The 53,160-nt window shown below is 64.8% G+C and carries 66 protein-coding genes and 1 tRNA gene (2 of these 67 cut by a window edge); 28 read left to right on the top strand and 39 right to left on the bottom strand.

The features are described from left to right. The 3 genes in view from MU553_RS08010 to trkA are tightly spaced (at most 58 nt apart) and all read right to left on the bottom strand, a layout consistent with a single transcriptional unit that may run on beyond the window. On the bottom strand, positions 1-2,003 hold the 5' portion of the coding sequence (locus MU553_RS08010; RefSeq protein WP_247377491.1) for an amino acid permease. Its footprint begins 385 nt before the window's first position; 2,003 of the gene's 2,388 nt are visible here — the first part of the coding sequence; it begins with the start codon at positions 2,001-2,003; its stop codon lies off the left edge, out of view. 58 nt (positions 2,004-2,061) lie between these two features. Further along, a complete protein-coding gene (locus tag MU553_RS08005; RefSeq protein ID WP_247377489.1) occupies positions 2,062-3,612 on the bottom strand; it encodes a TrkH family potassium uptake protein in 1,551 nt (516 codons plus the stop codon). 2 nt (positions 3,613-3,614) lie between these two features. Further along, a complete protein-coding gene (trkA, locus tag MU553_RS08000) occupies positions 3,615-4,946 on the bottom strand; it encodes a Trk system potassium transporter TrkA (protein WP_247377487.1) in 1,332 nt (443 codons plus the stop codon). 217 nt (positions 4,947-5,163) lie between these two features. On the opposite strand from trkA, the gene MU553_RS07995 reads away from it, so the two are divergent. Both MU553_RS07995 and MU553_RS07990 read left to right on the top strand, forming a co-directional pair. Further along, a complete protein-coding gene (locus MU553_RS07995) occupies positions 5,164-5,586 on the top strand; it encodes a universal stress protein (protein WP_247377485.1) in 423 nt (140 codons plus the stop codon). Next, positions 5,583-7,910 (top strand): amino acid permease, encoded by a 2,328-nt coding sequence (locus MU553_RS07990; protein ID WP_247377483.1) that lies wholly within the window; start codon positions 5,583-5,585, stop codon positions 7,908-7,910. The genes MU553_RS07995 and MU553_RS07990 overlap by 4 nt, the downstream gene beginning before the upstream one ends. A 65-nt stretch (positions 7,911-7,975) precedes the next feature. On the opposite strand, the gene MU553_RS07985 is transcribed toward MU553_RS07990, so the two are convergent. The 28 genes from MU553_RS07985 to MU553_RS07850 all read right to left on the bottom strand — a co-directional run bounded on the left by MU553_RS07985 (position 7,976) and on the right by MU553_RS07850 (position 23,743). Then, positions 7,976-8,335 carry a hypothetical protein gene (locus MU553_RS07985; RefSeq protein ID WP_247377481.1) on the bottom strand — a complete coding sequence of 120 codons (360 nt, stop codon included), beginning with the start codon at positions 8,333-8,335 and terminating at the stop codon, positions 7,976-7,978. Positions 8,336-8,533: 198 nt separating this feature from the next. Next, positions 8,534-8,965, bottom strand: a complete 432-nt coding sequence (locus tag MU553_RS07980; RefSeq protein WP_247377479.1) for a type II toxin-antitoxin system VapC family toxin — start codon at positions 8,963-8,965, stop codon at positions 8,534-8,536. After that, positions 8,966-9,238: an AbrB/MazE/SpoVT family DNA-binding domain-containing protein gene (locus MU553_RS07975; RefSeq protein WP_247377477.1), complete on the bottom strand. Its 273-nt coding sequence runs from the start codon at positions 9,236-9,238 to the stop codon at positions 8,966-8,968. It lies immediately after the preceding gene. Positions 9,239-9,397: 159 nt separating this feature from the next. Further along, complete coding sequence (gene secY / locus MU553_RS07970) at positions 9,398-10,873, bottom strand: preprotein translocase subunit SecY (protein WP_247377475.1); 1,476 nt, start codon at positions 10,871-10,873, stop codon at positions 9,398-9,400. Between the two features lies 1 nt (position 10,874). After that, on the bottom strand, positions 10,875-11,381 hold the full coding sequence (locus MU553_RS07965) for an uL15m family ribosomal protein (protein WP_247377473.1): 507 nt from the start codon (positions 11,379-11,381) through the stop codon (positions 10,875-10,877). A 2-nt stretch (positions 11,382-11,383) separates the two neighbouring features. Then, positions 11,384-11,848: a 50S ribosomal protein L30 gene (gene rpmD, locus MU553_RS07960; RefSeq protein WP_247377471.1), complete on the bottom strand. Its 465-nt coding sequence runs from the start codon at positions 11,846-11,848 to the stop codon at positions 11,384-11,386. Further along, entirely contained in the window at positions 11,848-12,483 is a 636-nt protein-coding gene (locus MU553_RS07955) for a 30S ribosomal protein S5 (RefSeq protein ID WP_247377469.1), read from the bottom strand. Before MU553_RS07955 ends, rpmD begins: the two co-directional genes overlap by 1 nt. Next, positions 12,480-13,037: a 50S ribosomal protein L18 gene (locus MU553_RS07950; protein ID WP_247377466.1), complete on the bottom strand. Its 558-nt coding sequence runs from the start codon at positions 13,035-13,037 to the stop codon at positions 12,480-12,482. The genes MU553_RS07955 and MU553_RS07950 overlap by 4 nt, the downstream gene beginning before the upstream one ends. Positions 13,038-13,039: 2 nt before the next feature. Then, a complete protein-coding gene (locus tag MU553_RS07945; protein ID WP_247377464.1) occupies positions 13,040-13,489 on the bottom strand; it encodes a 50S ribosomal protein L19e in 450 nt (149 codons plus the stop codon). Continuing rightward, positions 13,486-14,202: a 50S ribosomal protein L32e gene (locus tag MU553_RS07940; protein ID WP_247377462.1), complete on the bottom strand. Its 717-nt coding sequence runs from the start codon at positions 14,200-14,202 to the stop codon at positions 13,486-13,488. Before MU553_RS07940 ends, MU553_RS07945 begins: the two co-directional genes overlap by 4 nt. Then, entirely contained in the window at positions 14,202-14,738 is a 537-nt protein-coding gene (locus MU553_RS07935; protein ID WP_247377459.1) for a 50S ribosomal protein L6, read from the bottom strand. Before MU553_RS07935 ends, MU553_RS07940 begins: the two co-directional genes overlap by 1 nt. Before the next feature lie 2 nt (positions 14,739-14,740). Beyond that, a complete protein-coding gene (locus MU553_RS07930) occupies positions 14,741-15,133 on the bottom strand; it encodes a 30S ribosomal protein S8 (protein WP_247377457.1) in 393 nt (130 codons plus the stop codon). Further along, the gene (locus MU553_RS07925; protein ID WP_247377455.1) at positions 15,130-15,348 is read right to left on the bottom strand and encodes a 30S ribosomal protein S14; all 219 of its coding nucleotides are present in this window, start codon (positions 15,346-15,348) and stop codon (positions 15,130-15,132) included. The genes MU553_RS07930 and MU553_RS07925 overlap by 4 nt, the downstream gene beginning before the upstream one ends. Continuing rightward, complete coding sequence (locus tag MU553_RS07920; protein ID WP_247377453.1) at positions 15,345-15,878, bottom strand: 50S ribosomal protein L5; 534 nt, start codon at positions 15,876-15,878, stop codon at positions 15,345-15,347. Before MU553_RS07920 ends, MU553_RS07925 begins: the two co-directional genes overlap by 4 nt. Continuing rightward, complete coding sequence (locus MU553_RS07915; protein WP_247377451.1) at positions 15,875-16,579, bottom strand: 30S ribosomal protein S4e; 705 nt, start codon at positions 16,577-16,579, stop codon at positions 15,875-15,877. Before MU553_RS07915 ends, MU553_RS07920 begins: the two co-directional genes overlap by 4 nt. Continuing rightward, positions 16,576-16,938, bottom strand: a complete 363-nt coding sequence (gene rplX, locus MU553_RS07910) for a 50S ribosomal protein L24 (protein WP_247377448.1) — start codon at positions 16,936-16,938, stop codon at positions 16,576-16,578. Before rplX ends, MU553_RS07915 begins: the two co-directional genes overlap by 4 nt. Position 16,939: 1 nt before the next feature. Beyond that, entirely contained in the window at positions 16,940-17,338 is a 399-nt protein-coding gene (locus MU553_RS07905; protein ID WP_247377446.1) for a 50S ribosomal protein L14, read from the bottom strand. After that, positions 17,338-17,697 carry a 30S ribosomal protein S17 gene (locus tag MU553_RS07900; RefSeq protein ID WP_247377444.1) on the bottom strand — a complete coding sequence of 120 codons (360 nt, stop codon included), beginning with the start codon at positions 17,695-17,697 and terminating at the stop codon, positions 17,338-17,340. Before MU553_RS07900 ends, MU553_RS07905 begins: the two co-directional genes overlap by 1 nt. Continuing rightward, positions 17,688-18,035, bottom strand: a complete 348-nt coding sequence (locus tag MU553_RS07895; protein WP_247377442.1) for a ribonuclease P protein component 1 — start codon at positions 18,033-18,035, stop codon at positions 17,688-17,690. The genes MU553_RS07900 and MU553_RS07895 overlap by 10 nt, the downstream gene beginning before the upstream one ends. A 4-nt stretch (positions 18,036-18,039) precedes the next feature. Then, entirely contained in the window at positions 18,040-18,258 is a 219-nt protein-coding gene (gene rpmC / locus MU553_RS07890) for a 50S ribosomal protein L29 (protein WP_247377441.1), read from the bottom strand. Next, positions 18,255-19,229: a 30S ribosomal protein S3 gene (locus MU553_RS07885; protein ID WP_247377439.1), complete on the bottom strand. Its 975-nt coding sequence runs from the start codon at positions 19,227-19,229 to the stop codon at positions 18,255-18,257. The genes rpmC and MU553_RS07885 overlap by 4 nt, the downstream gene beginning before the upstream one ends. After that, positions 19,229-19,690 (bottom strand): 50S ribosomal protein L22, encoded by a 462-nt coding sequence (locus MU553_RS07880; protein WP_247377437.1) that lies wholly within the window; start codon positions 19,688-19,690, stop codon positions 19,229-19,231. Before MU553_RS07880 ends, MU553_RS07885 begins: the two co-directional genes overlap by 1 nt. A 3-nt stretch (positions 19,691-19,693) precedes the next feature. Further along, on the bottom strand, positions 19,694-20,116 hold the full coding sequence (locus MU553_RS07875) for a 30S ribosomal protein S19 (RefSeq protein WP_247377434.1): 423 nt from the start codon (positions 20,114-20,116) through the stop codon (positions 19,694-19,696). Then, positions 20,113-20,844: a 50S ribosomal protein L2 gene (locus tag MU553_RS07870; protein ID WP_247377432.1), complete on the bottom strand. Its 732-nt coding sequence runs from the start codon at positions 20,842-20,844 to the stop codon at positions 20,113-20,115. The genes MU553_RS07875 and MU553_RS07870 overlap by 4 nt, the downstream gene beginning before the upstream one ends. Before the next feature lie 2 nt (positions 20,845-20,846). Continuing rightward, complete coding sequence (locus MU553_RS07865; protein WP_247377430.1) at positions 20,847-21,098, bottom strand: 50S ribosomal protein L23; 252 nt, start codon at positions 21,096-21,098, stop codon at positions 20,847-20,849. Further along, entirely contained in the window at positions 21,095-21,838 is a 744-nt protein-coding gene (gene rpl4p / locus MU553_RS07860; protein ID WP_247377427.1) for a 50S ribosomal protein L4, read from the bottom strand. The genes MU553_RS07865 and rpl4p overlap by 4 nt, the downstream gene beginning before the upstream one ends. Then, on the bottom strand, positions 21,835-22,848 hold the full coding sequence (locus tag MU553_RS07855) for a 50S ribosomal protein L3 (RefSeq protein WP_247377425.1): 1,014 nt from the start codon (positions 22,846-22,848) through the stop codon (positions 21,835-21,837). The genes rpl4p and MU553_RS07855 overlap by 4 nt, the downstream gene beginning before the upstream one ends. A 7-nt stretch (positions 22,849-22,855) precedes the next feature. Next, a complete protein-coding gene (locus MU553_RS07850; protein ID WP_247377423.1) occupies positions 22,856-23,743 on the bottom strand; it encodes an RNA methyltransferase in 888 nt (295 codons plus the stop codon). 373 nt (positions 23,744-24,116) lie between these two features. On the opposite strand from MU553_RS07850, the gene MU553_RS07845 reads away from it, so the two are divergent. Continuing rightward, positions 24,117-25,094 (top strand): alpha/beta fold hydrolase, encoded by a 978-nt coding sequence (locus tag MU553_RS07845; protein WP_247377421.1) that lies wholly within the window; start codon positions 24,117-24,119, stop codon positions 25,092-25,094. A gap of 134 nt (positions 25,095-25,228) precedes the next feature. Here MU553_RS07845 and MU553_RS07840 read toward each other — a convergent pair whose 3' ends face one another. Continuing rightward, positions 25,229-25,750: a hypothetical protein gene (locus MU553_RS07840; RefSeq protein ID WP_247377418.1), complete on the bottom strand. Its 522-nt coding sequence runs from the start codon at positions 25,748-25,750 to the stop codon at positions 25,229-25,231. A 187-nt stretch (positions 25,751-25,937) separates the two neighbouring features. Here MU553_RS07840 and MU553_RS07835 point away from each other — a divergent pair, with 187 nt between their 5' ends. From MU553_RS07835 to MU553_RS07825, 3 genes are all read left to right on the top strand, one after another. Beyond that, positions 25,938-26,309, top strand: coding sequence for a sensory rhodopsin transducer (locus MU553_RS07835; protein ID WP_345893367.1), 372 nt, complete (start codon positions 25,938-25,940; stop codon positions 26,307-26,309). Between the two features lie 139 nt (positions 26,310-26,448). Next, a complete protein-coding gene (locus MU553_RS07830; protein WP_247377414.1) occupies positions 26,449-26,865 on the top strand; it encodes a hotdog family protein in 417 nt (138 codons plus the stop codon). Positions 26,866-26,966: 101 nt separating this feature from the next. Beyond that, a tRNA-Gly gene (locus MU553_RS07825) sits at positions 26,967-27,037 on the top strand. 454 nt (positions 27,038-27,491) lie between these two features. Here the strand turns inward: MU553_RS07825 and MU553_RS07820 are convergent. After that, positions 27,492-27,938, bottom strand: coding sequence for a YagK/YfjJ domain-containing protein (locus tag MU553_RS07820; protein ID WP_247377411.1), 447 nt, complete (start codon positions 27,936-27,938; stop codon positions 27,492-27,494). A gap of 158 nt (positions 27,939-28,096) precedes the next feature. On the opposite strand from MU553_RS07820, the gene MU553_RS07815 reads away from it, so the two are divergent. The 4 genes from MU553_RS07815 (at position 28,097) to MU553_RS07800 (ending at position 31,999) form a co-directional block, all read left to right on the top strand. Beyond that, positions 28,097-28,918 carry a formate/nitrite transporter family protein gene (locus MU553_RS07815; protein ID WP_247377409.1) on the top strand — a complete coding sequence of 274 codons (822 nt, stop codon included), beginning with the start codon at positions 28,097-28,099 and terminating at the stop codon, positions 28,916-28,918. Positions 28,919-29,017: 99 nt separating this feature from the next. Continuing rightward, complete coding sequence (locus MU553_RS07810) at positions 29,018-30,373, top strand: NAD(P)/FAD-dependent oxidoreductase (protein WP_247377407.1); 1,356 nt, start codon at positions 29,018-29,020, stop codon at positions 30,371-30,373. Positions 30,374-30,442: 69 nt separating this feature from the next. Next, entirely contained in the window at positions 30,443-31,237 is a 795-nt protein-coding gene (locus MU553_RS07805; RefSeq protein WP_247377405.1) for an enoyl-CoA hydratase/isomerase family protein, read from the top strand. Positions 31,238-31,324: 87 nt separating this feature from the next. Next, positions 31,325-31,999: a hypothetical protein gene (locus tag MU553_RS07800; protein WP_247377403.1), complete on the top strand. Its 675-nt coding sequence runs from the start codon at positions 31,325-31,327 to the stop codon at positions 31,997-31,999. Between the two features lie 14 nt (positions 32,000-32,013). Here MU553_RS07800 and MU553_RS07795 read toward each other — a convergent pair whose 3' ends face one another. Beyond that, on the bottom strand, positions 32,014-32,607 hold the full coding sequence (locus MU553_RS07795; protein WP_247377401.1) for a DUF6149 family protein: 594 nt from the start codon (positions 32,605-32,607) through the stop codon (positions 32,014-32,016). Between the two features lie 148 nt (positions 32,608-32,755). Between MU553_RS07795 and MU553_RS07790 the strand changes: the two genes are divergently transcribed. The 9 genes from MU553_RS07790 (at position 32,756) to carB (ending at position 43,005) form a co-directional block, all read left to right on the top strand. Then, complete coding sequence (locus MU553_RS07790) at positions 32,756-34,006, top strand: NAD(P)/FAD-dependent oxidoreductase (protein WP_247377399.1); 1,251 nt, start codon at positions 32,756-32,758, stop codon at positions 34,004-34,006. Between the two features lie 157 nt (positions 34,007-34,163). Next, complete coding sequence (locus tag MU553_RS07785) at positions 34,164-34,577, top strand: DUF7124 domain-containing protein (protein ID WP_247377397.1); 414 nt, start codon at positions 34,164-34,166, stop codon at positions 34,575-34,577. A gap of 58 nt (positions 34,578-34,635) precedes the next feature. After that, positions 34,636-35,457: a DUF7847 domain-containing protein gene (locus tag MU553_RS07780; protein ID WP_247377395.1), complete on the top strand. Its 822-nt coding sequence runs from the start codon at positions 34,636-34,638 to the stop codon at positions 35,455-35,457. A 44-nt stretch (positions 35,458-35,501) separates the two neighbouring features. After that, complete coding sequence (locus MU553_RS07775) at positions 35,502-35,762, top strand: hypothetical protein (protein WP_247377393.1); 261 nt, start codon at positions 35,502-35,504, stop codon at positions 35,760-35,762. 63 nt (positions 35,763-35,825) lie between these two features. Beyond that, positions 35,826-36,359 (top strand): DUF5815 family protein, encoded by a 534-nt coding sequence (locus MU553_RS07770; protein WP_247377391.1) that lies wholly within the window; start codon positions 35,826-35,828, stop codon positions 36,357-36,359. Positions 36,360-36,471: 112 nt separating this feature from the next. After that, positions 36,472-36,699 carry a hypothetical protein gene (locus MU553_RS07765; protein ID WP_247377389.1) on the top strand — a complete coding sequence of 76 codons (228 nt, stop codon included), beginning with the start codon at positions 36,472-36,474 and terminating at the stop codon, positions 36,697-36,699. 392 nt (positions 36,700-37,091) lie between these two features. Then, entirely contained in the window at positions 37,092-38,885 is a 1,794-nt protein-coding gene (locus tag MU553_RS07760; protein ID WP_247377387.1) for an ABC transporter substrate-binding protein, read from the top strand. Positions 38,886-38,888: 3 nt separating this feature from the next. Next, on the top strand, positions 38,889-39,683 hold the full coding sequence (locus MU553_RS07755) for a phosphatase PAP2 family protein (protein ID WP_247377385.1): 795 nt from the start codon (positions 38,889-38,891) through the stop codon (positions 39,681-39,683). Between the two features lie 115 nt (positions 39,684-39,798). Beyond that, a complete protein-coding gene (carB, locus tag MU553_RS07750; RefSeq protein WP_247377383.1) occupies positions 39,799-43,005 on the top strand; it encodes a carbamoyl-phosphate synthase large subunit in 3,207 nt (1,068 codons plus the stop codon). A 157-nt stretch (positions 43,006-43,162) separates the two neighbouring features. Here carB and MU553_RS07745 read toward each other — a convergent pair whose 3' ends face one another. Continuing rightward, a complete protein-coding gene (locus tag MU553_RS07745) occupies positions 43,163-43,441 on the bottom strand; it encodes a YgaP family membrane protein (protein ID WP_282594253.1) in 279 nt (92 codons plus the stop codon). A 155-nt stretch (positions 43,442-43,596) separates the two neighbouring features. On the opposite strand from MU553_RS07745, the gene MU553_RS07740 reads away from it, so the two are divergent. Together MU553_RS07740 and MU553_RS07735 are read left to right on the top strand one after the other, a co-directional pair. Further along, on the top strand, positions 43,597-44,148 hold the full coding sequence (locus MU553_RS07740) for an HD domain-containing protein (RefSeq protein ID WP_247377379.1): 552 nt from the start codon (positions 43,597-43,599) through the stop codon (positions 44,146-44,148). An 82-nt stretch (positions 44,149-44,230) separates the two neighbouring features. Beyond that, positions 44,231-44,989, top strand: a complete 759-nt coding sequence (locus MU553_RS07735; RefSeq protein WP_247377377.1) for an SDR family oxidoreductase — start codon at positions 44,231-44,233, stop codon at positions 44,987-44,989. A gap of 3 nt (positions 44,990-44,992) precedes the next feature. Here the strand turns inward: MU553_RS07735 and carA are convergent, their stop codons facing one another. Further along, positions 44,993-46,036, bottom strand: a complete 1,044-nt coding sequence (carA, locus tag MU553_RS07730) for a glutamine-hydrolyzing carbamoyl-phosphate synthase small subunit (RefSeq protein ID WP_247377375.1) — start codon at positions 46,034-46,036, stop codon at positions 44,993-44,995. A 102-nt stretch (positions 46,037-46,138) separates the two neighbouring features. Here carA and MU553_RS07725 point away from each other — a divergent pair, with 102 nt between their 5' ends. Beyond that, the gene (locus MU553_RS07725) at positions 46,139-46,552 is read left to right on the top strand and encodes an Lrp/AsnC family transcriptional regulator (RefSeq protein ID WP_247377373.1); all 414 of its coding nucleotides are present in this window, start codon (positions 46,139-46,141) and stop codon (positions 46,550-46,552) included. 62 nt (positions 46,553-46,614) lie between these two features. Here MU553_RS07725 and MU553_RS07720 read toward each other — a convergent pair whose 3' ends face one another. Next, positions 46,615-47,319 carry a PHP-associated domain-containing protein gene (locus tag MU553_RS07720; protein WP_247377371.1) on the bottom strand — a complete coding sequence of 235 codons (705 nt, stop codon included), beginning with the start codon at positions 47,317-47,319 and terminating at the stop codon, positions 46,615-46,617. Between the two features lie 55 nt (positions 47,320-47,374). Here MU553_RS07720 and MU553_RS07715 point away from each other — a divergent pair, with 55 nt between their 5' ends. From MU553_RS07715 to MU553_RS07700, 4 genes are all read left to right on the top strand, one after another. After that, a complete protein-coding gene (locus tag MU553_RS07715) occupies positions 47,375-48,343 on the top strand; it encodes a diacylglycerol/lipid kinase family protein (RefSeq protein ID WP_247377369.1) in 969 nt (322 codons plus the stop codon). Between the two features lie 67 nt (positions 48,344-48,410). Next, the gene (gene idi, locus MU553_RS07710) at positions 48,411-48,995 is read left to right on the top strand and encodes an isopentenyl-diphosphate Delta-isomerase (RefSeq protein ID WP_247377366.1); all 585 of its coding nucleotides are present in this window, start codon (positions 48,411-48,413) and stop codon (positions 48,993-48,995) included. 71 nt (positions 48,996-49,066) lie between these two features. Next, the gene (locus MU553_RS07705) at positions 49,067-49,765 is read left to right on the top strand and encodes an SDR family NAD(P)-dependent oxidoreductase (RefSeq protein WP_247377364.1); all 699 of its coding nucleotides are present in this window, start codon (positions 49,067-49,069) and stop codon (positions 49,763-49,765) included. A gap of 86 nt (positions 49,766-49,851) precedes the next feature. Next, positions 49,852-50,079: a hypothetical protein gene (locus MU553_RS07700; protein ID WP_247377362.1), complete on the top strand. Its 228-nt coding sequence runs from the start codon at positions 49,852-49,854 to the stop codon at positions 50,077-50,079. Here the strand turns inward: MU553_RS07700 and MU553_RS07695 are convergent. Then, complete coding sequence (locus tag MU553_RS07695) at positions 50,069-50,689, bottom strand: hypothetical protein (protein WP_247377360.1); 621 nt, start codon at positions 50,687-50,689, stop codon at positions 50,069-50,071. The two genes, MU553_RS07700 and MU553_RS07695, sit on opposite strands and share 11 nt — an antisense overlap. A gap of 84 nt (positions 50,690-50,773) precedes the next feature. Here MU553_RS07695 and MU553_RS07690 point away from each other — a divergent pair, with 84 nt between their 5' ends. Both MU553_RS07690 and MU553_RS07685 read left to right on the top strand, forming a co-directional pair. Then, a complete protein-coding gene (locus MU553_RS07690; protein WP_247377358.1) occupies positions 50,774-51,550 on the top strand; it encodes a methionyl-tRNA formyltransferase in 777 nt (258 codons plus the stop codon). A gap of 291 nt (positions 51,551-51,841) precedes the next feature. Beyond that, positions 51,842-52,099, top strand: a complete 258-nt coding sequence (locus MU553_RS07685) for a DUF5789 family protein (protein ID WP_247377356.1) — start codon at positions 51,842-51,844, stop codon at positions 52,097-52,099. A gap of 155 nt (positions 52,100-52,254) precedes the next feature. Here the strand turns inward: MU553_RS07685 and MU553_RS07680 are convergent, their stop codons facing one another. Then, positions 52,255-53,160 carry the 3' portion of an MmgE/PrpD family protein gene (locus MU553_RS07680; RefSeq protein WP_247377354.1) on the bottom strand. Its footprint extends 447 nt past the window's final position, so the window shows 906 of its 1,353 coding nt (coding positions 448-1,353); the start codon falls outside the window, past its right edge; its stop codon occupies positions 52,255-52,257.

Genomic DNA, 53,160 nt, shown 5'->3' with positions numbered 1-53,160 from the left:
GGCGTGACGTTAATGACGTTTATTTCGACGCCACTCAGGCCGAGACGCTCGACGAGTGGGAGGGCAGCCTGATGATGCGGACCGCCGCCGGCACCGACGTTGACGACGTCGATGTTTGTCGGGTCGGTGAACCCGTCGACAAACATGACGGGACACGGTGTTTTGTACTCGACTTGCTCTGCGACGTCGGTGTGTTCTTCGGGATACCCCATCAGAATCTGGTCGGCGTCGGTGTTTCGAGCAGTCTGGACGATGTCGAACGCGACGTCCTGGCAGGTGTGGCCTTCCACTGTGTACTCGGCGTCGACGTCGACGTCGGCGAGCAGTTCTTCAATCCGACGAGTGCGCCCCACGGCGGTCTCCGTCACCGCCTCGAAGGGCGTTTGTTCGGGAACCCGCGTCACGTTCAAGACCTGTACGATCGGGTCGTCGGCCTGCAAATTCCCCAGGAGGGCGGCCAGTTGAGTATAGTGTTGGGCACGCTCCGGTCGAGCAACGGCAACGAGAATCCGATAGCGATCTTCGGTTTCCGGCTCGGCTCCCGTCGGTTGGGTCTCCCGGCCGGCACCCGGCTGTGACGGTGCCACGACTTCCTCGAACAGTTCGTCTACGTTCGGCGCGCCGCCCCAGACCAGATATCCGAGGAGGACGACGGCGTTGACTACCAGACCCACGATGACGCCTTTCACTGGCAAGTTGTAGATGAGCGCAACGTTGGCCAGGATGCCCAGGACGGGAACGTACGGGACGCCAGGCACCCGGAATCCCCGTTCAATGTCCGGATACCGCCTCCGGGAATAAATGAGTGCCACGTTGACTAGTGACAGCGGGAGCAGGAGGTTGAGCGTCGCGAACCCGGTGAGCACCGTCAGTCCCAGGTCGGTCAGCGTGAGCGCGCCGAACAGCGGGAACGGGACGGTCAGATCGAACGGAACCAGTCCGCCACCCTCGGCTGGAAACACACCGATGAACAGCAGGATGAGAACGACGATCGTGCCGGTCGCCGCCGTGACGCTCCAGTATGGCGTGTTGTAGCGGCGGTGGATGCGGGAGAACGGCCGGGGTGCCTGGCCCTGTCGGCCCATCAGCGACCCGATACCCGTAGCTGCGAGGATGCTCGCATTCGATGCGCTGACCATGCTGAAGATGGCACCGGCGACGATGAGCGACTGGCCGATCGGTCCCAGGAACGCCGACGCGACCCGACCCATCGCCGTCTCGCCTTCCTGGGCGATGATCTCCGCGGGAATCGGCGAGTTCACCATGGCGATGATGACGAACGCGTAGAGGACCGTCACGGTGAGAATGCTGGCGGCGATGGCTCGCGGGACGGTCTTGCGGGGTTCGATGATCTCGCCGGCGCTGGCGGCGATCGCCGAGAAGCCGAAGAAGGTGATGAACGCCAGCGCGGCGATGGTGACGATGCCGACCGCGTCAGTGGAGAACCCACCGGCGAAGGTCCCGACGGCCGTGGTCGGCCCCTCGAACGCGAACGCGCCGCCGACGAACGCGATCAGGACAGCCACTTTCGCCCCCGTGACGAGCAGTTGGAAGGTCCCGCTCTCCTCGGTGCCTCTCGCGTTCAGCCACCCGAGGAGGAGGACGGCCAGGATACCTGTCGTGCCGTGTGGAAGCCAGTGGAGCGACTCAGGGACGATAAACCGGAAGAACCACTCGTCCATCGTGGCCAGGTAGAAGGCCGTCGTGCCGGTGTACCCCAGGAACAGCATGGCGCCGATGGTGTACACCAGCGTCTCGTGTTCGAAGGTTCGCGACGAGAAGAGGTACCCACCACCGTTCTCCGAGTAGATCGAGGCGAACTCGGAGTAGGAGGCCGCTGTGATGCCGGCGACGACGGCCGCGATGACGAACGCGATGACGGCGCTGCTACCGATCTCTGCCACGGCAGTGCCAGACAGGGAAAAGATGCCCGCCGCGATCATCGTTCCGAGGCCGATTGCAAAGGCGATCTTGAATCCCAGTGTTCGCGTGTGCTCGACCATTAGCTAGCACACGCCACGCACACGCAAAAGTGGTCGGCCGCAGCTCGTCGTAGCCGTGTCAGGACCGCCAGTAGGCACTTGTCAGCAAGACTAGCACCGGGATGATCTCCAGGCGACCGATCCACATCAGAAACACCATGAACAGCTTCGAGGTCCGAGGAAAATCGAGATAGGAGTTCATCGGGCCGACCACGCCGAAGCCCGGCCCGACGTTCCCAAGCGTCGCCGCGACCGCACTCATCGCGTCGAACGCCGTGAGGTGGAAGTCAGAAACCCGAGTAGCGTCGATCAGGATGATGACCACCGCCACGAGGAAGATTGCCAGGTACAGCAGTGTGAACACGTAGATACCGCGGAGCGCCTGCTCGTCGAGCGCACGGCCACCGAGCCGAACTGGTCGAACGGCTTCCGGGTGGACCGTCGTGAACAGTTCCCGCCGGATGGACTTGATGATGACCAGCCACCGGACGATCTTGATGGCACCGCCGGTCGATCCGGCAGAACCGCCGATGAACATCCCGAACAGCAGCAGGTACTGGGTCACGCCGCTCCAGGTGTTGAAGTCCATGCTCGCGTAGCCGGTCGTCGTCACGATCGAGACGACCTGGAACGTGGCGTGCCGGAGCGCCGGCTCCCACTCACTGACGATCGGCGGGATCAGCTCCGGGACCATCGCCAGTCCTGCACCGGTGAACAACAGGACGGCGCCGACGGCACTCAGCGAACCCATGATGCCCAGGTAGAACCGGAACTCGCTGTCCTCGAACAGCACGCCGGGCTCGCCGGTGAGCGCTCGCCAGAACAGCGCGAAGTTCGTCCCTGCGACGATCATAAACGGGATGATGACCCACTGAACGGCCGCCGAGAACGCCTCGATACTCCGGGCCTCCGGGGAGAACCCCCCGGTCGGCATCGTCGTGAACGGGTGTGCGATGGCGTTGTACAGTCCCATGTTCGGGGCCAGTCCCGCGAGGTGGAGACCGTACAGGAGCAGGAACTGCAGGACGGTGAACCCAGCATACGCAAGCCAGAGCGCCCGCGCCGTCTCGGCGATCCGGGGCGTCAGCTTCTCGATGCCCGGACCCGGCGCTTCCGCGTCCATGAGCTGTGCGCCACCGACCGAGAGTTCCGGCAGAATGGCGACGGCGAGAACGACGATTCCCATGCCGCCGAGCCACTGAGTGAGTTGCCGCCACAGCAACAAGGCGTGGGAGTGGCGCTCCAGCGAGATGTCGCCCATGACGGTCGCGCCGGTGGTCGTGAACCCGGACATCGTCTCGAACAGCGCGTTGACCGGATAGCTAAGGGTCGAGGGGTCCTCACCGAGGTACCCCGACAGCAGGTACGGAAGCGTCGCGATGATCGGCACGAGCAGCCACGTGAGCGCAACCATGAGGAAGCCCTCGCGGGCGCCCAGGTCGGGGTCGGGGTCAAGCCGTTCGAGGAAGTATCCGATCACGACGACGGCCCCGATGGAGATGCCGAAGGCGACGACTCCTTCCCGGTAAACGAGTGCCGTGACGAGCGGGAGGAGGAGTGCGACCGAGAGGTACTTGATGACGGTGCCGACGAGACTCGTCGCCGCCCGCCAGTCGACACGGAGATGCATCGTCACAGTTTCGGCGTCGCCTCCTCGATCGCGTCGGCGTCGACGAACACGACGACGTGGTCGTCGACCTCGATGACAGTGTCACCGCGTGGTTTCACGAATTCACCGTTCCGCGTAATCGCGCCGATCACGACGCCGTCGGGGAGGTCGCCGACGGACTCACGGATCGGTTTCCCCGAGAGGACGCTCTCGCCGTCGACTTCGATCTCCATGACCTCGGCGCGATCGGACTCGATGAGTGCGACGTTCTCGGCGTGCTGTTCGCGAGTGAACCGCGTGATCTCCTCTGCCGTCGCCTCGCGCGGGTTGACCGCGACGTCGACGCCGACCTCCTCGAACAGATCGACGTACGCACCGTTGTCGACCACCGAAATTGCGCGGTTCGCCCCGAGTCGCTTCGCCAGCAGTCCGGACAACAGGCTCTTTTCGTCGTTGTCCAGTGCGGAGACGACCACGTCCACGTCGTCGACGTGCTCGCGTTCGAGGAACTCACGGTCGGTCGCATCGCTCTCCATGACGGTCGTCCCCGGGAGCTGCTCGGCGAGTTCCCGTGCCCGTTTCGGGTCCTGTTCGATCAAGCGTGGCTTGAGCCCCTGGTCTTCGAGCAGGCGGGCGATGTGATAGCCGATGTCACTACCGCCGTCGATGAGCACGTCGGTAACGGCCTCCGCATCAGGCGCGACAGCAGTGCCGAACTGACGGACGCTCTCGGGACTCCCGATGACGACGACCTCACTGTTCGGTTCGATGACCGTCTCACCGCGAGGGATGACGACTTCGTCGTCGCCGAGCAGGGCCGCGAACGTCAGCGATTCGAACCGATCAGCCTCTTGCACCGTCTGGTTGGCGACCGGGCTGTCGGGCGCGATGGTGAACTCGGCCATCTGGACGACTCCCTGCGCGAACGTATCGGCGTCTCGGGCGGCCGGGAGTCCGATGACGCGAACGACCGTCTGCGCGGTCAGGAGGTTCGTGCCGACCATGTGGTCGACGCCGAAGGCACCTTCGGCCTGTTGCCACGTGTTCAGGAACTTCGTACTCTTGACGCGGGCGATCGTAAAGGCATCACCGACGGTCTTTGCCGTCCCGCAGGTGACGATGTTCGTCTCGTCGTCGTCAGTACTGGCGATGAGCAGGTCCGCCTTCTCAATGCCCGCTTCTTTGAGCGTATCCACGGAAGCACCGTCGCCTTCGACGGCGAGGACGTCGATCGCGTAGGTCAGCGATTCCACGCGGTCGGGATCGATGTCGACGACCACGACTTCGTGACTGTCGGCAAGACTCGCCGCGATGGTCGACCCGACCTGGCCTGCACCGACGATAATTACGCGCACGGACGATCACCCGGCACAGGATTCATATCGCGGTGGTTCTGTCGGGGTGGGTAAGTGAATTTCCCTTCGGGCGGACCGGCGATTGCACCCAGACCTGTGTGAAGACATGTACGAGAACTTAAGTTCAGTCCGGACTCACCGACGGATATGAATCGTCACGCCGTCGCTGGATTCGGAACACTGGCCGAAGCGACCGGACACGGATACGTCTCTACACATGTCTGACCTGTTCGAGCGCGTGCTGCTCCCCGTCGCCAGCCGCGACGACGCCCGTTCCACTGCCCGCGCACTCGCCCCGTACGTCGGCGAGCACGTCGTCGCCGTCCACGTCGTCGAGAAGGCTGGCGGAGCACCGGACAAGGCCTCCGTCGAGCAACGCGAGGAGGAAGCCGAACGTATCTTCGAGATCGTCCACGAGGAGTTAGACGACGCCGTCGACGTCGACACCCGCATCGACTACGGGACCGACGTGGCCGAGACGATCTTCGCGGCCGCCGACGAGGAGAACGCGACGAGTGTCGTCTTCACGCCGCGGGGCGGCAGTCGATGGATGCGTCTGCTGACTGGCGACGTCGCACTCGACCTCATCACCAAGCGAGACCGACCGGTCGTCGTCCTGCCCGACGGTGATACGGAATGAGCGACGAGGAACTCGCCAAGGACCTGGGCCCGCTCGCGGCGCTGACCATCGGCGTCGGGACGATGATCGGTGCCGGAATCTTCGTGCTGCCCGGCGACGCCATCCAGAAATCCGGCTCGTTCGCCATCATCGCCTTCCTCATCGGCGGCGGGATTGCGCTGTTGACCGCGCTGTCGGCCAGCGAACTCGGGACCGCCATGCCGAAATCCGGCGGCGCCTACTACTACGTCAACCACGCGCTCGGCCCCCTGTTCGGCTCGATCGCCGGCTGGGCGAACTGGCTCGGGCTGGCCTTCGCTTCGGCATTCTACATGGTCGGCTTCGGCGAGTACATCCAGGACATCGTCGGTCTCGGCGACACGATCAGGTTCGGCGCTGTCGTCGTCGGCCTCGGAGAGCAGGTCGGCCTCGGCGCCACCATCGTGAGCATCGGTGAGACGATCGGCCTCGGCCCCATCGCGATGGACGCAGTGACGCTGCTGGCCCTCGTCGGTGGTGCGTTCTTCATCACCGTCAACTACGTCGGCGCGAAAGAGACCGGCCGGCTCCAGAACGTCATCGTCGTCATCCTGGTGGCGATCCTGACCGTCTTCACCATCGCCGGCGCGCTCCGGGCCGATCCGGCGAACCTGCCGACGGCCAAGGGGTACGGGCCGATGATGGTGACGACCGGGATCATCTTCGTCTCGTATCTCGGCTTCGTCCAGATCACGAGCGTCGCCGAGGAGATCAAAAACCCCGGGAAGAACCTTCCCCGGGCGGTCATCGGGAGCGTCGTCCTCGTGACTGCCATCTACGCGCTCGTGCTGGTCGCGATGAGTGCCGCCGTCGAGCAGGGCTTTATCGCGGCTGAACAGGCTGCCGGGAACATCGTCGTCGTTTCGGCCGCCAGCGAGCTTCTGGGACCGATCGGTGCCGTCTCGATGCTGTTCGGCGGACTGCTGGCGACGGCGTCCTCCGCGAACGCGTCGATCCTCGCGTCCTCACGGATCAACTTCGCCATGGGCCGCGACAGGCTCATCACGCCGGCGCTGAACAACATTCACCCCCGATTCGCGACGCCGTACCGATCGATCGCGGTGACCGGCGGGCTCATCCTGTTTTTCATCCTGGCGGCGAACGCCATCGGCGGGAACGCCATCGTCTCGCTGTCCAGCACGGCGAGTTTCCTGCACCTGGTCATCTACGGGCTGCTCAATATCGCACTCATCGTGATGCGGACGGCCGATCCGAGCGAGTACGAACCAGACTACCGGGTGCCCCTGTACCCGATCACCCCCATTCTGGGCGCGATTTCCTCGTTTGCCCTGATCTACTTCATCGACGCGACGATCCTCCAGCTCGGGTTCGCACTCGTCGGCGCGGCCATCTTGTGGTACTTCGTGTACGCCCGCTCGCGCGCGGAGAAACAGGGCATCCTCGGCGAGTACATCCAGGAGCGCTCCGAAACGATGCCCGATTCGGCCGTCGCAGCCGCCAGCGGCGTCGAACCCGACGGGGGAACGTACCGCGTGATGGTCCCGCTGGCGAATCCCGAAAACGAGAAAGAACTGATCACGCTCGCCAGTGCCGTAGCCAAAGAGCGGAACGGGAGCGTCCTCGCAACCCACATCGTCACCGTCCCCGACCAGACGTCGCTGGCGTACGGTGCCGAACACGTCGACGAGATCGACGGCCAGTCCGAAGAACTGCTGGCAGCCGCCAAGGACGACGCCGAAACGTTCGACGTGCCGGTCGAGACCCAGACCATCGTTTCGCACCGCTCGTTCGAGGAGATCTTCAGTGCCGCCCGGACCCACGACGCCGACCTCGTCGTCATGGGATGGGGTCCCGACGCCCACGGGTCGCCCGGCCGCGCCGAGTCCGCCATCGACGAACTCGCACACGACCTCCCCTGCGATTTCCTCGTGCTGAAGGACCGCGGCTTCGACGCCTCGAACATCCTCGTCCCGACGGCCGGCGGTCCGGACTCGGACCTGAGCGCGGCCATCGCCAAGACGCTCCAGGCCGAGTTCGACAGCGAGGTCACGCTCCTGCACGTCGCCGACGACCAGGCGGAAGGCGAGACGTTCCTCAGCCAGTGGGCGGCCGACCACAGTATCGGCGACGCCCGGCTGCGCGTCGAGACCGGCGACGTCGAGACGGCGATCGAAACCGCCGCCGAAGACGCCTCCCTGCTCATCATCGGCGCGACCGAGGAAGGGCTGCTCTCGCGACTCGTCCGCGGTGCGCTCGTCCTCGACGTGATCGACGACGTCGAGTGTTCGGTGCTGCTCGCCGAGAAGAAACGCAATCGGTCGCTGCTCGAACGGCTGATCGGGTGACCAGTCGCGCGCAGTCGCTGTTTGCTACGGTCTCCACACCGGGTCTCGTGACGTTCGTTCAGGGGTCAGTTCGACGTGCGTCCGCGCTGGAACCGTCCGTCGCGTTCGCATGTGACGAGCAGCGTCGTGATCACCCGGTCGGCAGTGGCAGGAGGTGCGTCCGTCGGGAACTCGATTCGGTCGATGAACTGCCTGTCCGTCGGCGTAAGTCGTGACTGGAACGCGCCCCCGTCGGCCTCGGTGGTGACGAGCCCAGCGTCGAAGGCGATCTGCCGCTCGGCTTCGAGTCCGGGGCCGTACACCGGCCCGTCGTCGACCTCGTACGTTTCGTACGGCGGCCCATCCGACGACGGGGCACGCAGACGACCGCCGAGGGAGATGGCGACTGCCCCAGCCGTGAGCACGGCTCGCCGTGTCGGGCCCACGTGCTGATGACCGCGGGAGACGTGATCAGGTGGTTGGAAATGAAAACGGGTGTGTCGCGTTAGTCGCTGCCGAAGACCTGGCGCACCATCGGTACTGGTCGTGGTGTTCGAACGCAACGCCACTCGGTGGAACGCTCAGCACGTTGAATCACCGCGCTGGTCGATCGACATTGCCCCGATTGCTCCGATGATCCGTACTCAGCTGAAAGGGTTGTCCGCCGTATCCAGTCGGGTGATGTCTTCGATCACGTCGAAGTCATCGTCGAACGAATAGAGATACTCGATGTCTGCTCGCTCCATGTACGCAACGATGGTTGCATCACCGAACGCGAACCCATCGTAGGTTTCAAAAAGTTCCACGGCACGGTAGAAATCCTTCTGTGCTGAATGCACCAACTCGAAGCCCGCTGAGTCGGAGAGGCGATTGCGGAGGTCGACCGCAATATCGTGGCGTTGCCGCTCGTGAATCCAGTTCAAGGATTCCAAAAGCACGTAATTCGTGACGCGGGCGGTCGGAAGGTCACCCCTATCGATGGCGTAGACGATTTCTTCCGCCTGTTCGTGCCGGGCATCCGAACTCGTGTCCTTGTAGTCGATGAGAACGTTGGAATCGAGGACGGCAACCGCCATTCAGGCATCCTCAGGGAACGCCGGATCATCCTCGTTCCCGGTGAGATCGTGCGTTTCGAGGCCATCGCCACCCATCGAAGCCTTCAGATCGTCGTCTTCGAACGCACCGTAGCGCTGTCGAACGATTTCAATGGAGAGATTTCCCTCCTCGTCGGTATCCCAGCGAAGCTTATCGCCCGCCTCGATGTCGAGCCGTCGACGTAGCGCCGCCGGGATCGTGACCATCCCCCGCTCACTTACTTTCGTCTCTTCGGGAGTGTCCTCAGTTGCCATACTCACACGTATAGGCCCTCGCGCAATACATGTTGCGCCACATGCAACCAACCAGTGATGGTCAGTTTGGTACTATAGTATAATTGGCACCGCATCCGCTACGTCAGATGGGCACAGCTAACCGGTTCGATGCCCCGCAAAAAAATAGAGAAGTTGTATTTAATCTGAGCCGAAGACCTGGCGCATCATGGGGTGCATCTCCATGAGCTGTTCTTCGGCGATCTCCTCGTAGAGCTTGTAGGTGATCGAGACTGTCAGCAGCAGGCCGGTCCCACCGACGTTGCCGATGGTCCCGAGCATGTTCGCTGCGACGGCGAGCAGTCCCACGAGCGCACCGCCGATGACGGTGACCTGCGGGATGTACCGTTCGAGCACCTTCTCGATCACGCCGGGGTTCTGCCGGAAGCCCGGGATCTGCATCCCAGAGCCGTGAATCTGCTGGGCAGTCGCCTCCGGCCCCATGTCGGTGGTTTCGACCCAGAAGATCGCGAAGATCGCGCCGCCGATGACCATGAACGTCAGGTCGATCAGCACGCGAATCGCGATCATCCAGGGTTCGGCCGTCGTCTGGCCGAGCCACCACATCCACTGGCCCGGTGACTGGATCGGCGCGAGGAAGTAGAACAACCCGCCGACGGGCTGCCCACTCGAGTACACGCCGAGCCAGCCCGGCATGTTCGCCATCTGGGCGTTCAGGATGCGTCCCAGGAACTGGACGTTGGCCTGCAGCGCGCGGACGAGAATCATCGGCAGGACGCTGGCGTAGATGAGCTTGACCGGGAAGCGGCCACGCGCACCTTTCACCCGCGAGTTGCTGAGCGGAATCTCGACGCGGACGCTCTCGGCGTACACGACGACCACGAAGATGAGGACCGTCGTGAACAGCGAGATGATCCCGTACTGGGAGTTGAACAGCGCCTGCTGGAGGCCACCGCCGAACAGCGGCCCGATCTGGAGGTCCCCCATGGCGATGGCGATCCACGCCGGGATGAACCCGATCGTCTGACCGCCGATCTGCGGAACCGTGAAGAGACCGCCCACCAGCGACTGGCTGATGCCGGCGATGATGAACAGACCCACACCGGAGCCGACGCCCCACTTCGAGACGACCTCGTCCATGAACAGGATGAGGATCCCTCCGACGAAGATCTGCGCGAACATCAACCACTTGACGCCGAGCGCCCCGATGCCAAGCTGGTTGGCGACCGTCGGGCTCGCCGGAAGGAAGTTCCCGGCAAACACCATCGGCAGGCCGGTCAGGCAGATCATCACGATCACCAGGAACTTCTGGAGGCCCTGGTACAGAATCTGATCGCGCGGATTGTTCTGGGTGTCGAGCCCCAGCAGGTCCGCGCCACCCAGCAGCTGCAGCACGATGGACGCGGTAACGATCGGTCCGATACCGAGCTGCAGGATGGTACCTCTGCCGCCAGCCAGGATCGAGCGGAAGCGTCCGAAGACGTCTCCGGCGCCACCAGTTCCCAGCCCGTACAGGTAGACGTTCGTCAGGAAGAAATACAGCACCAGGATACCGGCAGTCCAGGCTAGCTTGCGCTTGAAGGGGACGTGTCCCTCCGGCCGACGGACTGACGGCATCCGGGTGAGTACCGGTTCAGCGGTCTCTTTCCAACCCATGCTACGCGGCCTCTTCTGACTCCTCGTCCGTAGATGTATCGGCTTCCATCTCGGCCTGGCGCTCCTCACCGCGTTCGGTCAGTTCCGCCTCTCCGCCGGCCGATTCGAGCAGTTCCGCGGCGCTGTCGGAGAAGTCGTCGGCGACGACGACCAGTTCGTTACGTACCTGGCCGCCACCGAGGACCTTCACGACGTCGACCGCGTGCCCGTCCTCGACGACGTCGCGCGCGTCGATGCGGTAGCCGCCGTCCGTCTCCTCGGCGACGCCGTCCGCAGCGAGCAGCGCAGCGTCCTCGTCGAGTTCGCGGACGTCGATCTCCGCAACCGATTCCTGGAGCTTCTGGGGCCGCTTGAAGCCGGATTTCCCGAGCGGTTCGTGGTTGTGGAACTCGTGTTTGTCCCGACCAGCGTTCCCACGGCCACCTCGGTGGCCTGCGCCACGTCGGTTCTTGTGCGTGCCGCCACCGTGCGTGCGTGATCCACGCTGTCGTCGTTTCTTACTCGTCATTGTTATCGCATCGCTGTGAGGAGCTCGTCGATCTCCTCGGTCGTGTGTTTGCCGAGCTGCCCACCCGCCTGGGTCGGCTGTTTGAGCCCGTCGTGTCCACCACGCGGCGGGTGCAGCCGGAGGACCGGTGCGAGTCCCTGCTCGCGCAGCGTCGTCTCTTCGGAAAGCAGTCCGAAGGCCAGCGCCTCGATGTCGTCGAACTCGGTGTTCTCGGCGACCCACTCGTCGTCGACGTCGGCGTCGCCTTCCAGGGGCTCTGCGCGCGTGCGCAGCAGCGTCTCCACCGTTGCCTGGCTCGGCTCGCCGTGTGCGACGTAGTCGTTGACCTTCGTGATCATCCCGCGGTAGGCGTCCGTATCGGGCACCAGCGTGCAGTGGTTCACGTCGTGGACGTTGAGCATCTTCAGCGTGTCGTGCACGTCCTGTGCCATGTTGACGTCACCGCGAAGCTGAACGAGCGCTTTCATTACTCGATCACCTCACGCTTTTCCATCGTCCGCTCTGGCACGCGTGCCTCGGCGGTACGTTTGAGTGCGTTGAACGTCGCCTTCGCGAAGTTGACCGTCGTCCGGGTGTTCCCCGAACTGCGCGTCCAGATGTCCTCGATCCCAGCGAGTTCGAGGACGTGCCGGACGGTCTCTCCGCCCGCCAGTCCGAGCCCACGCGGGGCTGGCTGGAGTTCGACCTCGACGCTGCCCGCTTTGCCGGTCGTACGAAGTGCGACGGTGTGGGGTCGCCCACAGCCACACTCCCAGGACCCGCAGCCGCGGGAGACGTTGATGAGGTTCAGTTTGCCGACTTCGATCGCTTTCTGGATCGCACCACCGACCTGGTCGTCACGCCCCTCGGCGTAGCCGACGAGGCCGTCGCGGTTGCCCACGACGACGACGCACCGGAACTTCACCCGGCGCCCGGAGTCGGTCATGCGCTGGACCATGTTGATGTCCAGCACTTCGTCTTCGAGGTCGGGGACCAGCTGGTCGACGACCTCCGGTTCCTTCAGCGGCAGGCCGGAGTTCAGCGCTTCCTCCATCGAGTCGATCTCGCCGTCGCGGACCTTCCGGCCGAGCCGCGTGCGCGGTTCCCATCCGTTGTTGCTCATAGTTCAGCCTCCATCAGTGTCTCTCGCACGTCGTTGAAGTGCGATGGTAGCTCTGTGGCGTCGAAATCGCCCGAATACAGCTCGTCGTCGAGCTGTTCGGCGTACTCAGCGATGTGCTCGCCGCTGGTGCGCTCCCAGTCTGCCAGCACGCTGTCGTTGTGGGGGATCTCGAGCCCGGCGTCGATTGCGCCTTCCTGTACTGCGAATACTTTACTGCCCGGTGTCGCCGTGTTGAGCCCGATGTCGAGCACAGCCTCCTCGAGGCCGGCGGCGAGCGCGCGCTTGCCTGCGAGCAGCCCCGTGAGATACGCGGCCGAGATGTTCCCGGTGGGAGCCTCCCAGCCGAACTCGTCGAGGTCGCTCGAATGTGCGCTCGCAACGGTCTCGTCGCCCTGTGGGCCAGTGACGATCAGCTGCGCCGTAGTATGCTGGTTGCTCTTGCGAGCGACCAGCCGGGGTTTCCCGGATTTCAGCAGGCGCAACCTCTGATGGTAATCAGTCCGGGCCTCGCGGCGACGCCGCATCGGCACCTTGTATCGTGGTCCTGTTGCCATGATTAGTTACCTCCGTACTGTTCGTCGATGTAGCGTTGCATGTCCGCGACGCTGTCGAACTCGCCACCGCCGGCCTGATCGTACAGTTCGCGGTACTCGGATTTCGACAGGTCGCCCTCGTCGCGCATCTCCCGCAGCGTCCGCCGCTGGGCGCGGATGCGACTCTGCCAGTCTTCTTTCTTGTTCTGTCGACCGCCCGCCTTCCCGCGGCGGGTCCCGGCACCCTTCTGGTGCCCGTAGGAACGCTTCTGCTGGCGCTCTCGCGCACGACCGCGCGAGTTGCCCTTGGCGTCCTCCGATCGGATGACACCCTGATCGACCAGTTCGCGAACGTCCTCGCGAGTGATCGCGTCGGCGATTTCGCCCTGCTCCTCGGGGTCGAACCAGACTTTGTTCTTCCCGACGTCGAGGATGTCCGCTGCGAGTCGCTTCTGTGCACTCAGGTCAGTCATTCTTCGACCTCCACTTCGACGTAGGTCGGGTTCAGGACGCGAATGTCCTGTTCCTCGGCCTGCTCTTCGATGGTCTCGCGCTTGCGCGCGCCGACCTTCGAGGCGATACGTACCGCCTGCGTGTCACCGTCGACGCCGTCGAGGTCGTCCGCGTTGTGGACGCGCACTTCCTCGAACCCGCTCGGGTGACGGCCGCGCACGGCTTCCGGTCGGCGGTAGCCCGCTTCGACCTTCGGACCTTTGCCCTTGACACCGCGGCGCTGCTTCGAGAGCCCGCCGCGTGGTCGACGCCACGACGTGGGCGTGCGCTTTTTCTTGTGGTAGTCCTGGCGGTTGAACTGCGGGTTCCCCTCGGCCTTGCGGGCGTTGAGGAGCCGCTGTTCGTCCTCGGACAGGTCCGGCGTCTTCTCGGTCAGGCCGCGCGCCTGGAGCTCCGTTTCGATTTCCTCGGCCTCCTCGGCCTCGGGCTCCTCGGGCGCTTCCTCTTCGACCTCTGCCTCTGCTTCTTCCTGGACCTCGAGACCGCCGACGTCCGCTTTGATACGGGCCGCCAGTGCGTTCCCGACACCGTCGATTTCTGCCAGTTCGTCCTGGCTCGCACCGCGCACGTCGTCGACCGTCTCGTAGCCGGCCTCGCGCAGCGAGTCTGCCTTGGAGTCACCGACACCGCTGATGTCCGTCAGGTCCTCGAATTCTTGTTCTTCGTCTGCCATCAGGCCTCACCTCGGTTCGGTTTCTGCGTGATGTAGACGCCGTCCTGGAACACCCGGATGTCCTTGTCCGTGACGCGGGTGAGCTGTTCGATGTCGGCGGCAGTCTGCCCGACGGCCTCGATGTCCGAGCCCGTCAGGGTGATCTCCTCGCCGTCGACGTCGACCTCGGTGTCCCCGTGGATTGTGGTCCGCCGGGGCGCTTTCTCACCCAGGAAGTTCTCGATGACGACGTCGCCGTCCTCGACGCGCACCTTCATCGGGAAGTGAGAGTAGAAGACTTCCATCTCGTACTCCCAACCGTCCGTCACGCCGTGGAACATGTTCCTGACGTGGCTCTCGAAGGTGCCGATGGTCGAGTTCGTTTTGGCGTCTGTCTCTTCGCTCTCGATGACGACCTGCCCGTCCGCGACGGACACGTCGATGTCCGGATACCAGAGGCGGCGCGTAACCGTTCCGTTGGGACCCTCGACCGACAGGTCGAGATGGTCCATTTCGGCTGTCACGTCCTCCGGAATGTCGAGTTCTACTCGGTTCATTGTTAGTACACGTACGCGATCACCTGGCCACCGACGCCCTCCTCGCGGGCCTCGTAGTGGCTCATGATTCCGTGGCTGGTGGTCACGACGAGCGTCCCGTAGTCACGGGCCGGGAGGAACCGCTTCTCCCACTGCTCGAACTCGTCTGCGCCCGCACTGTAGCGGGGCTTGACCGGACCACATTCGTTGATCGCTCCTTTCAGTTCGACCTCGAACTTGCCAGCTTTGCCGTCGTCGACGAAGCTGAAGCCGTCGATGTACCCGCGGTCGTAGAAGACCTCGAGCACGCTACCGATCTCGTTCGAGGCGGGCTGTACCGTCTGTTCCAGATGCCCGACACTCTCGGCGTTGTTAAGCCCCGACAGTGCGTTGGCCAGTGGATCGTTCCCTGTCATGAGTACTTCTTGAAGCCCATGCCGCGTGCAATCTCTCGGAAGCACTGCCGGCAGAGGAAGATGTCGTACTTGCCGACAAGCCCCTGCTCGCGCCCGCAGCGCTGGCAGGAACGGAGCTGCTCCGTTCGCTTTGCCGTCTGCTCTCCGGTCGGGTCACGCTCGGCCTCCTCGGTGGCTGCCTCGGCGTCGGCGTCTTCTCGTTCACTTTCGCTCATTCGTTCACCTCCACGTCGAAGGTCGACTCGACGAACGCGACTGCGTCGTCAGGATTGAGTCGATGGTTCGACGGAATCGGCCGTGAGGCCTTGTCGCGCTTGGCCACGCGATAGCCGGGACGCACCATGTTGACGGTGACGTCCAGCCCGTAGATTCCGATGTTCGGGTCGTACTCCTGGCTCGGGAAGTCGGTGTGTTCCTCGACGCCGAAGCTGAAGTTGCCCGTGTCGTCGAACTGCTTGGCGTCGAGTTCGACCAGCGGGAGCGCCGTCTGGAGGAACTCCTCGGCGTCGTCGCCGCGGAGCGTGACCTTCGTCCCGATGGGATCACCCTGGCGGATGTTGAACTCGCCGACCGTCTCCTTGGCCGTGGTTCGCACCGACTGCTGTTCGGTGATCTCCTCGATGATGTCCTCGGCGTTCCCCAGTTCGCGACCACCCTGGCCGATTCCCATGTGGACGACGACCTTCTCGATGCGCGGTTCGCGCATCTCGTGGAAGTCAGCACTGGCGTCGCTGTCGGAGCTCATTCGTCATCACCCGTGAAGTTCTCGTCGATGACGACGACGTACTCTTCGACCGTCTCGAAGCCCTCGCCGTCGTCCTGCTCGACGATCACGTTGTTCGAGGAACTGCCAGGCGTGACCTGGATCTCCTCGATCGTGCCGATCTCGCCCGCGTGTGCCCCGTCGACTGCCGTGACGAGCGCACCCTCTTCGTAGGCGAAGTGTGCGACGATCTCGTCGCCCTCGTTGGCGACGACGATGGAGTCGTTGCCACCGTACTCGCTGGCGTCTTCGACGACGAGGGTCTCGCCGTCGTGGAGCGTCAGCTGCACGTCGCCACCGGTGACGTGCTGTTTGTTGACGATCTTCCCGAGCTTGGAGTCGGCCGCGTCCGCGTCGATGGCGGTCAGCGCCAGCCGACCACCGTCGCCGGGGAACACGCGGTAGTACTCGTCGCGCTCGGTGAAGGCCATGATGTCGAACATTCCGACCGGACGCTCCTCGTCGGAGACCGCTTTCCCGTTGATCAGGACGTTGTCCTGGTTCAGCGCGTAGCGCGCCTCCTTGCGGTTGTCGACGTAGCCGAGCACGTCCCGGAGGACGATGAGCAGGGGCACCCCTGCCTCGCCGTGGGGACCGGCGTCGGCTTTGACGGTGAACGTCTCGGTCTTGCGTTCGACCGGCCAGCTTTTCGGTACCGAGAGTCGTTTCTGATGCTTCGTCATGCGCTATCCTCCTCAGATTCGAGTCGTTCCGTGCGTACCTCGTCCTCTAAGTTCAGGTCGGTCACGCGAAGGTTGCTGGAGTCGAGCGGGCGCGGCACTTCCTCGCCGTCCGCTTTCTCCAGCGTGACGTCTTCCACGTGGATGACGCCCTCGCGCAGGTCGACGGCGATCACTTCGCCGGACTCGCCAGCGAAGTCACCGCGCATGACCTCGACCGTGTCGCCCTGGTTGACGCGCACGTTGCGCTGGCCGTACTCCTCGCGGAGGTCGTCGGCCAGCGTCGCGCGAACCTGCGAGTGCTTCTCGTGAAGCGGGGCGCGCTCGGTCTGGGTACGCTGTTTGGATGGTTGTCGTGTCATACTAGACGATCATTGTGGCCGTGCTTGCGATTGCTCCGAACCGCTCTGCGACCTCCCGCGCGATGGGACCCTTGATCTCGGTCCCGCGGGCTTCCTCGTTCTCGTCGATGATGACCGCCGCGTTGTCCTCGTATTTGACGCGCGTGCCGTCCGGCCGGCGGATCGGTTTCCGCTGGCGGATGATCACGGCTTCGAGCACCTGGCGGCGCATCTCCGGCGTGCCCTTGGTGACCGAGACGGTCACCTTGTCGCCGAGGCCTGCCTTCGGGTGTCGGTTCTTCGTCCCGGAGTAGCCCGAGATCGAGATGACCTTCACCTCGCGTGCGCCGGTGTTGTCGGCACACGTCAGCAGCGAGCCCTTCTCGAGGCCCTGCGTGACGTCAGCACCGAGTGCTTCCATCAGTCGTCACCTCCGGCCTGGGCAGTCGTCGTGACGTCAGCTTCCGCCAGCTGTTCCACGACGACGTGGCTTTTCGTCTTCGAGAGCGGTCGTGTCTCTGCGATACGAACCGTGTCGCCTTCCTGCAGATCGATGCAAGGGGGAGCGTGTGCGGGCACCCGGGACCGGCGTTTCATCAGCCGGTTGTATTTGGGTACCTTCACGTCGTACTCCCGCTCGACGATTACGGTCTTGTCCATGTCTGTGGAGGCAACCTCTCCTTCGAGCGTCTGTCCGCGCACACCGAGTGTGCCGTGGAACGGACAGTTCTCGTCGGAACAGGTTTCCTCCGGCTCTGGTACGTTAAGTCCTAGCGCCATTTCGAATCACCTGTTCGTTCCGTGCGTCTGGCCGGCCGCGCGACGAGTCGCTCGCCCTCGACGGTCACTGTCTCACGGCTCTCGCCGTTCGACTGTGTCGAGGCGCTTCGCGCCTCGCTCTGCCCGTCAGGCGTACTGAACTCGAACGTCGCGTCGGCCTTCGGCACCTGCCACACCCGCTCCACGCCGGACACAGTCGCCGCTATCGAAAGCGTCCGCGTCGTCTCCATGACGACCTCGCCGGCGACGCCGACGAGGTCCGGATTCGACGCGGCGGCCACCCGAACCGGGAGGCCGATGAGTTCGTGTCGCGGCAGTGTTGCGGATGTCAGTGGCATTGTTCTATTCCTCTGCGTCCGCGAAGTCGCCTTCCTCGTTCTGAATCGTCTTGATTCGGGCGATCGCTTTGCGGATCTCCTTGATGCGCCCCGGATTCTCCGGCGCGCCACCTGCGGCCTGAACGGCGTTGGCGTTCAGCAGCTCCGTCTCGAGGTCCTCCAGTTCTGCCTCCCGTTCGGGCGGCGTCATGTCTCGGATTTCCTCAGTGTGGAGGATCGTCATTCGTCGTCACCCTCCTCGTCTCGCGGCTCGTCGCCGCTCGATTCCGCGGACTCCTCGTCCGCGCTTTCCATCTCCTCGACGAGTTCCTCGGCTTCCGCCTCGGTCTCCTCGTCGACTTCCGACTCGATGGCCTCGTCGAGTTCGTCGATGTCGACGTCCTCGGGCTCCTCGTCCGGAACCTCGACGTCTTCCTCCTCGACGATCTCCTCTTCGACGACGTCCTCGTCAGCCTCGTCGGCTGCCTCGGCCGCCTCGCCTTCCGGCGGGGCACCGAGTTCGGGTTCGCCTTCGGCGGCTTCGCCTTCCTCGGGCTCGCCTTCGAGCAGTTCCTCGACGCCTTCCTCGGAGACGTCCGCGACGTACTCCTCGACGTCGGCGTCTTCGTAGATCTGGAAGTCGTCGGGGAGCTGGGCGTTCGGCGGGATGATCTTGACGTCGACGCCGATGGTGCCGAGCTTCATGACCGCGACGCCCTGGCCGTGGTCGACGATCTCCTCTGCGGGCTCACCGTTGTGCTTGATGTAGCCACGGTTGAACTTCTCCACGCGCGAGCGTGCGCCCGTGACTTTCCCGCTGAGGACGATCTCCGCACCGAGCGCGCCGGCTTCCATGATCCGGTCGATCGTGGTGTGACCGGCTTTGCGGAAGTACCAGCCGCGCTCGAGCGCGTTCGCCAGGCGGTCGGCGACGATCCGAGCGTTCAGGTCCGGCTCTTCGACTTCCTGCACGTCGATCTGCGGGTCTTCGAGGTCGAACCGCTCTTCGAGTTCCGTCGTGACCTTCCGGATGTTCTTCCCGCCCTTGCCGATGACCATCCCTGGCTTCTCGGCTTTCAGGACGATCTGGGTGCCCATCGGGGTCTTGGCGACGTCCATGCCGCCGTAGCCCGCGCGACCGAGTTCGTCTGCGAAGAACTCGTCGATCTGGGTCCGCTGAAGGCCGTCCTCGATGAACTGATGTTCGTCAGCCATTATTCCTCAGCCTCCTCGAGGATCAGTTCGACGTCGACTTCCGGGGAGTTCCACGCGGTCGCCCGCCCCATCGCGCGGGGCTTGCGGCCGGGGCTCTCGCCGACCTTGTGGGCAGCGACGTGCAGAATCTCCATGGATTCGCCGTCGAAGCCCTGGTTGTCGGCGTTCCCGATCGCGTTCTCGAGCAGGTCCTGGAAGGCCTCGCTGGCCTTCTCGGGGAACCGGCCGGCGTCCCAGCCCTCGATGTCCTTGCGGTGGCCGACGCCCGAGTTGTGAGATTTGAAGGGGACCGACTGCTTGCCCTCGATGACGTCGTCGAGGTACGCGACTGCGTCGCTGGCAGTCATGCCCTTGATCTCCCGGGCGATGGCCTTACTGTGCTTGTGGCTCATCTGCCGTTCCCGAAGCATGGCTTTCGCCGTCGTGTCCGGGTCCGGGTCGATTGAGTAGCTGATTCCCATGTGTTACTTGAGTGGTACGAACTTCGAGGAGCGAGTCGCACCGATACCGGCCTGACCGTGTTCGACGCTCGTCCGCGTGAGCTGGAACTCGCCCAGGTAGTGACCGAGCATCTCCGGCTCGACCTTGACGCGCTCGAAGTCCTGGCCGTTGTGAACCGCGAACGTGAGATCGACCATCACCGGCAGCACCGGCATGTCGCGCAGGTGCGTGCGGATCGGATCGTTGGCCGTCTCCTCTTCGCCGGCCTCGCGGGCCTCCTCGAGCAGCTTCTGCTGTTCGACGGTCAGGCCGCGCTCGATACTTCGCCGCTGTCGAGCGGGGAGCAGTTCCGCGACTTCCTCGATGTCCATCGCCTGCAACTCGTCTAGCGTGTGGCCACGGAAGGAGAACTCACCCTCGTGACCGATCTGGTACTCCGAACTCATTCGTTACCACCCTTCCCGCCGCGGCCGGTCTTCCGGGAGCTGATGTCCCCGACCTTCCGGCCCGGCGGCGCGTTCCGCGAGATGGACTTCGGCTTGCCTGGGTGCTGGCGGCCGCCACCACCGAACGGGTGGTCGACGGCGTTCATCGCCACACCACGAACGTTCGGCCACTTCGTCCCGCGGGCTTTCATCTTGTGGTACTTGTTCCCGGCTTTGACCATCGGCTTCTCCGTCCGACCGCCACCGGCGACCACGCCGATCGTGGCCCGGCAGTCCGGATCGAGCCGCTTGATCTCGCCCGAGGGCAGCTTCACGACCGCGACGTTGCGGTCGTGGGTGAGCAGCTGGGCAGAGACGCCCGACGCACGGGCAAACTTCCCACCGTCACCGGGGTTTGCCTCGACGTTACAGACCGGGACCCCTTCCGGAATCTCGGCCAGCGGCATCGTGTTGCCCGGCGCGATCTCCGCGGAGATACCGACCTGGATCTCGTCGCCCAGACCGATCCCTTCGGGAGCGAGCACGAGGCGCTGGTCGCCGTCCTCGAACTCGATGGCCGCGACGGGTGCGCTGCGGGCCGGGTCGTGTTCGATGTCCACGACCGTCCCGGACACGAGGTCCGCGTCTTCGACTTTGCGATGCGACAGGTCCGCCTTGTAGCGGTGCGACGGGGCCCGGAACGTCGGACCACCGCGACCGCGTCGTTGTCCCTGAATTCGTCGTCCCATGATCAGAACACCCCGATCCTGGACGCGATTTCCTCGGCGTCGTCGTCAGGTGAGAGCTTCACCGTCGCCTTCTTGTTGCCCTTCATCGTGACCATCGTGTTCACGTTCACGACGCCGACCTCGAACTGGGACTCGATCGCGTCGGCGATCGCGTCCTTCGAGGCGTCCGCGTCGACGATGAACTCGAGCTTGTTCTCGAAGTCCATCTTGTTCATCGCTTTCTCGGTCACGTGGGGGTGGCGAAGGACGCTCATCGGTCCGCCACCTCCTCGAGGGCACTCTCGGTCCAGACCGTGAGTCGACCGGGCTCTCCGCCGGGTGCGAGGTCTTCCGCGTTGACCTCGCGGGCGGTCGTCACGGTGGCACCCGCGAGGTTGCGGGCGGCGCGCGAGGGTTCCTCGCTCGTGACGAACAGAATGGAGGACGGACGGCGGTACTTGCGTCCGCGCGTCTTCCCCTGGCCGGCCTTGATCTTCTTGTCGTCCGCGCGCTCGATGTCGGCAGCGATGCCGAGCGCTTCGAGCACGTCGACGACCTCCTGGGTCTTGACCAGATCCTCGAACTCGTCGGAGACGACCAGCGGCAGTTCGGCGTCGTCGTCGAACTGGTGACCGCGCTCTGCGACGAGTTCGGCGTCCGTCGTGGCCGCGATGGCCGAGCGGACGGCGAGCTTGCGCTCTTTGTCGTTGATGTTTCGCGTGCGATCCTTCTCGGACTTCGGCGGGTGCGCCGGTCGTCCGCCGACCGTCTGGGGGACGCGGCGACCCTTCCCACCGTTACGGGGGACGTGAGCCATACCGCGGCCGGACCCGAACGACTCGGCCGGCGTGCGGAGACCGGCGTACTCGTCGGCGCCGTAGTCCTGTTTCCGGTTCGCCTGTGCGGCGACGACCGCCGACCGGATGAGATCCGTTCGGAGCGGGGTCTCGAAGACCTCGGGGAGGTCGACGTCGCCCTCGCCGTCGCCGTCCAGGCTGTGTACTGTCGCGTTCATCCTTGGTTAGACTCCGTGGACACGTAGCGCACCTCGGGATCGAGGCGCGGCTGGTCGTTCGGCCGTACCGCCGGCCGGAAGCGCAGGAGGCGCTTGTCCGGCCCGGGCAGCGAGCCCTTCACCAGCGCGTACGGACCGTCGACTTCACCGTAGTTGATGAAGCCGCCGTCGACCGTCGGGTCGTCGCCGTCGCCGAGATCGACGAGGCGCTTGTTCAGTTCGGTCCGCTGGTGATAGCCCATCTGCCCCTGCTGGGGCACGGTCGAGCGCACGCGGGAGGGGTTCCACGGGCCGAGGTTACCGATCCGGCGCCGCCACCCCTGGCGGGCGTGCTTGCCTTTGCGTTTCTGGACGCCCCATCGCTTGACGGGGCCCTGTGTCCCTTTCCCTTTCGTGACACCGGAGACGTCCATGTACTCGCCGGCGCGGAACACGTCCGTCATGGCGTGTTCGCCGCCGTCCTCGACGAGTTCCTGGGCGAAGTCGACGCGCTCCTGGAGGGAGCCACCGCCGACACGCGTCTCCATCACGTCGGGCTTTTTCTTGGGGACGCTCTCGACGTCGCTCGGGACCGTGTGCGTGATGACGCGCACGTCCGCGAGACGACCGTCGTCAAGAGCGTCTTGCAGTTCATCTGCACCTGCGGCAGCGCCGTCCTCGGGAAGGTCGAGAGTCCGGTCGAGTTCCGGGTGGAACTCGTCGGTCCAGACCTCCGTGAGCGGGCGCATGCCGTAGGGCGTATCCTCGTATGCTCGCACGGCGACCGCGCGCATCGGCGGCGTCTCGACGACTGTGACGGGTACGGTCTCCTCCATCCCCTCGCGCGGGGAGTTGGGTTCGTCGTTGATCATCACGACGTGGGTCATGCCGGCCTTGTACCCGGCGAAACCCTGGAGACCCGGCTGTCCGTCGTCGTCCGGCCAGGTGTTGAATCGCGGCACCTCGCCAGCCGCACGACTACGCGGGCCAAAGCCCAGCGAGCCTTTGCGTGGTCTGCTTGGTTGTGGCATCGTTGGTTCACTCCGTGAGTGACAGGCAGGCGAGCACGGCGAACATCGCTTCTTCAGTTCGCACGACCTCGCTGCCCTGATTCGGAACCGCGTCAAGCCAGAGGTCGAACCGGGATCCATCCGGTTCATCTAGTTCGTCTCCGTCGGTCGCTTCGGCGGCTGCGACTCTCTCGGTTCCCTCCGAGGGTACCTCGGAAGGATCGAACCCGAGAATCTCCGGCAGTCCGCGTTCGGGCGACCCGAACGCGACCGTCATACCGCGTGCACCAGTGTCGGCGACGATGTCGCCGAGTCGGCTGACACTCAGCTGTTCGCCGTGCCGTGAAGTGGCGATGCGAACGCCGGCGTCGTCACGCGAGAGTTCCGTCGAGAGGTCCGACGCGATCACGTCGTAGCCCCGTGGGGACTGATCGACGAGTTTCGCGCGGACCGGCCGTCGCGAAGAGACCCTGATGGTTACGCGTTCCCCCTCGCCCAGTTCCATACCGTCCGGAACGGGCAGGGAGACCGGGTGTTGCAGTCCGCAATTGACCCGAACGCGTCCCTCAGATCCGACCTCGGTCACGATTCCCTGTCTTAACGACCCCGATTCGTCCGAACCGGAGCCGGTCTGTGGTGCGGTGCGGAGCGGCGGCATGACACCGACGTACTCCAGTTCGTCCCGCTTGCCCCACGCCTCCTTTCGGAGGTACGGCGGCGTCGCGGCGTACCGCAGCACGGTTTCGACGAACCCGTCACCCCACCGGCCCTCCGCCCCGGAATCGGGGAAGACGACCAGGCGATCGACCCGGAACACCGTCGCCGCGCGGGCGACGTAGCCGAGTTTGCGAGTTGCCTCGCGTTTGTCCTCGGCTTCCCGGGTCAGCGATGACGGCACGAGTACGCTGACTGTCATGCCGTGACGCTTCCACGCCACGCCACTAGACTGTGCCGAAACTACTCTACTCCCATCTTAAAAAGAAACCGTTTCTCGACCGCGGTGAGACGCGTTCACACGGGCCAGAGAGCGGCAATAAAGCGGTTTTTGCGTGAGCAGTAATCGGAGACGCTTCTGGTCGAACGGACACCTACCGAATCCGTAGTTCGTAGCCGAAAGTCCCCCTGGTGTATACAACCCTGGTCAACCGGCGTAAATGTGGTTTGTTTTCATTCCACGCACCCAAGATAATTACACAGAGTATGTGTTGAAATTTGGCCATTTTAACTTAAAGGACACCCCATATCCGGCAGCATAAATGAGTTAGTAACTGGGGAGATACTGGGTGTAGATGACAAACGACATTGGGGGCAGTGACAGCAGCACGGGGGAACGACCAAGCGAGAACGAAGACGCCGGGGGACGAGTGTCCCGACGCGACGTACTCAAAACGTCGTCGACGGCTGCAATCGGAGCAGCAGGGATCGGGGCCGTATCAGGGACTGCCGCAGCAGAGGATACCTCGAACGAAGAGGACGAACTCGACCTCGGCGTCTTCGAGTGTGTCGAGGACGGGCTTCGCATCGACTGCAACAAAACGGTCCAGCTCGACCCGTGGTGGTGGAACGGCGACTACGAACCGGACTTCGATGTCAGTAGCCTCGGCGACGAAGTCCTCGTGTACATTCACGGTCTCTTTGCCGAACCCTTCGCCGAGGAGCAAGCGACGCTGCTCCAGCGGTCGACCGGGTTCGACGCCGATAACGTCGTCGCGATGAAGTGGCCGTCGACGGACGTGACCTACACCGACCCCTGGGATCGGGCCGCAGAGTACGGTCGGAAGACCGCCGAATGGATCATCGACGAGCTGTGGGCACAGAATCCGGATACGACAGTCAACGTCGTCGGCCACTCACTCGGCGGTCGTGCGGCCCTCAACATGCTGAACCGACTCGAAGAACGCGGACGGCAAGTCGAGAACGTCGTCACGGTGGGGGCGGCCGACATGGCACGGTTCGTCTGTGACCACGACGAGACCGGCGACCGGATCTACAACTACTACGACGGCATCGACCAGGGCGCCGAACGGGTCTACGTGTTCTACTCCAGCGACGACTTCGCGGTCGGCACCATGCACGAACTCTGGGGCGATCTGTTCTGGTACACGCCGGACGGCGAAGGACTCGGTGCCGAGGGCCCGACCTGTTCCAACTACCCGGACAAACTCCGTCCCGTCGACGTGAGCGCCGAGGTCCAGAACCACTGTGAGTACTACAAACCCGACGGTGCACCGGAGACGCTCACCAAGGCAGTCGACGGTCAGCTCTAGGTAGCCTTATCAACGGCACCTATTGTCCGGTAGTTTTCAAGTACAGTTTCCTGTGCTAGCCAGGAAAGACGCTCTCGAAAGGAGTCACGGCCCAGAACCGGAGTCCCGCTGGTGACTCAGCGTCCTGGTTCTGGTCACTCGAACTCGACGTTCGAGCCGAGCCACGCACCCAGAGTCAGTCCGTAGATCGCGTGGCTCACGTGGAAGATCCAGCGTTCGTCCGGATCCAGGTTCATCCCGAGCAGCCGCTGAAAGATCACTTGCGTCCCGAACACCGACAGCACCAGTGCGTAGAGCGTCGCCCAGAGCGTTCCCTGTCGCTCCTGGTGAACCTCCGAACCGCGGAGCCGCGACCCGACGGCCGCAGTGAACGCAGTGGCCGCGCCGATGCCGTAGAGGAAGTGGAGCAGGAGCGCCTGCACGGGGTAGTCGTCCGGGTCGCCGGTTCCGACGTACGTGGCCCAGAACTGTGCCGTCGGCGGCAGCGAGTCGGTGATTGGCATCCGGAACAGCGTCATCACGGCCGTCGCGATCGTCCCACCTTCGACGCCGAGCCTGAGCGTCCGAGACGCGGGTCCCGTTTCGGACGGACGGTGTGTTTCCTGGTGACTGCTCGCCTCGACGCCGTTGCCAGTGGGGTTCGTCTTCGCGGACATACGAGGGCTCTGGCAGACACCTCCACTCCGAGTCGTGTATGCGTACTCCCGGTTCGGTGTCGGGATGGTTTCGTCCAACGGCGGCAGCACCTGGGACGCGCTCGGGACGCTGCCGGCAGGCAACCCGTGGGCATCGGTGGACGGGAACCGGCGTTTATGCCAGTGCGCGTGGTACGACGATGCACCCGTGATCGGACGTACTCAGTGGGCCATCGCAGAGGGGTACATCCCCGAAGGGAGTCACGGCCCCGAACCGGAGATGACCAGCCACGAAACGATCTGTTTTCTCAACGCCGGTGACGAGGACGCACACGTCGAGATCACGATCTTCTTCGAGGATCGCGACCCGGTCGGCCCCTACGAAGTGACCGTTCCCGCCCAGCGGACGGAACACGTCCAGTTCAACGACTTCGAGGACCCCGAACCGATCCCTCAAGGCACGGCGTTCGCCAGCACCATCGAGTCGGACCAGCCGATCGTCTGTCAGCACACCCGACTGGACTCCAGGCAGGCCGAGAACGCGCTGCTGTCCACGGTACCCTACGCGGGAGAGCAGTAAGCCCTCCTCCCGACCCGCCCCTCACCTGGTCGAACGGCCCCACAGAGTGGGACAGCAAACAATATCGGCTCCAGTAACCAGAACTAGTATACAATATCCGAGCCAACGCCACATCAATTCACAGCTGTCAGAAAGATCTTTGAGTGCAGTCGCTGTTGGTTGGACCACGTCACAAGATACCGCGGTTTCGGAAGGCGATACGTCGACGTACTCGCGGACGTTCACGAACGAGGAGGTCCAGCAGTTCGCGGCGTTGTCGAAAGACCAGGGCTACCATCACATGGTCGAAGACGAGGAGGGGACGGTCGTCCTCCACGGGTTGCTCACGGCGACGATGCCGACGAAACTCGGCGGTGATCTCGACTTCCTCGCGCGCACGATGGAGTTCGAATTCCCCAGGCCTGCCTACACCGGCGTCGAGATCACCTGTGAGTCCACTATCGATGAGGGAACGGAGCGGGACGGGCGGACGGAGATGGTCGCCTCGTTCGTCTGCGAGACGGAAACCGGCGACGTGGTCCTCCGTGGGCGGTCTGAGGGAGCCGTGATGGGGTGAGACTGAGTGGGTGACAATAGCACGCCGCACTGCGATTTTGGCTCCGATTCGGAAGCCTTATACTTCCCACCCCGAATAGAGTGAAGTGTAGCAGGCAAGGCGCGCTGGTGGTGTAGTGGTATCACAGGACCCTGCCACGGTCCTAACCCGAGTTCAAATCTCGGCCAGCGCACTTCTACAGAAGCAATCCACGTAGCGACGCGTTTCATCGCGTCGCGTCTTTGCTTCTGGTGTATGCGGAGTAGAGATTTGAATGAGAGAAGACGCAGCGTCCGAGCGGAGCGAGGACGACCGTCTTCGCCTGGTTCAAATCTCGGCCGGCGCACTTCCACCTTTTTCATCGTCAGGTTTCCTCGCTCGCTGGCTCACGGCTACGCCGTTCGCATTGTCGAGGCGCTTCGCGCCTCGCTCTGCTCGCTGCGGGAACCCTCCTCGAAAAACGTGGGCGAAAAAGCCGAACGCTCGCTTCGCTCGCGTTCGGTACAATCCGTAGTCATAACCGGTGAGTGGCTGCCTTCGCCTGGTTCAAATCTCGGCCGGCGCACTTCTCCGAACGCCGACCTACGAGCGACAGCCGTGCGTGTCGCAGACGACGGAGGTAAATTGCCAAGGAACAGAGAACGAAATCAGGATTCCTCGGCCTGTTCCTCGTAGGTCCCTTCTTCTTTGGCTTCGTCGTCGGGCTCCGAGGCTTCTTCTTCGACGTCCTCGGTGTCGATCTGGACGGTCGTGCTCGTGGACGGCGGTTCCTCTGTGTGAGTTCGGAGTCGCTGTTCGCCGCCGAGGGGGATCTCGACGGGGAGCCGGTCCTGGAGATCCTTGGCGATCGATTCGACGCGGTGGCGGACCGTCGCGACCTCCTCTTCGAACTGCTCGACGTTTCGGTCCACGTGGTACACGTGATCGCGCGGGAGGTGGCGCATCAGATCGTTGCCGTCCTCGTCGGTACCGACCGGGAGTACCCAGTGGTCCTGTGCGTACAGCAGTTCCTCGTTGTCGACTGTGATCTCCGTGCGGCCCTCGTCGGGGTCCTCGTAGACGATCGTCGCTTCGCCGAGTTCGAGCTGGTCCATGGTACACTATCGCTAGATCGTGCGGACGGTTAGCCTCTCCGTCCGTCGGTTTCGTGAGATAACAGCGGCCCGTCAGGCGCGCAGTGACGGCAGCAGTATCCCCTGCAGATGCAGGCCTTGCGTTGATTCGATGGCTCGCCATAGCGCGGCTCCCCACGATGCCACGGTCGTATCAGGACATACTCGTCGAGGAGATACAGGCAGGACTACACCAGATACGTCGGCCAGGAGCAGGGCTGTTCCTCTCCGGGCTGTCCGCGGGGCTGGACATCGGGTTCGGACCGCTTCTCATGGCAGTGACGCTCTCCCAGAGCCAGGGGATACTCGCCGAACCAGTGACGAACCTCTTGGTGGCCAACGCCTACGCCATCGGGTTCGTGTTCGTCGTGCTGGGTCGGTCGGAACTGTTCACCGAGCACACGGCGATCGCAGTCGTCCCGGTGCTCTCCGGTGAGGCCACGGTGAGAGACCTCGGCCGACTGTGGGCCATCATCTACGTCGCAAACCTCGTCGGTGCCGTGCTGTTCGCACTGCTCGCAGTCTGGTTGGGTCCGTCACTGGAGACCATCGAGACAGGTGCCTTCACGGAGATCGCACACGGCCTCGTGGCGTACCCCTGGGACGTGACGCTGCTCGGCGGCGTGTTCGCCGGGTGGCTCATGGGACTGATGGCGTGGCTGGTCGCCGCAGGCCGGAGCACCATCAGCGAGGCCTTCTTCGTCTGGATCATCGCGACCGCCATCGGCTACGCCCACCTCCCGCACTCCATCGCCGGGAGCGTCGAGGTGCTGCTCGGCGTGTTCGCCAGCGATGCGATCTCGGTCCGGGCGTACGCCACCTTCCTCCTCTGGGCGACGCTGGGCAACATCGTCGGCGGGTCGGTGTTCGTCGCCCTTCTGAAGTACGGCCACGGGGTCGTCCCCGGCGACGAACCCGACCAGGAAGCCGTCGAGCGGACCGTCGACGAGCAAAGCGAGTAGCACAGTCCCGGTCCCGCACTCCGCTCGGGTGCGAGTTCCGTAGTGGAGATCCAGTGCCGGAACGGCAAAGCACACGTTCCCCGAGCGACGAGTGCGCATATGATCGGCGTCGTCGGCGGTGGCATCGCAGGGTTGGCTGCGGCCTACCGGCTTCAGCAGCGCGGCCGCGAGGTGCAAGTGTTCGAGGCGAGCGAGGACCTCGGGGGACTGGCCGGGGTCTACGAGACGGCCGGCGACCCCATCGAGAAGTTCTATCACCACCTCTCGAAGTCCGAGGAGACGATCGTCGACCTCATCGAGGAGTTGGGGCTGGGCGACCGACTCGAGTGGCTGTACATGAGCAACGCGTTCTACGTCGACGGCGTCGTCCACCCGATGGACAAGCCCTGGGAGATCGCCGCGTATCCCCACCTCTCGCTGTACGACAAGTACCGGCTCACGATGCTCACCCTCGAGATCGACGTGCGCGGCTGGCTCCCTTCGTTCGACACCTACGAGAGCCTCCAGGACTTCGAGGACGTACCCATCAAAGAGTTCCTGCTGGACCACACCACCCGCAGCGTCTACGAGAACTTCTGGGAGCCGCTGCTCGACGCGAAGTTCGGCTCCCGGAAGGAGGACGTCAGCGCCGCGTGGCTGCTCGGCCGCGTGAAGTTCCGCGGCGAGCGCGACCTCCTGCGCGGCGAGATCCTGGGCTATCTCCAGGGCGGGTTCGCGCCGCTCATCGGCGCGCTCGTCGACGCCGTCGGCAGAGAGAACATCACCACGGGCGCACGCGTGAGCGATCTCGACACCAGCGAGGAACGGGTGCGGTCGCTGACCGTGGAGACGGCCGACGGGACGACGACTCGGGACGTGGACGCGGCCGTCGTCGCCGCGATGCCGAACGTCCTGGAAGACCTCACCGGGTACCCCTGCGAGATCGACTTCCAGGGGACGGTGTGTTCGGTGTGGAGCATGGACGAGTCGCTCACCGACACCTACTGGCTCAATCTCGCCGACGAGGCGCCGTTCGGAGTGTTCATCGAACACACGAACTTCGTCCCGCCCAAGCGCTACGGCGACGAACACCTCTACTACACCGCCAGCTACGTTCAGGACCCCAGCGAGGAGCTCTGGCGGATGGACGACAGCGAGGTCGAGGAGCTGTGGATGGACGGCATCGCGGACCTCTTCCCGCAGTTCGAGTCCGAGAGTGTGAACTGGGTCGAGACCGCCCGCAACCCCCGGACGGCGCCCGTCTACGAGCGCGGCTACCTCGACATGGTCGTTCCGTACGACCTCTCGGACGCCGTGGCCGAGGGCGTCTACTACGCCGGCATGGCGAGTCGCGCCCAGTACCCCGAGCGGAGTCTCAACGGGGCTATCGAGGCCGGCTTCGCGGCCGCGGACCGAATCACGGACGACGCAGTGACCGCCTCGACGACGGACGGCCACGAGGCGGTCACTGAGTGAGGCGAACGGCCGAGTCGGACACGTAACAACAGGCCACATATTTATAGTGTATCCGCCTGTTCGACAGATATGAGCGACGACGCGGTTCTACTCGAGGTTTCCGACCAGATAGCGACAGTGACGTTGAACAATCCGGACATGCGCAACGCCCTGACGGCGGCGGTGTCTTCGGGGATCGTCGACGCGCTCGACGAAATCGAGGGGACCGACGCACGCGTCGTCGTGTTCGAGGGGGCGGGCAGCGCCTTCTGTGCCGGCGGGGACATCAACACGATGATGGAAGGGCTATCCAGGGACGTCCCGGCCTGGCGAAAGGCCGAGGAGATCATGTCCGGTCTCCACCGCGCCATCGAGCGAGTCATCCGGTGTCCGCTGCCGACCGTGGCGAAGATCGACGGCCAGGCGTTCGGTGCGGGAGCGAGCCTGGCGATCGCCTGTGACGTCCAGGCCGTCCACGAGGACGTCGACATGAGCTTCGCCTTCCGGAAGGTCGGACTGGCGGTTGACTCGGGAACGTCCTGGATGCTCCCGCGCCTGGTCGGCGCGAACGTGGCGAAACGACTCGTTCTGACTGGGCAGGTCTTCTCCGCAGAGGAGGCTCAAGAGATGGGCGTCGTCACTGACGTGTACGCCGACGAGGAGTACGAGGAGCGGACGGCCGAACTGGTCGCCGAAATCGCCGAGGGACCGACCGTCGGTCTGAAGATCTCCAAGCGTCTCATCCGTCAGAACGCCACCAAGTCGCTCACCGAAGCGCTCGACGACGAGGCGACCGCGCAGGCGCTCGCACTCGGCTCCCAGGACCACGCCGAGGGAGCCAGCGCGTTCATGGAAGGACGGGACACCGAGTTCGAAGGCCAGTAAGCAGTCGTTCGCGAGCCGCGAGCGCTATCTCAAACGGCCGTTTGACTTTACAGAAGGCAGTTTACGCTGTCGCTGGTGCGGTGAGACATGAACCGCCGCACGGTCCTCGCGACGATCGGTACCGCAACAGTCGCGACCGCCGGCTGTCTCAGCGACGCCGGCGATCGCTCGAACGACGCGACAACGAGCGCTGACGGGACCGAGACCGACGATTCGGGGAGCGACCCGTCCGACGAAACGACGACGACCGACGGGACGCCGGGATCGGACCCGGACGATCCGTTCGCGGACGCGGACTGTCCCTCCTTCGCGGACGGCGTCGACCGGACGGTCTGCTGGCCGACGGCCGACCCGGACTCGGAGCCGATCTATCTCGACGCCTCGACGGCCGTCTTCGAGCCGACGACCGGCGACGACAGCGTCGAGACGATGGCGTTCGTCCTCCACAACGAGTCGGGAGCGCCGTTCGGGCTCAACCCCCACGCCTGGGCGATCAAGCGCCAGACCGAGAGCGGGTGGGAACACGTCGCGCCGGAGGAGTGGATCGAGCCCTGGTACACCGTCGAGAGCGGTCAGCGCTACACCTGGCAGCTGAGCGTCGAACAACGTACCCAGGCAATGGCCGAGCGAACGATGACCGTCACGCAGGACCTCCAAGACGGCACGTACGCGTTCCAGATCACAGGCCTGGCCGGGGAACAGGAGACGGACAAGACGCACGTCGAGTGTCTCGCCCTGTTCGAGGTCTCACGACAGAACTGACGGGATCGTCCGGATTACTCGGCGTCGACTTCGTCGTCCACGCCGGGCGCTTGCTCGACGTCCACGTCCTCGGGTTCCTCCTGACCGCCGACGACGAGGTCGCCCTCGCCGGTTTCGACGTACACGTCGTCGGCGAAGCCACCCTCGGCGTGGGGGTGATCGGGATCGTCGAGTCGCTCGGGCGTCGATGGGGCGTCTGGGATCCCACCGGCCGGCTCGAACTCGCCCAGGGGATCAGCGATGGTGATGTCGTGGGACTCGAAGAACGCCTGATACCGCTCGTAGTGGGTTTCGAGTTCGTCGCTCGGGAACTCCATCATCTCGGTCCAGCCGTGGTTGTAGAAGTCGAAGTTCGCCTGGATGTGGGTGATCTCGCGGGCTTCGGCCTCGGGGAGGCCGGCTTCGAGCGCGGCGAGATAGACGTCCATCGTGCCCTCGAAGAACGCGTCGAGGTGCTCGCGACGCTCCTCCTGGCGCGCGTCGTCGGCTCGTTTCAGGAAGACGCTGGTGTGGAGGTCCACCAACCAGTCGTTGGTCTTGTCCCCGACGACGGGCATCGTGAGTGCCTTCTTGGCTGCCCAGTGACGGACGTTCTGGCGGATCTTCATCTCGTCGTCTCGGTAAGGACGCAACCCCCTAAAACGTCCCGGCTGGCGACCCCGTCTATGAGACCGCCACACATGGGAGCCGTTGTGGGGGTGGCGACAATGATGGAGATAGCAATGCACATTAGGCACGGTATGCAACTCCCCGTACATGAGCGCGTCGCACGTAATCATCGGTGACGGCATCGCGGGGAGTTCCGCGGCAGAGACTATCAGGGAAGAGGACCCGGACGCCGACATTACGGTCATCACCGAGGAGGGTGAGGCACTGTACAATCGCATTCTCATCAAGGAGTTCGCGAAGGGCAAACTGCCCGAGGCGCCGATCTCGATCCACGAGGAAGACTGGTACGCCGAGCGCGACATCGACCTCGAACTCAACACGGTGGTCACCGAAGTCGACACGGACGCCAAGGAAGTCCACACGTACGACGGCGACACCTACGAGTACGACAAGCTCCTGGTCGCCACCGGTGGGACGCCGACGCAGCTCCCGGTCGACAACGCAGACGCCGAGGGCATCCACCACTTCTGGACGTTCCAGGACGCCCGCGCCATCCGCGAGAGCGCCGAGGAAGCCGACACCGGTATCGTCGTCGGGGCCGGCCTGCTCGGCATCGACCTGGCGGCGATCTGTGGCGCACAGGACGTCGAGGCGAACTACCTGATGCGGGGCAACTGCTGGTGGCGCTACGCCCTCACCGAGGACGGCGCGGAGATCATCCACGAGGCGCTCGAAGAGAACGGCGTCACGCCCGTCTTCGACTCCGGCGTGGACCACTTCACGACCGACGACGACGGCCACGTCACGGGCGCCGTCGACCCCAACGGCGAGGAGTTCGACGGCGAGTTCGTCGGCGTCGCCATCGGCCTGAACTTCAACACGGAGTTCCTGGAGGGCTCAGGGCTAGAACTCGACGACGGTATCGTCACCGACGAGTACATGCAGACCAACGTCGAGGACGTGTACGCGGCGGGCGACATCACCCGGTTCTACGACACCATCCTCGGCGAGCAGGCACAGAACGGTGCCTGGGGCTCGGCCAAAGAGCAGGGCGCCGTCGCTGGGAAGAACATGGTCGCCGACGCCGAGGAAGAGGAGTTCCGCTGGGTCTCCTCGTACTCGATCACCCACTTCGACTTCCCGTTCCTCTCCTTTGGACACCCGACCATCGGCGACGAGTACGCAGAGCGCAAGTACTCCGACTCGGAGTGGCGCCGCATCGCGTTCAAGGACGGCAAGGTCGTCGGCGGCGTCCTCATCGGCGATCTGGCCCCGCAGTCGAAGTTCAAACAGCTCATCCGCGAAGAGCGCGAAGTCGGTGACCAGAAAGAGGTCCTCCTCGAACAGAGCGTCGACCTCGACAAGCTCGACGCCTCCGCGGAAGTCGAATCCGAGTAATCCCCCGCGCTCCGCCGCTCATCCCGTTCTTTTCGTCACCGCCGTCGTAAAGCGACGCCGCGGCGAGTGATCGACCCGTCCAGAGTTCCCGACAGGGCACCGGACAGGTCGACGCAGTATCCAAAGCGTTTTCTCCGGGCACTGCCGACCGGCAGGTATGGACGGAGGCGGGAGCAGCGACATGACCCTGGCGTTCGAGCTCGATGCACTCAAACAGCTCGCCTACCCGGACGAGGTGTTCAACGACGCGCGCCAATGGAGCGAGTACGTCGGCGTCGTCTCCGAGAAACCGACGTACGTCGTCACCAACTTCACGCGCAAACATCGCATCCGACAGGACTTCTTCTCCGGGCCGCGCGGCCGCGAAGAGAGTCTGACGAACGTCAAAGCGCAGTTCGAGACTGACCGACACGTGTTCGTCGGCACCTCCGAGGACGACGCGGCGCTCGCCGACGAGGTCGAGTGGGAGTACCTGCCCGTCGAGGACGCCGCCGAAGCGGCCGACTGGGAACTGGGCGAACCGGAGTCGCCCGACCAGCAGACGGACGACGAACGCGACGACTGGCCCTGACGGGCGACGTGACGGCGGAGGGAACGGTTTTTTCACGCGGACGGGAGAGTATGCCGTCATGGCCCTGGAAATCGATACCGCCCTCCGCGAGGGGTTCGAGCGGACGTTCGCACGCGCCGGTCTCATCCTGATCGCGGTGTTCGTGCTCTTCGGGTTCGCCAACGCCGTCATCTCACAGTCGCTGTCAGCGCAGGTGTTTACCCTGCTGGAACAGTCGTTCGATCAGTCGTTCCAGCAGGAACCGAACCCGTTCGGCCCGGAGGCACAGACCCCGACGCCGTTCGCGGTCCCGCTTCCGCTGTCGGTCCTGGCGCTGCTGTCGCTCGCGTCGGTGCTGGTCGCGGAGGCGATCCACGTCGTCTCGATTCGCGCGTTCGCCAGCGACCAGACGGACGCGATACGGAGAGACCTGGCGACGCGTCGGATCGGGCTCGCGACGATCAACGGCGTCGTCGGCGGGATCATCGCGGGGACGCTCACGCTGCTCGGGCTGCTCTTTCTGGTTGTGCCGGGGATCTACGTCGCTATCTCGCTGTTTTTCGTGCGCCAGGAAATCGCCGTCGCGGACAAGAACTTCATCGACGCACTGGCCGATAGCTGGAGTCTGACAGACGGGAACCGCTGGGAGTTGCTGGGACTCGCAGTCATCGTGATCGTCATCAACCTCGTCGCGAGCAGCCCGGGCACGCTCATCGGGTACCTGGACCGAACGTTGGCCACGGCTGTGAGCATCCTCGTCAGCGCGGTCACGACCGTCTTCGGCATCGCCGTCGCCACTCGCGCCTACGATCAACTCCGTCGGGAGCGCGACGCGAAACTGGGACTCGACGACGGTGACACCGACACCGGGTCCGACGGGAACTGGAACACCGGCACCTAGTGGACACCCGTCGTTTTTCTTTCCGCACGTGGACGATCGACGTGATGGCAGACCCAGACATCGACATCGAAATCGAGGTGGACGTCGAGGTGGATTCGGACGAACTCGAAGTCGAAGTCGGCGAGAGCCGCGAGTTCGAGGCGGAACTCGAACGGGAGGGACTCGAAATCGAGGTCGAAGCCGACGTGGAGATCGAAGAGGAGGGAGCGGCCACTCCCGACGAGTACGTCGACCTCGACGAGGAAGATACCGAGGACGACGAGAACGGTGGAGACGAAGACGCCGGGGGAGAAGACGACAGCTAACCACCCGACGGCCCGCCGTCGCAGTTCGCGGTGTTTAACCGACCGAAGTGCAAAGGGAGCCACATGGCAGAACCGCGCGTGCCGGGGAGCGGGGGAGACGGTATCGAGTTGCCCTGTGGCGAAACGATCACGCCACACGACCTCGACATGGGGTTGCGCGAGTACGACTGCGCCTGTGGCGACCGCCACGCGGTCGTCATGGACATCCACCCCCTGGGTCGATTCGTTCCGGAGTCGCTGGCCGACGTGTTGCGGGCCACCGTCGAACCCGCCGACGAGTTCGACGAGTTCACCACTGCCCATCTGATGGGCATGGTCTTAGAGGAGTTCCCCGAAGCCGTCGTCGCCGAGGACCTCTCGGAAGACGGCCAGGTCGGCTACTCGTTGCTGTGGCTCAGCGACTTCGACTCGCGCCGACTCCACGAGATCGTCGTGGAGCTCCTGGTCGAACTGATGGAACACGCGATGAGCCACGCCGGCGACGACGACGCCATGGCCGAGTTCGAGGCCCAGATGCTCGAGTTCGACGTCGAGGAGTTCGTCGAACGCTACCGCCAGGAGCGTGACTTCGACTCCGAATACGACACGGCGATCTGAACGACTCTTCTCACCGGATCGGACGAGAGGTGACGCCCGGGGGTTCGTGTCGTGCTCACGACCGACGTGTGTCTGACGGCGTTTAATGTGTCAGTACGACGTGTCTATGCGTATGCGCTTCCGTCAGGGTGATTTCGAGCGGATCCGGGCCGTGCTCGACGACACCGACGCTGACGAACCGCTGACAGCGCGCGAGATCCTCGACGTGATGGAAGAACACGGAGAGGAGTTCGACAGCGCTCACCGCATCGCGACGGTGCTCGGTCGGCGCGCAGAAACCGATGACGTCGAGGTCATTCGTGAACAGCCCTACCGGTACCGGTTCCAGGACGGGACCTGATCGGCCGCCAGGGTGTGAGCGGCAGTTCGGTGTCCCGGAGGCCCCGCCAGCTCGTCCGGTCGCGTCTCCCCGATGCTGTTTTGACGACAAAACGATCGATTTCGCGAGCGACGGGCGTCCCGACCGCTCACTGGCCTCAAACGAATCCGTGAGGACGCGGTGACGACGTTGCTTCCAAAGCGATGATGCTATCAATGAGAAGGAGCCAACCTGGATATAGACGCAGCTACCCCGGTGCCACGGTTGTTCGTCCTCCACTGACAACCACTGCGACGTGAGATTCGTCGCCGACGCCCCTGGCAACCGTGGTCGGGAGCGGAGTCGATCAGAACGTGACACGGAACGAAGACAGAAGGGATATATCGGCGACCGAGAAACAGTCGCCGAGTACGATGTCAACTCGGGGGCAGGTCCCCGACCCGACGAGACGACGTGTGCTTGCCGCGGCCGGCGTCGGAGCCGCAGCAGCCACCAGCGGCTGTCTCGGGCGGTTGCGATCTATCTTCGGGTGGCAAATCGACGGGTCAGTCAGTCTCAAGATCGGAACCCTCCCAGCAGACACCGACCCGTACGCCCTCCGCATCGCCCGGCAGGTCAAGGCGTGGTTCTCGGCTGCAGGGATCAACACGCAAGTCGTGCCGACCGCAGAGAAGGAGTTGCGCCAGCAGGTCCTGTTGCAACACGGGTTCGACGTGTTCGTCGGCCGGATGCCACACGCCGAGCCGCGCCCGGACACGCTCTACTCGCTGTTGCATTCGACGGGCGTTCCCTCGCCAGGGTGGCAGAACCCGTTCGGCTACGCGAACCTCGGCGTCGACGACCTGCTCGAGACCCAGCGACGGACGACAGGGCAGGAGCGGCGGAACGCAGTGGCCGCCATGCAGCGAAGTCTCGCCCGCACCCAGCCGTTCAGCATCGTCGGGTTTCCCGACGACATTCGGGCGGTCCGAACCGACCGGTACGCGAACTGGGAAAACGCCGACCTGCGGTCGCCGCTGGGCTACCTCGCGCTGAGCCGTGCGGAAGGTGAGGTGGAGACGCCCGGCGAACTCCGAGTCGTGACGACGCGGGGGCGAACGGTGGGGAACCTGAACCCGCTGGCCGTCGAGTTCCGCGACCGGGGGCCGATCACGGACCTGCTGTACGATTCGCTGGGCCGGCGGTACGGCGAGAACGGCGGGATCGAGCCGTGGCTCGCCACGTCGTGGCAGTTCGTCGAAAACTCGGAGACGCCTCGTCTGGACGTGCAACTGCGGCCGAACGCCGTCTGGCACGACGGGAAATCGCTGACCGCCGAGGACGTTCGGTTCACTTACGAGTTCCTCGCGGACACGAGCGCGCGTGACAGCGACAACGTCATTCCGGTCCCGCGGTACCGTGGGGAGTCGAGCCTCGTGGACGAAGTACGGGTCCTCGGCGACGACAGGATCGAGATCGCGTTCACGGACTGCTCGCGGGCGGTCGCGATGCGGGCGCTCACCGTGCCGATCCTCCCGGCACACGTCTGGCGACAGCGGCGAAACCCGGCGACCATCGGCGGCGTCACGGTCAGCGACGTGGTGACCGAGGCACTGGTCACCGACAACACCCCACCGGTCGGGAGTGGGCCGCTCCAGTTCGACGGGAACCCGTCGGGACGACTCGCCCTCACGCGGTTCGACGACCACTTCCTCCACACCGGAGCGCAGTTCGACGGCCCGGCGTGGCTGCAAAACGGCGTCGCGTTCGATCGGCTCGTCGTTCGCGTGGCCGTCTCGGAGCTGACCGCGGCCGGGTCGGTCGCGGACGGCACCGTCGACGCGGCCGTCTCGCCCCTCGGTGCGAAGGCGCTGCCCAGGATCGAGGACAGTGACGACGCGCAGAAACTGGTCGAGCAGTCGCCGTCGTTCTACTTCGTCGGCTACAACGCGCGACGCTCGCCGCTGACCAATCCCCGGTTCCGCAACCTCCTCGGGCGGCTCATCGACAAGGAGTATCTCGTCGAGAACGTGTTCGAGGGGCACGCGACGCCGGCAGCGAGTCCGCTGGCAGGAAGCGACTGGCTCCCGACCGATCTCGAATGGGGCGACGGCGACCCCATGACGCCGTTCTATGGCTCGGACGGAACGCTGGACGAGGAACGAGTGGAAAAAGCCCTCGAGACGGCTGGCTACCAGTACGACGCCGGGGACGTCGTGAAACGATAATCCATGGCGCTCCTCAGTTTCACCGCGAAAACACTCGTGGTCGTGCTCAGTCTCGTCGGCGTCGCGTCCGTGGCCATCGTCGGGCCGCGCCAACTCGAGGCGACCGTTCGGTCGCTTCGCGACCGCGTCCGCGCGGCCGGTCCCTCGATCGGGGTCCTGGGGGTCGTCCTCGTGATCAACAGCCTCGTGCGGGAGGCCGGGGGCGACCTCATGTGGATGATCGGCATCAACATCACCGGGTACATCCACTCGGTAGAGGGCGCGTTCGTCGCGGACGTCCAGTCGCTGGCGACGCCCATGTTGACCGAGTACTTCTCGTTCATCTACGTCTACGGCTACGCGTTCCTGCTCATCTTCCCCGTCGTGCTGTACCTGGCGCTGGAGAGCGCCGAGTCCCTCCGGGAGATGACCATGGCGTACACGCTGAACTACGCCATCGGATTGGTGTTTTACGTCCTGTTCATCTCCTTCGGTCCCCGGAACCTCATCGCCGACCAGGTGCAGTCGCTCCTGTACACGGACTGGCCGAAGGCCCAACTCATCACGAGCCAGGTCAACCGCAACACGAACGTCTTTCCGTCGCTGCACAGTTCGCTGTCGGTGACGGTCGCGCTCCTCGCCTACCGGACGCGCGAGCACTATCCGAAGTGGCCAGTCGTGGCGATCCCAATGGCGGTGAGCGTGGTCATCGCGACCATGTACCTCGGCATCCACTGGGGCACCGACGTCGTCACCGGCGTCGCACTCGGCGTCTTCAGCGTCTACGCGGCCGAGCGCATCCGCAAACGGACGTCCTGACGGCGTCTCGGGGCCCCGCCGCACCGACAGCCATCGGATACGAATTTCGAAATTCGATTGCGATGCTCGCAATCTTTCGCCGAGTTTATTACGATGTGCGAACTGCAAATGGGTAATGACAGACGGATCAGGCGATGACCAGACGATTCTGCTCATCGGTAGCGGCCCCATCAAGATCGGGCAGGCTGCGGAGTTCGACTACTCCGGTGCACAGGCCTGTCGCGCACTCCAGGAAGAGGGTGCGCGAGTCGTGCTGGTGAACTCGAATCCGGCGACCATCATGACGGACCCGGAGATGGCAGACAAGGTGTACATCGAGCCGATCAACACCGAAGCCATCGCCGAGATCATCCGGAAGGAGAACCCCGACGGCGTCATCGCTGGCCTGGGTGGACAGACCGGCCTGAACGTGACGGCCGAACTCGCCGAGGAGGGCGTCCTCGAGGAACACGACGTCGACGTGATGGGCACCCCGCTCGACACCATCTACGCGACGGAAGACCGCGACATGTTCCGTCAGCGCATGGAGAAGATCGGCAAGCCCGTCCCGCGTTCGGAAACTATCGAATCGATCGACGAGGTCGAGGACGCGGTCGAGGCCGTCGGCGGCCTCCCGGTCATCATGCGGACCACCTACACGCTGGGTGGCCAGGGGTCGGGCGTCATCGGCGACATGGACGAACTCAAAGACGCCACCCGCAAGGGGCTCAACCTCTCGCGCGACAACCGCGTGATGATCACCGAGTCGATCGACGGCTGGATCGAACTGGAGTACGAGGTGATGCGCGACGCCGACGACTCCTGTATCATCATCTGCAACATGGAGAACATCGACCCCATGGGCATCCACACCGGCGAGTCGATCGTCGTCACGCCCAGCCAGGTCATCCCCGACGAGGGCCACCAGGTCATGCGCGACACCGCCCTCGACGTGATCCGCGAACTCGGCATCCAGGGCGGCTGTAACATCCAGTTCGCCTGGCGCGACGACGGCACGCCCGGCGGCGAGTACCGCGTCGTCGAGGTCAACCCGCGCGTCTCTCGCTCCTCCGCGCTGGCCTCGAAGGCGACCGGCTACCCGATCGCCCGCGTCACCGCCAAGGTCGCGATGGGCAAGCGCCTCCACGAGATCGAAAACGAGATCACCGGCCAGACCACCGCGGCCTTCGAGCCAGCGATCGACTACGTCGTGACCAAGGTGCCGCGCTGGCCCAAGGACAAGTTCCGCGACGTCGAGTTCGCGCTCGGCCCCGCGATGAAGTCGACCGGGGAAGCGATGTCCATCGGTCGGACCTTCGAGGAGTCGATGCTGAAGGCGCTCCGTTCCTCTGAGTACGACCCTGCCGTCGACTGGCAGGACGTCAGCGACGACGAACTCGAGAGCCAGTATCTCGAACGCCCGACGCCGGACCGCACGTACGCGGTCTTCGAGGCGTTCGAGCGCGGCTACACCGTCGAGGAGGTCAACGAACTGACCGAGATGCGCGAGTGGTACCTCGAACGCTACAAGCGCATCGCCGAAGCCGCAGCGTCCGCGGCCGAGGGCGACTTCGAGACCGCCGGTGACGTCGGCTTCACCGACCAGGAGATCACCGCCATCGCCGGCGGCGAGTTCAACGACACGCACGCGTCCTGGCTCCCCGACCGCGACGAGGCGAACCAGGTCGACGCCGACGAGGTCGAGGCTGACGGCTCCGGAATCACGGTCGATCAGGTCGAGGACGAAACTGCCCCGCGGACGTTCAAACAGGTCGACACCTGTGCGGGCGAGTTCGCCGCCTCGACGCCGTACTACTACTCCGCACGCGAGCCGATCTCGGGACTCGGGCGCGACGAGGTGCAGGTCGACCGCGACGTCGAGAGCGTCGTGGTCGTCGGCGGCGGTCCGATCCGCATCGGACAGGGCGTCGAGTTCGACTACTGTTCGGTCCACGCGGTCCGCGCGCTCGAAGAGGCCGGCATCGAGGTCCACGTCGTCAACAACAACCCCGAGACCGTCTCGACGGACTACGACACCTCCGACGGCCTGTTCTTCGAGCCGGTCACCGCCGAAGAGGTCGCCGACGTCATCGAGGCGACCGGCGCCGACGGCGTGATGGTCCAGTTCGGTGGCCAGACCTCCGTCGACATCGGCGAACCCCTCGAAGACGAGATCCAGCGCCGCGACCTCGATTGTGAGATCATGGGCACGTCCGTCGAGGCGATGGACCTCGCCGAGGACCGCGACCGGTTCAACCGCCTGATGGACGACCTGGGCATCGCCCAGGCCGAAGGTGGCACCGCGACCTCCGAGGCAGAGGCCCTGGAGATCGCCCGCGACATCGGCTACCCGGTCCTCGTGCGCCCGAGCTACGTGCTCGGCGGTCGCGCGATGGACGTGGTGTACAACGACGAGGACCTCGAAACCTACATCGAGGAGGCCGTTCGCGTCTCCCCGGACAAGCCGATCCTCATCGACGACTTCCTCGCCGACGCCGTCGAACTGGACGTGGACGCCGTCGCCGACGGCGAGGACGTTCTCATCGGCGGCATCATGGAACACGTCGAGACCGCCGGCGTCCACTCCGGCGACTCCGCGTGTATGATCCCGCCGCGCTCGCTCTCCGAGGACACGCTCGAACGCGTGCGCGAGGTCGCCGAGGACATCGCGACCGCCCTCGACACCGTGGGCCTGCTGAACGTCCAGCTCGCCGTCCGCGACGGCACCGTCTACGTGCTGGAAGCGAACCCGCGCTCCTCGCGTACCGTCCCGTTCGTCTCGAAGGCGACGGGCGTCCCGATCGCGAAACTGGCCGCGAAGGTCATGGCCGGCGCGACCCTCGGGGAACTGGACGTGGACGAGCAGATCCCCGACCAGGTCTCGGTCAAGGAGGTCGTCCTGCCGTTCGACCGCCTGCCGGGCAGCGACCCGCGCCTCGGCCCGGAGATGAAGTCCACGGGTGAGGTCATGGGCACCGCCGGCTCCTTCGGGAAGGCCTACCAGAAGGCCCAGATGTCCGTCGGCAAGCCGATCCCACTCGAAGGGAAGGCCATCGTCGACCTGCCGGTCATCGGCTTCGAGGACCACTTCGACGTCTCGGACCTCGACGACTACGAGGACGTCGACGCCATCAAACAGCAGCTCCGCGACGGCGAGATCGACATGGTCGTCTCGCGCAACCGCGAGATTCTCGAAGTGTGCGTCGAGGAGACCATCACGTACTTCTCGACCATCGAGAGCGCCGAGGCGGCCCTGGAGGCCATCGAGTCGGCCGACCAGCCGCTGAACGTCCAGGACGTCGCCGCACGCCCCAAGGACCGTCGCGACTGGGGCTCGTTCTAAGCGGTCCGACTCGCCCCCTCGTTCGCGTTCGCTGACCGATTTCGTTTTGCGGCCGGTTGTCTGAACGACGGAGTGTCGACAGCCCGTACTGAGGACGAGCATTCGTCGAAAAGACGGGTCGCATCCGTTGGATTCCGCCCCGATAGGCGAGATCCGGTCACTTGGCGCTCGGTTTCGCCTCGTCGGACGACGATTGTCGGCCCGAGGAAGATTCGTACGTGTCGATGCCCAGGAGCGAGTTGAGGACGCAGGTCTGCATCGCGGCTGTGGCTGTGAACACCACTCCGAGGAGGAGTGCAACCGCTGCAAGGGCCACGCCGAGCGTGCCTGTTCCGAGGCTGACGAGGCCAGTGACGGCCGCGATGCCGAGTACGATCAGTAGCGGTCCGACGACGAACCGGGCGAGACGGTCGTATCCACCGACGTTTTTCTCCATGATGAGGTTCACCAGTTCGGACAGTACGCGCTGCGAGGAGATAAGTTAGCGAGTCGCTGCCTGTCCAGTATCCGTGCTGCTGGTGCCCATCCAGCGCGTCGACACCACTCTCCACTCGTCCTGGCGTTTTTCTCACTGGTTCTCCGACGTCAGGTATGACCGACGCTGTCGTCGACGCCGCCTTTCCAGAACTCGCCAGTATCGAGAACGCTGACCTCCGGGACGGAGTCGTCTCCGCCTGGGAGACAGCGATCGAGGACAACGACATCGAGAACCTCGAGAGCGTCCCGTGGCTCCCACCGACGCAGCGTGCCCTCGGTCTCGACGACGAGTCCCTGGTCGACCACGTCCGAGACGTCACAGCAGGGGCCGTCGCCCTGGCGGAGACGCTGCTGGAGCGGCGCGAAGTCGGCCTCTCGCTGGACACCGTCATCGCAGGTGCGCTGGTACACGACGTGAGCAAACTGTACGAGTTCGACGGGATGGAGACGACCGCCGTCGGTGACCTGCTCGGACATCCGTACTACGGCGTGCACGTCGTCGCACGGGCGGGACTGCCGGTCGAACTCGCACACATCGTTCTCTCGCACACGAGTCGAACGACGGTGGAACCGGCGACGCTCGAAGCGGCGGTCGTTCGCCGAGCCGACGAGATCGCGACGACGGCGATCCGGTCCCGAGCGACCGACGATCTCCGGACCGTGTGAGCAGCACTGACCCAGTCGGCACGGCCCAACCAGTCAGTTCGAGCGCAACAAGTTACTTCGCCGTGGCTGTGGAGAACGAACCGTGCCCAGTGACTACGACCGCGTCCTCGTGGCCGGGGCCAGCGGCCGGACGGGCCGGGAGGTTCTCGACGTGCTGGCCGGCCGTGACCTGACGGTCCAGGCGATCACGCGCTCAGCCGAGAACCGCAGCGAACTCCTCGAGCGCGGCGTCGACGAGGTCGTCGTCGGTGATTTGCTCGACCCTGCCGACGCCGAGGACGCCGTCCAGGGGTGTGACGGCGTGCTCTGTGCCGTGGGGTCGTCGCTTCGATCGATGTTCGGCCCCGCGCTGGTCGACGGGCAGGGCATCATCAATCTGGCCGAGGCCGCCGCCAGGGAGGGCGTCGAGCGGTTCGTCATGGAGAGCTCCATCGGCGTCGGCAACTCAAAGTCCGAGGTCCCGCTCCCGTTCCGGCTGCTGCTCTATCGCGTCCTGAAAGCGAAGGGGCGTGCCGAGCAGTACCTCGCGATCACAGGGCCGCCACACACGATCATCCGCCCCGGCGGGCTCACTGACGGGCCACCGAGGAACGACGTGCTCGTGGCCGAGGGCGGCGACACGATCACTGGCATGATTCCCCGCGCCGACGTGGCACGTCTGATGGTCAGTGCGCTCTGGACGCCAGAAGCCGAGAACCGAACCTTCGAGGTGGTTACACGGAAGGGACTGCGGGGCGAGGCGACGGGACTGGTCGACGTCGACTGGGCGCCGCCGGTCGACGGGGCGAGGGCCGTCGCTCCCGACGGGAGTCACAGGAAAACGAGAGAGAACGGCAGGTAGTCCTCAGTTTTCAGTCATCGCCAGCACGTCGTCGAAAAAGCCCAGCGAGTCGTGGGGACCGGGATGGGCCTCGGGGTGGTACTGGCGGGTGATGATGTCGAGGTCGTCGTTCTCCAGGCCCTCGGGCGTGTCGTCGTTGACGTTGATCTGCGTGACTTCCAGATCACCGGGTTCGGCGACGGTGTAGCCGTGGTTCTGGGTGGTCATGACGACCTGGTCGGTGCGGAGGTCACGGACTGGCTGGTTGACGCCGCGGTGGCCGAACTCCATCTTCTCGGTGGAACCGCCGAGCGCGTTGGCGATGACCTGCTGGCCCAGGCAGATGCCTGCCAGCGGCGTCTCACCGGCGTACTCGTCGACGACCTCGGCGGCCTGCTCGAAGTTCTGCGGGTCGCCGGGGCCGTTCGAGATGAAGAGGAGGTCCGGGTCGACGGCGGCGACGTCGTCGGCCGTCGCGTTGTAGGGCAGGACGTGGACCGTCGCGTCGCGCTCGACGAGCGAGTCGACGATCGATCCCTTGGCACCGCAGTCCACCAGCGCGACGTCCGCACCGTCGCCGTCTTCGTTGTAGACGGTCGTCTCACCGACGCTGACCTGCGAACCGATGTCCGTGTGATCGGACATGTGCTTGCACTGGTCGAGCTGGTCGAGCGCGTCCTGTTCGGTGACGTCCGGGCCGGCGGCGATTCCGCACTTCATGGCTCCCTCGTCGCGAATGCCCGTGACGAGTTCGCGCGTGTCGAGGTGGTCGACGGCAGGTACGTCCTCGGATTCGAGCCACTCGGCGACGTCGTCGGTGAGTTCGCGAGCGACGACGCCGCGCGGGTGGACGCGGTCGGACTCGAATCGCTCCTCTCGGACGCCGTAGTTTCCGATCAGCGGATACGAGAAGGTGAGGATCTGTTCTTCGTAGGAGGGATCAGTGAGGCTCTCCTCGTACCCAGTGTAGGCGGTCGTAAACACCAGTTCCCCGCGAGTCGTGCCCGGAGCGCGAGCGCGTGCTTCGATGACGCGCCCGCCCTCGATGGCCACATAGGCGTCCGACATTACGAGATACGTATCCGCCACCCGTTCATAAGTGTTGCTTTCGAAGCTGAGTTACGAATTTCGCAATCCTCAAGTACAGTCACAGACAACTCTCGCATCTCAATGGACGATCTGGACCGTCAGATTCTGAGCATCCTCCGGCGGGATGCCAGAACGCCGTACACGGAGATCGCCGACCGGGTGGGAACGTCCGAGGGAACGGTCCGCAATCGGGTCGAGCGACTGGTCGAGGACGGGATCATCGAGCGCTTTACCGTCGCGACGTCGACGGGGAACGTCAAGTCGATGATCGAACTCAGCGTCGACGTCAACGTCGACACGTCCGCGGTGTCGGACCGCATCATCGAGTGGGAAGAAGTCGACTCGGTCTGGCAGGTGTCGGGCGACCAGGACATCGTGCTCGTCGTCGACGCCGCCGACACGGAGCGCGTCAACCAACTCATCACCAGAGCCCGAGAGTTGGACGAGGTCGTGAATACGAAGACTCGTCTCATTTTGGACGAGCGGCTCGGCTGAGTAACGCGAAGCGATCTTTTCACAGGGGTTCTCGGAGTTTCTCTTTGGACGACGCTGGAGAGTTACTGTTCTCCCGGCGGTGGGCCGACGCCCGGCGTGAGCCAGTCGGGGCGGTCGAGGTCGCCTTTCTCGGTGTGGACGGAGCGGTAGACTCGTCGCAGGAGTCGGTGTGGCAGCCAGTCGGTGACGCGCGGTTCGACCCGGCCGTCGCGGATGGCGGCGACGACGCTTTCGGGCGTGAGCCGATCGGCGTCCACGGCAGTGTAGGCGCGACCCACCTCGAACGGATAGTGGGCGTCGCTGCCGCCGACGGTCGGCAGGTCGTGCTCGTCGGCCAGGATCTCCACCCACTCGCTGGTCCGCGGGTGCTTGCCGTTGATCTCGATAGCGTCGAACGGCGCGTCGACCTCCCGCACGCTGCTGTTCCGGTAGGGGTGAGCGATGATGGCGGCACAGTCGCGCTCGTGAGCGAGTTCGACGACCGCCAGCGGGTCGAGCGCGTCGACGCGCGTGACGGTGGGCGGGTCCGGGCCGACGACGAGGACGTGCCCGCGGGTACTCGACACCTCGATGCCGGGGATCGTCGTGACGCCGTCGACGGGCGACACCGGCTCGTAGTAGTCGTGGTTCGTGAACGCGACGCCGTCGAGACCGCGAGCGCGGGCGACGGCTGTCACCAGCCGCGCGCCGACGGGATCGAACGGCGTCGGTCGCGAGGGAAACCCGTGGAAAAAGCGGGTATGCGTGTGAAGGTCAACGGCGAACACACCGGAAGGAAGCGGTAAGAGTCCTTTTGGGTTCTGTCCACTTCTCTAGCGGGTAGTGACCGACGGGCGGAGTGACCTGTGCGACGGACGTCCGGACGGCGGTACCGCACCGGACGAGACGCGTGTACTCGTTCTCAATCCCACGAGCGGAACCAGCGCCCACGTCGAGCGCATCCGAACGCTCGCAGCCCAGCACGGATTCACAGTGCAGGAGACCGAGCGCGAAGGCCAGGCGATCGAGTTAGCGGCCGCTGCGGCCAGCGACGGCGCGTCAGTCGTCGCTGCGGCCGGTGGCGACGGCACGCTGAACGAAGTGGTTCGGGGTCTCGTCGCGGCCGACGCCCTCGGCGACGTCGTGTTCGGGGTCATCCCCGCGGGAACAGGCAACAACTTCGCCGGAAACGTCGGCATCGAAAGCGTCGAACACGGGTTCGACGTCATCGAGGATGGAACCGAACGGGACATCGATCTCGGGTTCGCCGGTGATCGTCCGTTCTTGAACTCCTGCATCGGTGGCCTGACCGCCCAGGCGAGCAGCGAGACGACGTCGGAACTCAAAGCGGACCTCGGCGTCGTCGCCTACGTCCTCACGATGTTCCGAACGGCCGTGGACTTCGAGGGGACGAGACTGCGCATCGAGACGGACGAGACTGCCGAGCGGGCCTGGCAGGGGACGGCCGTCCTGTTGCTCGTCGGGAACGGCCGTCGGTTTCCGTCGCGGGGACAGACGCAGGCCGACGTGGAAGACGGCCTGCTCGACGTGGCCATCATCGAGAAGAAACCGGGGTCGAACCTCGCGGGACTCGCCAGATCGACGGCGCGCGAACGGCTCCTCGGCGCTGACGCCGACCACGTCACTCGGGTGAAAACGGCTGGGCTGACCGTGCGCGTCCTGGACGACGATCCGACGACGTTCAGTCTCGACGGCGAGGAGGTGACCGCACGGGAACTGGCCATCGAGGTCAGCCCGGCCTCGCTTCGACTCCGGGTGGGCGAGGGATACGAGCCACATCCGGAGGGGTGACCGAGTCACCACGTGTCCGACGGCATGAAGCGAAGGGTGTTTGAACCCCGTCGTCAATGAAACAGGCATGAGTTCCGACGACACGTCCGGGGACGGTCTCGGTGACGACCTCCAGCACGAGAACGCTGGGCAGGACGTCATCAAGGTCGACGCCGACGACAACGCACTGGGGACCGTCAACCGACTGGACGCACACACCGGTGACGGCATCCGACACCGCGCCTTCACGAGCCTGCTGTTCGACCAGGACGACAACATCCTGCTGGCCCAGCGCAGCCCCGACAAGCGCCTCTGGGACACCCACTGGGACGGCACCGTCGCCTCCCACCCCGTCGAGGGCCAGAGCCAGGAAGATGCCACCCGACAGCGACTCGAAGAGGAACTCGGGGTCACGCCCGACCAGTACGACAATCTCCGGGTGACCGACCGCTTCGAGTACAAACGGTACTACCAGAACGAGGGCGTCGAACACGAGGTCTGTGCGGTGCTGAAGGCGACGCTGGTCGACACGACGCTCGATCCCGATCCCGAAGAGGTCGCCGGCGTCATGTGGGTCCCCTACGAGCGCCTGCACGAACACCCGCGCTGGTATCGGCAACTGCGCCTGTGTCCCTGGTTCGAGATCGCGATGCGGCGCGACTTCCAGGACTGACACCGAGCCTGATTTTCATCCCTGGTAACTGGCGGGTCGGGTTTTTGCCCCCTGACGCAGGGAATTTCCACATGGACGTCGAGACGTACGAGTCGCTCGGCGGCCAGGTCGCGCTGGTCACGGGAGCGTCCCGCGGAATCGGGGAGGCCATCGCCGCGAAGCTCTCCGGACTGGGCGCGACCGTGTACGCTGGTGCCGAAGACACCGATGAGCTCTCCTGTGACGACCAGCGGCCGCTCGAACTCGACGTCACGTCCGAGGACGACGTCGTCGAGGCGATCAACGTCATCGACGACGAGAAAGGGCGACTCGACATCCTCGTCAACAACGCCGGCGTCATGGACACCCGCGTCGCCCTGGAGGAGATGCCCACCGGCGTCATCGACCGGACGTTCTCGACGAATCTGCGCGGTCCCGTCCTCCTCACCAAGTACGCACTGCCGCTGTTGCTCCTGCGCGACGGGAGCCGCGTCGTCAACGTCTCCTCGGGGTTGGCGTCGCTGACCGGCGAGATGGGGCGCGGCATGGCAGCCTACCGCGTCTCCAAGACCGGCCTCAACGGGCTGACCGTGTATCTCGACGGCGAGTACCGCGATCAGGGACTCATCGCCAACGCGGTCTGTCCCGGCTGGACCCGCACCGACATGGGCGGCCCATACGCCGAACGGAGTCCCGAAGAAGGCGCGGAAACGCCGGTCTGGCTCGCGCGGTTCAAGCCACAGAGCCCGAGCGGTGAGTTCTGGCGCGACCAGCAGGTCATCGACTGGTAACTGTGGCTCCGATCGTCCGTCCGCAAATCGGTTTTTCGGGGGAACCACCCACAGCACTATACCGGTCGGTCAAGACTTGCCGAGCAATGAGTGAGGGTCGGGGACGGGGCACCAGCCGACGGGAAGCACTCGTCTGGCTCGCCGTGCTGTCGATCCCGCCCGGCGTCGGGATGGTCGGATTCGTCGCCGTCGCGATGGCCGGTGGAGCAGTCACCCCGGGAGCGATCGCCGCCGGAGTCGCGACGACGGGCCTCATAGCGGGCGTTCTCACTGTCGTGCTCGAATTCGGACCCGACGAGGAGACTACCGATTGACGCGTTCGATGCGACCGGTGTCGAGCCACTCCTCGTAGGTGTCCGTCAATCCCCGCGTGTCTCGCAGCCGCAACAGCGTGTGGGGGAAATCGCCCGGCAGCATCACGTCGAGCGTCGAGAGCGGCGCGTCGTCGAGGCCTCCGCTGTCGCGTCTGGACCGGACGAGCGTCGGGAACTCGCTCCCGAACGAGGGCGCGTGGCCAGCCTGGTGGACGCGGAGGACTCGCGGCGCGTTCGGACACACGTACACCTCGTCACCGAGCGTGTACCCTCGAAGGCAACGGGTCGCGAGCCAGGTCCGCAGGCCGCGCAGGAACGACCCAGACGCGGGGTCTCGGTCCGGGCTCCCGGTAGGTCCGTGATGGGCGTCGAAGGCTTTCAGATAGCGGTACCAGCCGAGTTCGTACTCGACGAGTTCGGGGCCTTGACTCCCGTCGCGCTGCTGGGAGCCTGGTCCGGGAGACGACCGCAGGACACCCAGGAGTCGGTGCCAGATCGAGAAGACGGCGATGACGACCGAACCGACCACGAGCGTGGCGACCGTGCGGACCGTCTCGCGTCCGACGGCACGATAGCCGCGCCGTTTCACGTCTCGTTTTCGTCTGGACATGACACGGCATCGAACGGTAGCCGGAATAGGTCTTGTGTTGACACGTACAGAAAGCATATATCGGTCGATTCCACACCAGCGGTCGTGCGGGCCGTTCTGTTCACGAGCGAGGAACCACTGTATCTCCCGCGGTATCTGAGACCCATCCTCGCGAGCCACGCCGATGTCATCGAGGAAGTGGTCGTTGCGCCGTTCGATACACCCACCACCGAGCAGCTTCGCGACCAACTCGGAATGTACGGATTCCGCGCAGGCACGCGGCTGGCCATGCGTTACCTCCGTGGGACGCTGTTGGACGCACTCCCCGGGCGACTGGGCTGGCAGCTGGCGGGTCGGCCCCACTCGGTCGAGGCAGTGGCGCGGCGGTACGACGTTCCGTTCGAGCGCGCGTCCGACGTGACCGACCCGGAGTTCGTCGAGCGGGTGGCGAGGCTGGACCCCGATCTGTTGCTCTCGATCGTCGCCGGGCAGCGCCTGTCGGCGGAACTGCTCGACTGTGCGACCGACGCGGTCAACCTGCACGGGTCGCTACTCCCCGCCTATCGCGGCCGGGCGACGGCGTTCTGGCCGCTGTACTACGGCGACGACCAGACCGGAGTGACGGCCCACCGGATGACCGAACAGTTCGACGCGGGGCCGATCCTCACGCGGCGACCCGTTCCGATCGAGCCGACGGACACCGTCGACTCCATCTACCGGAAACTCGCCTCGGCCGGAGCGACCCTCGCCGTCGACCTGCTCGACCGATATCCCGACTTGCCCCCGGAGACGCCGAACGAGACGAGGGCCGCCGACTACCACGGTCTGCCCGGACCGGCGGAGCGCCGCGAGTTCCGCGACCGCGGCAACGAGTTCCTCTAATCCCCGACCGAGTTGGACGTACGCTGCCCCCAACTGGTCTGTTTGCCGCAGAGACCCGACCGCATACACTCCAGTTCGGCGCTCGCTCACGTAGCGTTCGATTCCACAGCAACACACGTCGGGATGAACTGGGAACTGAACGCGGGTAACGGGCTACAAGACGACTGCCAGCCGTCAGGCGTCGTGGTGACTTGACGGATCGTCTCGCGTCTACGTACCAGTCGGTCTCCAGACAGCGTGGTTTGGTCCCGAGAATCGAGGGGTCAAGAGCGATGCCGACGTACTCACGCCATGGGACGCACTACCAAACTCAACGAGCTGCGTAGCCTGGTGGCCGAGCTCCACTACCCGCTCGACTGTGAGACCGCGAGCGAGGCGGTCGACGACGTGACGCTCCAGTTGGCCGACGGGACCAAGAACCTCGGCGCGGTCATCGCGGACTCGAACGCCGACGCCTTCGAGACCGCCGAAGAACTGGAGACGGAGGTTCGGAACCTGCTGCCTCGACGCGCCGTGGGCGAACCCTACCAGTCCGAGGGCGAAGGATAGCCGATGCCCCACGAGAGCGCCTGGCACTGTACAATCTGTGAAAGCCGTCGGGGGCGATCGGGCCCTCGTCGAGGCGCGTGACGGCACGGGGACCTACGCAGTCAAGCCGAGTCAGGTGGATCGCGACCGCGGACGCGCGACCCGCAGCGAGTGACTCAGTCCAGCAGCGACACCAGGTCACCGACGTCGTGGTCGTGGAGCCGCTCGACGACGTCTTCGACGTCCTGAACGCGCTCGTCGTTGTACCGCGTGGCAGCCAGCCGTTCGTATTTCGTCTCGATCTGTCCCCAGTCCATCGGCTGGGTCGGATGGCCCTGGAAGGCGTCCTTCTCGATCTCGACGGTCGTCCCGTCGTCGAGGACGACCTGGAGGACGGCCGGCATCTCGCCGTTCTCGAACCGCTCGGTGAGTTCCCCGTTTTCCTCGACGTCGACGACTCGGAGGAGGCGCTGGACGTCCGCTCGCTGGATGCGGTCGCGGTCGTACTGCCTGCTGGTCATCTCGCGGTCGACGAGCGCGGCTGCGAGCATGTAGGGCAGCGAGTGGTCCGCCTGGGCTTTGGTCTCGACCTCGTAGCGGCTTCCCTCGCCGCCGCCGATGATGAGTTTCGCGCCGTGGAAGGTTTCGAGGTGGATCGCCTCGACGTCGTCGGGGTCGAGGTCGGTCTCCACGGCGATCTCGATGATGCCTTCGACGGCAGATTGGGCGTACGTCTCGGCGACGTACCGCTTGGTCATGGTGTCGAACACGTGGCCACAGCCGGGATCGAGGTTCACCTCGAAGTCGCCGGCGACGACCTGTTTCCAGCCTTTCTGGCCCTCGAAGAGGTTGGTCGGCCCCTCCATGCCGTTGCGGGCGAGCAGACAGGCGTAGACGGCGTTGCGGGCGGCGTTGGCGCTGGCGATTCCTTTCCACTCGTTGATACCGCCGGTCCTGGTGACCCGGAGCGCGTTGTGGGCCGTGCCGGCGATCCCGATGGCGTTGCGGAGTTGGTCGCGGTCGAGGCCGAGCACCTTCCCCGCGCCACAGGCGGCCGAGACGACGGTGTGGGTGACGTGGTC

The sequence above is a fragment of the Halorientalis brevis genome (assembly GCF_023077655.1).
This window is presented reverse-complemented; position numbering and strand designations above follow the sequence as displayed.

Excerpts from the sequence above, each read along its gene's own strand:
- MU553_RS08005 (WP_247377489.1), bottom strand. The coding sequence starts at position 3,612 with ATGCATCTCCGTGTCGACTGGCGGGCGGCGACGAGTCTCGTCGGCACC.
- MU553_RS07995 (WP_247377485.1), top strand. The coding sequence starts at position 5,164 with ATGTCTGACCTGTTCGAGCGCGTGCTGCTCCCCGTCGCCAGCCGCGAC.
- MU553_RS07990 (WP_247377483.1), top strand. The coding sequence starts at position 5,583 with ATGAGCGACGAGGAACTCGCCAAGGACCTGGGCCCGCTCGCGGCGCTG.
- MU553_RS07980 (WP_247377479.1), bottom strand. The coding sequence starts at position 8,965 with ATGGCGGTTGCCGTCCTCGATTCCAACGTTCTCATCGACTACAAGGAC.
- MU553_RS07975 (WP_247377477.1), bottom strand. The coding sequence starts at position 9,238 with ATGGCAACTGAGGACACTCCCGAAGAGACGAAAGTAAGTGAGCGGGGG.
- secY (WP_247377475.1), bottom strand. The coding sequence starts at position 10,873 with ATGGGTTGGAAAGAGACCGCTGAACCGGTACTCACCCGGATGCCGTCA.
- MU553_RS07965 (WP_247377473.1), bottom strand. The coding sequence starts at position 11,381 with ATGACGAGTAAGAAACGACGACAGCGTGGATCACGCACGCACGGTGGC.
- rpmD (WP_247377471.1), bottom strand. The coding sequence starts at position 11,848 with ATGAAAGCGCTCGTTCAGCTTCGCGGTGACGTCAACATGGCACAGGAC.
- MU553_RS07955 (WP_247377469.1), bottom strand. The coding sequence starts at position 12,483 with ATGAGCAACAACGGATGGGAACCGCGCACGCGGCTCGGCCGGAAGGTC.
- MU553_RS07950 (WP_247377466.1), bottom strand. The coding sequence starts at position 13,037 with ATGGCAACAGGACCACGATACAAGGTGCCGATGCGGCGTCGCCGCGAG.
- MU553_RS07945 (WP_247377464.1), bottom strand. The coding sequence starts at position 13,489 with ATGACTGACCTGAGTGCACAGAAGCGACTCGCAGCGGACATCCTCGAC.
- MU553_RS07940 (WP_247377462.1), bottom strand. The coding sequence starts at position 14,202 with ATGGCAGACGAAGAACAAGAATTCGAGGACCTGACGGACATCAGCGGT.
- MU553_RS07935 (WP_247377459.1), bottom strand. The coding sequence starts at position 14,738 with ATGAACCGAGTAGAACTCGACATTCCGGAGGACGTGACAGCCGAAATG.
- MU553_RS07930 (WP_247377457.1), bottom strand. The coding sequence starts at position 15,133 with ATGACAGGGAACGATCCACTGGCCAACGCACTGTCGGGGCTTAACAAC.
- MU553_RS07925 (WP_247377455.1), bottom strand. The coding sequence starts at position 15,348 with ATGAGCGAAAGTGAACGAGAAGACGCCGACGCCGAGGCAGCCACCGAG.
- MU553_RS07920 (WP_247377453.1), bottom strand. The coding sequence starts at position 15,878 with ATGAGCTCCGACAGCGACGCCAGTGCTGACTTCCACGAGATGCGCGAA.
- MU553_RS07915 (WP_247377451.1), bottom strand. The coding sequence starts at position 16,579 with ATGACGAAGCATCAGAAACGACTCTCGGTACCGAAAAGCTGGCCGGTC.
- rplX (WP_247377448.1), bottom strand. The coding sequence starts at position 16,938 with ATGACACGACAACCATCCAAACAGCGTACCCAGACCGAGCGCGCCCCG.
- MU553_RS07905 (WP_247377446.1), bottom strand. The coding sequence starts at position 17,338 with ATGGAAGCACTCGGTGCTGACGTCACGCAGGGCCTCGAGAAGGGCTCG.
- MU553_RS07900 (WP_247377444.1), bottom strand. The coding sequence starts at position 17,697 with ATGGCGCTAGGACTTAACGTACCAGAGCCGGAGGAAACCTGTTCCGAC.
- MU553_RS07895 (WP_247377442.1), bottom strand. The coding sequence starts at position 18,035 with ATGCCACTGACATCCGCAACACTGCCGCGACACGAACTCATCGGCCTC.
- rpmC (WP_247377441.1), bottom strand. The coding sequence starts at position 18,258 with ATGACGATCCTCCACACTGAGGAAATCCGAGACATGACGCCGCCCGAA.
- MU553_RS07885 (WP_247377439.1), bottom strand. The coding sequence starts at position 19,229 with ATGGCTGACGAACATCAGTTCATCGAGGACGGCCTTCAGCGGACCCAG.
- MU553_RS07880 (WP_247377437.1), bottom strand. The coding sequence starts at position 19,690 with ATGGGAATCAGCTACTCAATCGACCCGGACCCGGACACGACGGCGAAA.
- MU553_RS07875 (WP_247377434.1), bottom strand. The coding sequence starts at position 20,116 with ATGAGTTCGGAGTACCAGATCGGTCACGAGGGTGAGTTCTCCTTCCGT.
- MU553_RS07870 (WP_247377432.1), bottom strand. The coding sequence starts at position 20,844 with ATGGGACGACGAATTCAGGGACAACGACGCGGTCGCGGTGGTCCGACG.
- MU553_RS07865 (WP_247377430.1), bottom strand. The coding sequence starts at position 21,098 with ATGAGCGTCCTTCGCCACCCCCACGTGACCGAGAAAGCGATGAACAAG.
- rpl4p (WP_247377427.1), bottom strand. The coding sequence starts at position 21,838 with ATGAACGCGACAGTACACAGCCTGGACGGCGACGGCGAGGGCGACGTC.
- MU553_RS07855 (WP_247377425.1), bottom strand. The coding sequence starts at position 22,848 with ATGCCACAACCAAGCAGACCACGCAAAGGCTCGCTGGGCTTTGGCCCG.
- MU553_RS07850 (WP_247377423.1), bottom strand. The coding sequence starts at position 23,743 with ATGACAGTCAGCGTACTCGTGCCGTCATCGCTGACCCGGGAAGCCGAG.
- MU553_RS07845 (WP_247377421.1), top strand. The coding sequence starts at position 24,117 with ATGACAAACGACATTGGGGGCAGTGACAGCAGCACGGGGGAACGACCA.
- MU553_RS07840 (WP_247377418.1), bottom strand. The coding sequence starts at position 25,750 with ATGTCCGCGAAGACGAACCCCACTGGCAACGGCGTCGAGGCGAGCAGT.
- MU553_RS07820 (WP_247377411.1), bottom strand. The coding sequence starts at position 27,938 with ATGGACCAGCTCGAACTCGGCGAAGCGACGATCGTCTACGAGGACCCC.
- MU553_RS07815 (WP_247377409.1), top strand. The coding sequence starts at position 28,097 with ATGCCACGGTCGTATCAGGACATACTCGTCGAGGAGATACAGGCAGGA.
- MU553_RS07810 (WP_247377407.1), top strand. The coding sequence starts at position 29,018 with ATGATCGGCGTCGTCGGCGGTGGCATCGCAGGGTTGGCTGCGGCCTAC.
- MU553_RS07805 (WP_247377405.1), top strand. The coding sequence starts at position 30,443 with ATGAGCGACGACGCGGTTCTACTCGAGGTTTCCGACCAGATAGCGACA.
- MU553_RS07800 (WP_247377403.1), top strand. The coding sequence starts at position 31,325 with ATGAACCGCCGCACGGTCCTCGCGACGATCGGTACCGCAACAGTCGCG.
- MU553_RS07795 (WP_247377401.1), bottom strand. The coding sequence starts at position 32,607 with ATGAAGATCCGCCAGAACGTCCGTCACTGGGCAGCCAAGAAGGCACTC.
- MU553_RS07790 (WP_247377399.1), top strand. The coding sequence starts at position 32,756 with ATGAGCGCGTCGCACGTAATCATCGGTGACGGCATCGCGGGGAGTTCC.
- MU553_RS07785 (WP_247377397.1), top strand. The coding sequence starts at position 34,164 with ATGGACGGAGGCGGGAGCAGCGACATGACCCTGGCGTTCGAGCTCGAT.
- MU553_RS07780 (WP_247377395.1), top strand. The coding sequence starts at position 34,636 with ATGGCCCTGGAAATCGATACCGCCCTCCGCGAGGGGTTCGAGCGGACG.
- MU553_RS07775 (WP_247377393.1), top strand. The coding sequence starts at position 35,502 with ATGGCAGACCCAGACATCGACATCGAAATCGAGGTGGACGTCGAGGTG.
- MU553_RS07770 (WP_247377391.1), top strand. The coding sequence starts at position 35,826 with ATGGCAGAACCGCGCGTGCCGGGGAGCGGGGGAGACGGTATCGAGTTG.
- MU553_RS07765 (WP_247377389.1), top strand. The coding sequence starts at position 36,472 with ATGCGCTTCCGTCAGGGTGATTTCGAGCGGATCCGGGCCGTGCTCGAC.
- MU553_RS07760 (WP_247377387.1), top strand. The coding sequence starts at position 37,092 with ATGTCAACTCGGGGGCAGGTCCCCGACCCGACGAGACGACGTGTGCTT.
- MU553_RS07755 (WP_247377385.1), top strand. The coding sequence starts at position 38,889 with ATGGCGCTCCTCAGTTTCACCGCGAAAACACTCGTGGTCGTGCTCAGT.
- carB (WP_247377383.1), top strand. The coding sequence starts at position 39,799 with ATGACAGACGGATCAGGCGATGACCAGACGATTCTGCTCATCGGTAGC.
- MU553_RS07745 (WP_282594253.1), bottom strand. The coding sequence starts at position 43,441 with ATGGAGAAAAACGTCGGTGGATACGACCGTCTCGCCCGGTTCGTCGTC.
- MU553_RS07740 (WP_247377379.1), top strand. The coding sequence starts at position 43,597 with ATGACCGACGCTGTCGTCGACGCCGCCTTTCCAGAACTCGCCAGTATC.
- carA (WP_247377375.1), bottom strand. The coding sequence starts at position 46,036 with ATGTCGGACGCCTATGTGGCCATCGAGGGCGGGCGCGTCATCGAAGCA.
- MU553_RS07725 (WP_247377373.1), top strand. The coding sequence starts at position 46,139 with ATGGACGATCTGGACCGTCAGATTCTGAGCATCCTCCGGCGGGATGCC.
- idi (WP_247377366.1), top strand. The coding sequence starts at position 48,411 with ATGAGTTCCGACGACACGTCCGGGGACGGTCTCGGTGACGACCTCCAG.
- MU553_RS07705 (WP_247377364.1), top strand. The coding sequence starts at position 49,067 with ATGGACGTCGAGACGTACGAGTCGCTCGGCGGCCAGGTCGCGCTGGTC.
- MU553_RS07700 (WP_247377362.1), top strand. The coding sequence starts at position 49,852 with ATGAGTGAGGGTCGGGGACGGGGCACCAGCCGACGGGAAGCACTCGTC.
- MU553_RS07695 (WP_247377360.1), bottom strand. The coding sequence starts at position 50,689 with ATGTCCAGACGAAAACGAGACGTGAAACGGCGCGGCTATCGTGCCGTC.
- MU553_RS07685 (WP_247377356.1), top strand. The coding sequence starts at position 51,842 with ATGGGACGCACTACCAAACTCAACGAGCTGCGTAGCCTGGTGGCCGAG.